The 56,301-nt window shown below is 60.6% G+C and carries 52 protein-coding genes and 1 pseudogene (2 of these 53 only partly in view); 23 read left to right on the forward strand and 30 right to left on the reverse strand.

What is annotated here, in order from left to right:
• Positions 1-1,295: the 5' portion of an AmpG family muropeptide MFS transporter gene (locus AB4P96_RS07630; RefSeq protein WP_017139744.1), read on the reverse strand. The gene continues 238 nt to the left of window position 1, outside the view; 1,295 of the gene's 1,533 nt are visible here — the first part of the coding sequence; its start codon is at positions 1,293-1,295; its stop codon lies beyond the left edge, outside the window.
• 43 nt (positions 1,296-1,338) lie between these two features.
• Positions 1,339-1,701, reverse strand: a complete 363-nt coding sequence (locus AB4P96_RS07635) for an MGMT family protein (RefSeq protein ID WP_026013897.1) — start codon at positions 1,699-1,701, stop codon at positions 1,339-1,341.
• A gap of 148 nt (positions 1,702-1,849) precedes the next feature.
• Between AB4P96_RS07635 and AB4P96_RS07640 the strand changes: the two genes are divergently transcribed.
• From AB4P96_RS07640 to groL, 5 genes are all read left to right on the forward strand, one after another.
• Entirely contained in the window at positions 1,850-2,857 is a 1,008-nt protein-coding gene (locus AB4P96_RS07640; RefSeq protein ID WP_017139746.1) for a DUF481 domain-containing protein, read from the forward strand.
• 125 nt (positions 2,858-2,982) lie between these two features.
• Positions 2,983-3,714: a HugZ family protein gene (locus AB4P96_RS07645; protein ID WP_017139747.1), complete on the forward strand. Its 732-nt coding sequence runs from the start codon at positions 2,983-2,985 to the stop codon at positions 3,712-3,714.
• A 66-nt stretch (positions 3,715-3,780) separates the two neighbouring features.
• The gene (locus AB4P96_RS07650; RefSeq protein ID WP_016975517.1) at positions 3,781-4,257 is read left to right on the forward strand and encodes an FxsA family protein; all 477 of its coding nucleotides are present in this window, start codon (positions 3,781-3,783) and stop codon (positions 4,255-4,257) included.
• A gap of 247 nt (positions 4,258-4,504) precedes the next feature.
• Positions 4,505-4,801 (forward strand): co-chaperone GroES, encoded by a 297-nt coding sequence (gene groES / locus AB4P96_RS07655; protein WP_017139748.1) that lies wholly within the window; start codon positions 4,505-4,507, stop codon positions 4,799-4,801.
• A gap of 49 nt (positions 4,802-4,850) precedes the next feature.
• Positions 4,851-6,497, forward strand: coding sequence for a chaperonin GroEL (groL, locus tag AB4P96_RS07660; RefSeq protein WP_017139749.1), 1,647 nt, complete (start codon positions 4,851-4,853; stop codon positions 6,495-6,497).
• 194 nt (positions 6,498-6,691) lie between these two features.
• Here groL and AB4P96_RS07665 read toward each other — a convergent pair whose 3' ends face one another.
• The 4 genes from AB4P96_RS07665 to AB4P96_RS07680 form a co-directional block, all read right to left on the reverse strand.
• Positions 6,692-7,069: a hypothetical protein gene (locus AB4P96_RS07665; protein ID WP_138454142.1), complete on the reverse strand. Its 378-nt coding sequence runs from the start codon at positions 7,067-7,069 to the stop codon at positions 6,692-6,694.
• A 321-nt stretch (positions 7,070-7,390) separates the two neighbouring features.
• Entirely contained in the window at positions 7,391-8,686 is a 1,296-nt protein-coding gene (locus tag AB4P96_RS07670) for a sensor histidine kinase KdpD (RefSeq protein WP_017139750.1), read from the reverse strand.
• Positions 8,679-9,374: a response regulator transcription factor gene (locus tag AB4P96_RS07675; RefSeq protein ID WP_017139751.1), complete on the reverse strand. Its 696-nt coding sequence runs from the start codon at positions 9,372-9,374 to the stop codon at positions 8,679-8,681. Before AB4P96_RS07675 ends, AB4P96_RS07670 begins: the two co-directional genes overlap by 8 nt.
• Before the next feature lie 77 nt (positions 9,375-9,451).
• On the reverse strand, positions 9,452-11,401 hold the full coding sequence (locus tag AB4P96_RS07680; RefSeq protein WP_017139752.1) for an LTA synthase family protein: 1,950 nt from the start codon (positions 11,399-11,401) through the stop codon (positions 9,452-9,454).
• 200 nt (positions 11,402-11,601) lie between these two features.
• Between AB4P96_RS07680 and colR the strand changes: the two genes are divergently transcribed.
• The 5 genes from colR to AB4P96_RS07705 all read left to right on the forward strand — a co-directional run bounded on the left by colR (position 11,602) and on the right by AB4P96_RS07705 (position 15,373).
• The gene (gene colR / locus AB4P96_RS07685; RefSeq protein WP_003175870.1) at positions 11,602-12,285 is read left to right on the forward strand and encodes a two-component system response regulator ColR; all 684 of its coding nucleotides are present in this window, start codon (positions 11,602-11,604) and stop codon (positions 12,283-12,285) included.
• A complete protein-coding gene (locus AB4P96_RS07690; RefSeq protein WP_017139753.1) occupies positions 12,275-13,555 on the forward strand; it encodes a HAMP domain-containing sensor histidine kinase in 1,281 nt (426 codons plus the stop codon). The genes colR and AB4P96_RS07690 overlap by 11 nt, the downstream gene beginning before the upstream one ends.
• Before the next feature lie 189 nt (positions 13,556-13,744).
• Positions 13,745-14,425 (forward strand): class I SAM-dependent methyltransferase, encoded by a 681-nt coding sequence (locus tag AB4P96_RS07695; RefSeq protein WP_169985184.1) that lies wholly within the window; start codon positions 13,745-13,747, stop codon positions 14,423-14,425.
• A gap of 4 nt (positions 14,426-14,429) precedes the next feature.
• Positions 14,430-15,149, forward strand: a complete 720-nt coding sequence (locus AB4P96_RS07700; protein WP_395600648.1) for a lipopolysaccharide kinase InaA family protein — start codon at positions 14,430-14,432, stop codon at positions 15,147-15,149.
• Positions 15,146-15,373, forward strand: a complete 228-nt coding sequence (locus AB4P96_RS07705) for a hypothetical protein (RefSeq protein WP_017139756.1) — start codon at positions 15,146-15,148, stop codon at positions 15,371-15,373. Before AB4P96_RS07700 ends, AB4P96_RS07705 begins: the two co-directional genes overlap by 4 nt.
• Positions 15,374-15,425: 52 nt before the next feature.
• On the opposite strand, the gene AB4P96_RS07710 is transcribed toward AB4P96_RS07705, so the two are convergent.
• The 3 genes from AB4P96_RS07710 to AB4P96_RS07720 are packed head-to-tail and all read right to left on the reverse strand — an operon-like array spanning position 15,426 to position 19,052.
• Complete coding sequence (locus AB4P96_RS07710; RefSeq protein WP_026013899.1) at positions 15,426-16,526, reverse strand: DUF1513 domain-containing protein; 1,101 nt, start codon at positions 16,524-16,526, stop codon at positions 15,426-15,428.
• 2 nt (positions 16,527-16,528) lie between these two features.
• Entirely contained in the window at positions 16,529-17,593 is a 1,065-nt protein-coding gene (locus tag AB4P96_RS07715) for an imelysin family protein (protein WP_017139758.1), read from the reverse strand.
• A gap of 31 nt (positions 17,594-17,624) precedes the next feature.
• A complete protein-coding gene (locus AB4P96_RS07720; RefSeq protein WP_395600649.1) occupies positions 17,625-19,052 on the reverse strand; it encodes a di-heme oxidoredictase family protein in 1,428 nt (475 codons plus the stop codon).
• 139 nt (positions 19,053-19,191) lie between these two features.
• Here AB4P96_RS07720 and AB4P96_RS07725 point away from each other — a divergent pair, with 139 nt between their 5' ends.
• Entirely contained in the window at positions 19,192-19,755 is a 564-nt protein-coding gene (locus tag AB4P96_RS07725) for an NAD(P)H nitroreductase (RefSeq protein ID WP_017139760.1), read from the forward strand.
• A 32-nt stretch (positions 19,756-19,787) separates the two neighbouring features.
• On the opposite strand, the gene AB4P96_RS07730 is transcribed toward AB4P96_RS07725, so the two are convergent.
• The 8 genes and pseudogenes from AB4P96_RS07730 to gap form a co-directional block, all read right to left on the reverse strand.
• A complete protein-coding gene (locus tag AB4P96_RS07730; RefSeq protein ID WP_371318507.1) occupies positions 19,788-20,543 on the reverse strand; it encodes a methyl-accepting chemotaxis protein in 756 nt (251 codons plus the stop codon).
• 150 nt (positions 20,544-20,693) lie between these two features.
• Positions 20,694-21,980 (reverse strand): annotated as a pseudogene (locus tag AB4P96_RS07735) (chemotaxis protein); the annotation flags it as partial.
• An 85-nt stretch (positions 21,981-22,065) separates the two neighbouring features.
• Positions 22,066-22,467, reverse strand: coding sequence for a YbaN family protein (locus AB4P96_RS07740; RefSeq protein WP_017139762.1), 402 nt, complete (start codon positions 22,465-22,467; stop codon positions 22,066-22,068).
• Between the two features lie 182 nt (positions 22,468-22,649).
• Positions 22,650-23,258, reverse strand: coding sequence for a biliverdin-producing heme oxygenase (locus AB4P96_RS07745; protein ID WP_138451863.1), 609 nt, complete (start codon positions 23,256-23,258; stop codon positions 22,650-22,652).
• Positions 23,259-23,393: 135 nt separating this feature from the next.
• A complete protein-coding gene (locus AB4P96_RS07750; protein WP_395600650.1) occupies positions 23,394-25,958 on the reverse strand; it encodes a TonB-dependent receptor in 2,565 nt (854 codons plus the stop codon).
• A 115-nt stretch (positions 25,959-26,073) separates the two neighbouring features.
• Positions 26,074-27,042, reverse strand: coding sequence for a FecR family protein (locus AB4P96_RS07755; RefSeq protein WP_395600651.1), 969 nt, complete (start codon positions 27,040-27,042; stop codon positions 26,074-26,076).
• Positions 27,043-27,116: 74 nt separating this feature from the next.
• Positions 27,117-27,635, reverse strand: a complete 519-nt coding sequence (locus AB4P96_RS07760; RefSeq protein WP_056858662.1) for an RNA polymerase sigma factor — start codon at positions 27,633-27,635, stop codon at positions 27,117-27,119.
• Between the two features lie 225 nt (positions 27,636-27,860).
• Positions 27,861-28,862: a type I glyceraldehyde-3-phosphate dehydrogenase gene (gene gap, locus AB4P96_RS07765; protein WP_017139767.1), complete on the reverse strand. Its 1,002-nt coding sequence runs from the start codon at positions 28,860-28,862 to the stop codon at positions 27,861-27,863.
• A gap of 221 nt (positions 28,863-29,083) precedes the next feature.
• Between gap and edd the strand changes: the two genes are divergently transcribed.
• From edd to AB4P96_RS07785, 4 genes are all read left to right on the forward strand, one after another.
• Entirely contained in the window at positions 29,084-30,910 is a 1,827-nt protein-coding gene (gene edd, locus AB4P96_RS07770) for a phosphogluconate dehydratase (RefSeq protein WP_017139768.1), read from the forward strand.
• Positions 30,907-31,863 carry a glucokinase gene (locus tag AB4P96_RS07775; protein ID WP_099485537.1) on the forward strand — a complete coding sequence of 319 codons (957 nt, stop codon included), beginning with the start codon at positions 30,907-30,909 and terminating at the stop codon, positions 31,861-31,863. Before edd ends, AB4P96_RS07775 begins: the two co-directional genes overlap by 4 nt.
• 152 nt (positions 31,864-32,015) lie before the next feature.
• Positions 32,016-32,750 (forward strand): response regulator, encoded by a 735-nt coding sequence (locus AB4P96_RS07780; protein ID WP_017139770.1) that lies wholly within the window; start codon positions 32,016-32,018, stop codon positions 32,748-32,750.
• Positions 32,751-32,781: 31 nt separating this feature from the next.
• Positions 32,782-34,209, forward strand: coding sequence for an ATP-binding protein (locus AB4P96_RS07785; RefSeq protein ID WP_198431518.1), 1,428 nt, complete (start codon positions 32,782-32,784; stop codon positions 34,207-34,209).
• 120 nt (positions 34,210-34,329) lie between these two features.
• On the opposite strand, the gene AB4P96_RS07790 is transcribed toward AB4P96_RS07785, so the two are convergent.
• Positions 34,330-35,259 carry an AraC family transcriptional regulator gene (locus AB4P96_RS07790; protein ID WP_017139772.1) on the reverse strand — a complete coding sequence of 310 codons (930 nt, stop codon included), beginning with the start codon at positions 35,257-35,259 and terminating at the stop codon, positions 34,330-34,332.
• A 328-nt stretch (positions 35,260-35,587) separates the two neighbouring features.
• Here AB4P96_RS07790 and AB4P96_RS07795 point away from each other — a divergent pair, with 328 nt between their 5' ends.
• Together AB4P96_RS07795 and AB4P96_RS07800 are read left to right on the forward strand one after the other, a co-directional pair.
• On the forward strand, positions 35,588-35,929 hold the full coding sequence (locus AB4P96_RS07795; protein WP_017139773.1) for an antibiotic biosynthesis monooxygenase family protein: 342 nt from the start codon (positions 35,588-35,590) through the stop codon (positions 35,927-35,929).
• 8 nt (positions 35,930-35,937) lie between these two features.
• The gene (locus AB4P96_RS07800; protein ID WP_017139774.1) at positions 35,938-36,219 is read left to right on the forward strand and encodes a hypothetical protein; all 282 of its coding nucleotides are present in this window, start codon (positions 35,938-35,940) and stop codon (positions 36,217-36,219) included.
• Positions 36,220-36,378: 159 nt separating this feature from the next.
• Here the strand turns inward: AB4P96_RS07800 and AB4P96_RS07805 are convergent, their stop codons facing one another.
• Positions 36,379-36,999 (reverse strand): flavin reductase family protein, encoded by a 621-nt coding sequence (locus AB4P96_RS07805; protein ID WP_099549418.1) that lies wholly within the window; start codon positions 36,997-36,999, stop codon positions 36,379-36,381.
• Between the two features lie 192 nt (positions 37,000-37,191).
• On the opposite strand from AB4P96_RS07805, the gene AB4P96_RS07810 reads away from it, so the two are divergent.
• On the forward strand, positions 37,192-37,947 hold the full coding sequence (locus tag AB4P96_RS07810) for a hypothetical protein (RefSeq protein ID WP_099549376.1): 756 nt from the start codon (positions 37,192-37,194) through the stop codon (positions 37,945-37,947).
• A 55-nt stretch (positions 37,948-38,002) separates the two neighbouring features.
• Here AB4P96_RS07810 and AB4P96_RS07815 read toward each other — a convergent pair whose 3' ends face one another.
• The 4 genes from AB4P96_RS07815 to AB4P96_RS07830 form a co-directional block, all read right to left on the reverse strand.
• Complete coding sequence (locus tag AB4P96_RS07815) at positions 38,003-39,322, reverse strand: MFS transporter (protein WP_017139777.1); 1,320 nt, start codon at positions 39,320-39,322, stop codon at positions 38,003-38,005.
• Positions 39,323-39,599: 277 nt separating this feature from the next.
• The gene (locus AB4P96_RS07820) at positions 39,600-40,925 is read right to left on the reverse strand and encodes a sigma-54 dependent transcriptional regulator (RefSeq protein ID WP_099549377.1); all 1,326 of its coding nucleotides are present in this window, start codon (positions 40,923-40,925) and stop codon (positions 39,600-39,602) included.
• Positions 40,919-42,685 carry an ATP-binding protein gene (locus AB4P96_RS07825; RefSeq protein WP_395600652.1) on the reverse strand — a complete coding sequence of 589 codons (1,767 nt, stop codon included), beginning with the start codon at positions 42,683-42,685 and terminating at the stop codon, positions 40,919-40,921. Before AB4P96_RS07825 ends, AB4P96_RS07820 begins: the two co-directional genes overlap by 7 nt.
• 175 nt (positions 42,686-42,860) lie before the next feature.
• A complete protein-coding gene (locus AB4P96_RS07830) occupies positions 42,861-44,384 on the reverse strand; it encodes a fumarate hydratase (protein ID WP_010208051.1) in 1,524 nt (507 codons plus the stop codon).
• Positions 44,385-44,601: 217 nt separating this feature from the next.
• Between AB4P96_RS07830 and AB4P96_RS07835 the strand changes: the two genes are divergently transcribed.
• On the forward strand, positions 44,602-45,534 hold the full coding sequence (locus AB4P96_RS07835; RefSeq protein ID WP_170039915.1) for an iron-sulfur-binding ferredoxin reductase: 933 nt from the start codon (positions 44,602-44,604) through the stop codon (positions 45,532-45,534).
• Between the two features lie 30 nt (positions 45,535-45,564).
• Complete coding sequence (locus tag AB4P96_RS07840) at positions 45,565-46,314, forward strand: enoyl-CoA hydratase-related protein (RefSeq protein ID WP_395600653.1); 750 nt, start codon at positions 45,565-45,567, stop codon at positions 46,312-46,314.
• Between the two features lie 161 nt (positions 46,315-46,475).
• Here the strand turns inward: AB4P96_RS07840 and pyk are convergent, their stop codons facing one another.
• A complete protein-coding gene (pyk, locus tag AB4P96_RS07845) occupies positions 46,476-47,927 on the reverse strand; it encodes a pyruvate kinase (protein ID WP_017139781.1) in 1,452 nt (483 codons plus the stop codon).
• A gap of 175 nt (positions 47,928-48,102) precedes the next feature.
• Here pyk and AB4P96_RS07850 point away from each other — a divergent pair, with 175 nt between their 5' ends.
• Both AB4P96_RS07850 and AB4P96_RS07855 read left to right on the forward strand, forming a co-directional pair.
• On the forward strand, positions 48,103-48,477 hold the full coding sequence (locus AB4P96_RS07850) for a tol-pal system YbgF family protein (RefSeq protein ID WP_017139782.1): 375 nt from the start codon (positions 48,103-48,105) through the stop codon (positions 48,475-48,477).
• 226 nt (positions 48,478-48,703) lie between these two features.
• A complete protein-coding gene (locus AB4P96_RS07855; protein ID WP_026013902.1) occupies positions 48,704-49,063 on the forward strand; it encodes a PilZ domain-containing protein in 360 nt (119 codons plus the stop codon).
• Positions 49,064-49,125: 62 nt separating this feature from the next.
• Here the strand turns inward: AB4P96_RS07855 and AB4P96_RS07860 are convergent, their stop codons facing one another.
• Genes AB4P96_RS07860 through AB4P96_RS07885 form a run of 6 tightly spaced genes read right to left on the reverse strand, consistent with a single transcriptional unit; the run spans position 49,126 to position 55,793 of the window.
• The gene (locus AB4P96_RS07860) at positions 49,126-50,457 is read right to left on the reverse strand and encodes a DUF58 domain-containing protein (protein WP_395600654.1); all 1,332 of its coding nucleotides are present in this window, start codon (positions 50,455-50,457) and stop codon (positions 49,126-49,128) included.
• 7 nt (positions 50,458-50,464) lie between these two features.
• A complete protein-coding gene (locus AB4P96_RS07865) occupies positions 50,465-51,460 on the reverse strand; it encodes a MoxR family ATPase (protein ID WP_138450157.1) in 996 nt (331 codons plus the stop codon).
• A complete protein-coding gene (locus AB4P96_RS07870; protein ID WP_169985155.1) occupies positions 51,457-52,614 on the reverse strand; it encodes a DUF4350 domain-containing protein in 1,158 nt (385 codons plus the stop codon). Before AB4P96_RS07870 ends, AB4P96_RS07865 begins: the two co-directional genes overlap by 4 nt.
• Positions 52,611-54,137 carry a DUF4129 domain-containing protein gene (locus tag AB4P96_RS07875; RefSeq protein WP_395600655.1) on the reverse strand — a complete coding sequence of 509 codons (1,527 nt, stop codon included), beginning with the start codon at positions 54,135-54,137 and terminating at the stop codon, positions 52,611-52,613. Before AB4P96_RS07875 ends, AB4P96_RS07870 begins: the two co-directional genes overlap by 4 nt.
• Complete coding sequence (locus AB4P96_RS07880) at positions 54,124-55,104, reverse strand: stage II sporulation protein M (protein WP_395600656.1); 981 nt, start codon at positions 55,102-55,104, stop codon at positions 54,124-54,126. Before AB4P96_RS07880 ends, AB4P96_RS07875 begins: the two co-directional genes overlap by 14 nt.
• On the reverse strand, positions 55,101-55,793 hold the full coding sequence (locus AB4P96_RS07885; protein WP_017139789.1) for an RDD family protein: 693 nt from the start codon (positions 55,791-55,793) through the stop codon (positions 55,101-55,103). The genes AB4P96_RS07880 and AB4P96_RS07885 overlap by 4 nt, the downstream gene beginning before the upstream one ends.
• Before the next feature lie 165 nt (positions 55,794-55,958).
• Between AB4P96_RS07885 and sbcB the strand changes: the two genes are divergently transcribed.
• Positions 55,959-56,301: the 5' portion of an exodeoxyribonuclease I gene (gene sbcB / locus AB4P96_RS07890; RefSeq protein ID WP_017139790.1), read on the forward strand. 1,085 nt of this gene lie beyond the right edge of the window; 343 of the gene's 1,428 nt are visible here — the first part of the coding sequence; the start codon lies at positions 55,959-55,961; its stop codon lies off the right edge, out of view.

Raw genomic sequence — 56,301 nt, forward strand, 5'->3', positions numbered from 1 at the left:
TAGGCGACAAACGCCGAGGTGGCCAGCCCCGAACTGAAGTTATCCAGGGAGATGGTGAAGATCAGCATCTGCAGGTCCGGGCCCATGTCGGCAAGCATCACGAACAGCAGGTTGGTGGCCGCCGAGGCAATGCCGCCGATAAACAGGATCGGCAAGATGCCGAAGCGCACAATCAACAGGCCGCCCATACCGGCGCCGAGCAGGGTCATGATCAGGCCGAAGATCTTGCTGACCCCGGCGATCTGGTCCTTGGTAAAGCCCTGGTCGATGTAGAACACGTTGGCCATCACGCCCATTACCGTGTCGGACATGCGATAGGTCGCAATCAGCCCGAGCAGCAGCAGCGCCTGCCAGCGATACCGCAGGATAAAGTCGTTAACCGGCGTGAGGACGGGTGCCAGGCCTCGTCGACCCATGGCCGAGAGGCACAGGGTGGTGAGGATGATGTACAGGATGGCGCGCAGGAACGCGCGATCTTCCATCAGCAGCTCCCACAGGCTCACGCCGTGGAACAGCACGCTGGCGAAATCGGTGTTGTACAACTGGGTGAACATCGCCGGGACCGACACCAACAGCACGATCAGCACAAAGACCGAGACAAGCTGATGCGCAAAGCTGTAGCGCCCGGCCTGCAATTGGGTGCGCAGTGGCACATCGGGTTCACGCATGAAGAAGGTGGTCAGCAGTGCCGGGATCATCAGCACGCCGAACAGCACGTAAGTACCGGTCCAGGCCGAGTGTTTATAGTTGAAGCCGGTGGAACCGAAACCTTCGGCAAAGAACAGCGCGCCGGCGGTGGCCAGCAGTGCGGCGATGCGATAGCCGGACATGTAGCTGGCAGCCAGCGCGGCCTGGCGGCTGTCGTCGGCTATTTCCAGGCGATAGGCGTCTACCGCAATGTCTTGGGTGGCGGAGGCAAAGGCTACGATAACGGCAATGGCGATCAGCCAGGACAAGTGCTTTTGCGGGTCGCAGAAACCCATGCCGATCAACCCGAGGATCACCAGCGTCTGGGCAAGTACCAGCCAGGAGCGACGTCGTCCCAGTTTGCCGAGCAGCGGCAGGCGCCATTGGTCGAGCAGCGGCGACCAGACCCATTTAAACGCATAGGCTAGGCCGATCAGGCTCGCATAGCCGATGGTCTCGCGGGCCACACCGGCCTCGCGCAACCACACAGATAGCGTCGAAAACACCAACATGTAAGGCAAGCCGGCGGCGAAGCCGAGCAACAACAGGACTAACGTCGAAGGGCTGGCATAGGCGGCGAGCGCGGCGCGCCAGGTTTTACGGGGCATGGGCTGGAGTCTGCCTCAGATTTGCGGAAACAAAGCGCGCACTCTAACCGCTGTGCTCTACCGGGCGCCAGCCATGACGCTGAATATCAACGCGATTGTTCAGGATACTGACGCCTTCACTGCGCAAACGCGCACGTTGTTCGTCGCCTGAAGCGCTGCCCACCGGCAGACTTATCCGACCACCGGCACCCAATACCCGATGCCAGGGCAGACGGGTGTCCTCCGGCAGTTGGCTGAGCGTGCGCCCGACCCAGCGGGCAGCGCGGCCCAGGCCGGCCAGGTGCGCCAACTCGCCGTAACTCACCACGCAACCTTCGGGCACTTGCGCCAGGGTCAGGTACAGGGCCGTTCGGCGCATGTCTGCGGGGCTTTGGGGGGCGTCTTCGGGTGTGTGGGGTGTGGGCATCGCCGCGTCTTTATAAAGAGGTGTTTTTGTAAGAAACGTCTGTAATCATGCCGTTGAGAATTGAACTCAATATAAATCCTTGAGTCAGTCCAAGCTATCTAACACGATAACGCCCCTTTTTCGCCATTTTCGAGCCTCGAATTCGCTTATGTTGTCCAGAACCCTGCTCTGCCTTGCTGTTCTCAGCGCCTCCACGCCCCTGCTCGCCGACACCATCTGGTTGAAGAACGGTGACCGCCTGACCGGCAAGATCAAAGTCTTCGACGGTGGCAAATTGCTGATTCAGACCAACTACGCAGGGGCCATCCCGGTGGATTGGAAGCAGGTCAAGACCCTGGAAAGCGACCAGGAACTGCTGGTCAAGCAGGACGCTTACACCGGTGAAAAGGCCAAATCCCTGAAAGCGGCGGAGGATGGCAAGGTCACCCTGACCAATGGCGAAGCGCCGAAAACCGTGGACTTGGCCAGCATCCAGCAGATCATCAAGCCAAAGCCTGTGATCGAAGACCTGGTGTGGAAGGGCAATGTCGACCTGGCGCTGGACTACAAACGCGCCGACAAGGACACCAACGACTACGACATCGACTTCAAGACCACCGCGCGTCACGGCCAGTGGCGGCATACCGCCCAGGGCGAATACAACCGCGAGTTCCAGGATGACGTGACCACCACCGACAACTGGTCGCTCGAATATGACCTGGACCGCTTCATCACCGAGCATTGGTACTGGCAGGGCCGCCTGACCTACAAGCGTGACAAGGTTGAAGACCTGTCCCGCCAGCGCACCGTGGGTACTGGCCCTGGCTACCAGTTCTGGGACGATGAGCTGGGCGCGTTCTCCCTCGGCTCGCTGGTCAACCGCACCGATTACCAGTATTCGGACGATCGCAAGAGCAACTTCTATTCCCTGGCCATGAAGTGGAGCTACAACCGCTACCTGGTGGGCAAGACTGTGGAATTCTTCACTAACGGCGAAGTGGGCAAGCCGCTGGCCGGGCCGTCCGATTACTCCCTGGATGCGGAAATGGGCCTGCGCTACAAAGTCACTGAATGGGCCTCGCTCAACCTCAAGGCCGAGCGCGACATCATTAATGGCGAATCGCAAAGCAGCTTGGACAAGACCCGTTACACCGCAGGCTTCGGCGTCGCCTGGTAAAGCAGCCCGGTAAAACCAGCAACGGACACTCTGGCAACCCGCGCCGATATTGATTACCTTGTGTTGAGATTCATTCCCATAGACGCCATAGGCTGTGGGCGGCTGAACACCCGAGGAGTCATACCGTGAGCACGCAGGTTGCCAAGAACGCCCGAGAGCTGTTGCTCAAGGAATACCGTGGAGCGCTCTCCACATTGTCCAAAGCCATGCCGGGTTTTCCCTTCGGCTCAGTGGTGCCGTACTGCCTCGACGCGCAGGGCCAGCCGATCATCCTGATCAGCCGCATCGCCCAGCACACCCACAACCTGCAGAAAGACCCCAAGTGCTCGCTGCTGGTGGGTGAGCGCGAGGCGGATGACGTGCAAGCGGTAGGGCGCCTGACCTACCTGGCCGAAGCCGAAAAGCTTGAGGATGAGGCTGCGATTGAAGCCGCCGCCGAGCGCTATTACCGCTACTTCCCGGATTCGGCCAACTACCACAAGGCCCACGATTTCGACTTCTGGGTGCTCAAACCGGTGCGTCACCGTTACATCGGCGGCTTTGGCGCGATTCACTGGGTCGACCAGCTCACCCTGGCCAACCCGTTTGCGGGCAAAGCCGAGCGCAGCATGATCGAGCACATGAACAGCGATCACACCAAGGCCATCGCCCACTATGTGGAGCTGACCGGCCTGCCGACCACCGAACCTGCGCAATTGGCCGGTATCGACGGCGAGGGCATGCACCTGCGCATCGGCCAGTCCTTGTATTGGCTGCCGTTTGCCGAGCCTTGCAACACGCCGACACAAGTGCGCGAAGCCCTGGTTTCATTGGCTCACGCTGAGGTCTGGCCGAAAAAAGAAGCCGTCAGCGCTTGAATTCACGAAACGGCGACGTCATTTAAGGTGGACTGGCAAGGCATTCTTGCGTTGAGGAACCATTTGATGCGCCCTTTTTTATTGCTCTTTCTGCTGTTCCCGGTGTTGGAGCTGTTCGTATTTGTTCAAGTCAGCAGTGCCATCGGGTTTTTCCCGGCACTGTTGCTGATTATTCTCGGCTCGATGCTCGGCGTCCTGGTGCTGCGCGTCGCCGGCCTGGCCACGGCGCTGCGTGCGCGTGAAAGCCTGAACCGCGGCGAACTGCCTGCTCAGACCATGCTTGAAGGCCTGATGATGGCCTTGGCCGGTGGCCTGTTGATCCTGCCAGGCTTTATCAGCGACGTGGTCGGCCTGGTCATGCTGCTGCCGTTCACCCGCAAGCTGCTGGCCGGCAAGATGCGCCAGCGAGCTGAAGAAGCGGCGATCCGCCAGCGCGCCTTCGCCGATGACCTGCAACCCCGTGGCGGCCCGGCGCCACGCCAGCCGTTGGGGCGTGAAGGGGATGTGATCGAAGGCGAGTTCGAACACCGCGACAGCAAATAACCGCATGACCTGCACGGCGCCTTTGGGTGCCGTGTTGCTTTTGCCGCCCGGCATTCGTAAAAAATTTCCGTCGCGGCCTCTTGTAATAAGCTTATACGCCCTTATGTAACGGTCACCGCAAGGTTTCTGGTGGCGACACCAGACAGACTTCCGCGTCTTGCTTGGCGAGGCGCGACCGGCACCGCCGGAATACAACTTGCCGGTATCGATACCGGCCGATGAAAAACACAATTAGGAGAGATCGACAATGAGCAAGCTTCGTCCTCTGCACGACCGCGTCGTAATCCGTCGCAGCGAAGAAGAAAAGAAAACCGCTGGCGGTATCGTTCTGCCAGGTTCGGCTGCTGAAAAAGCCAACCACGGTGTGATTCTCGCTGCAGGCCCGGGCAAGACGCTGGAAAACGGTCAAGTACGTGAGCTGGCCGTAAAAGTGGGTGACAAGGTTGTTTTCGGCCCTTACTCCGGCAGCAACACTGTGAAAGTCGACGGCGAAGACCTGCTGGTCATGGCTGAGAACGAGATTCTCGCCGTTCTGGAAGACTGATTCCCCGCTCATTTTCCCGTTACTACAAAGTATTTAAGGAATATCGATCATGGCTGCTAAAGAAGTTAAATTCGGCGATTCCGCCCGCAAGAAAATGCTCACCGGTATCAACATCCTGGCTGACGCGGTAAAAGCGACCCTGGGTCCTAAAGGCCGTAACGTGGTTATCGAGAAGAGCTTCGGCGCTCCGACCATCACCAAGGACGGCGTTTCGGTAGCCAAAGAAATCGAACTGGAAGACCGTTTCGAAAACATGGGCGCGCAGCTGGTCAAAGACGTTGCCTCCCGTGCCAACGATGACGCAGGCGACGGCACCACCACCGCTACCGTACTGGCTCAGGCCATCGTCAACGAAGGCTACAAGGCCGTCGCTGCCGGCATGAACCCGATGGACCTCAAGCGCGGCATCGACAAGGCGACCATCGCCATCGTTGCTGAGCTGAAAAAGCTGTCCAAGCCATGCGCCGACACCAAGGCTATCGCTCAGGTAGGCACCATCTCCGCCAACTCCGACAACTCCATCGGCGACATCATTGCCGAAGCCATGGAAAAAGTCGGTAAAGAAGGCGTGATCACCGTTGAAGAAGGCACTGGCCTGGAAAACGAACTGTCGGTTGTAGAAGGCATGCAGTTCGACCGTGGCTACCTGTCCCCGTACTTCGTCAACAAGCCTGAGACCATGGTTGCCGAGCTGGACAGCCCGCTGATCCTGCTGGTCGACAAAAAGATCTCGAACATCCGCGAAATGCTGCCAGTGCTGGAAGCCGTTGCCAAAGCCGGCCGCCCACTGCTGATCGTTTCCGAAGACGTTGAAGGCGAAGCCCTGGCGACTCTGGTTGTGAACAACATGCGTGGCATCGTTAAAGTCGCCGCCGTCAAGGCGCCAGGCTTCGGCGACCGTCGCAAGGCCATGCTGCAGGACATCGCCGTTCTGACCGGCGGTACCGTTATCTCCGAAGAGATCGGCCTGAGCCTGGAAAGCGCCACCCTGGAAAACCTGGGTAGCGCCAAGCGCGTGACCATCTCCAAAGAAAACACCATCATCGTTGACGGTGCTGGCGTTGAGCAGGATATCCAGGCTCGCATCACTCAGATCCGTGCCCAGGTTGCCGAGACTTCGTCCGACTACGACCGTGAAAAACTGCAAGAGCGTCTGGCCAAGCTGTCCGGCGGCGTTGCAGTGATCAAGGTTGGCGCCGGTTCTGAAGTTGAAATGAAAGAGAAGAAAGCCCGCGTTGAAGACGCCCTGCACGCAACCCGTGCAGCCGTTGAAGAAGGCGTGGTACCTGGCGGTGGCGTTGCGCTGATCCGCGCTCTGGAAGCACTGGCTGATCTGACCGGCGACAACGCTGACCAGAACGTCGGTATCGCTGTTCTGCGTCGCGCCGTTGAAGCGCCGCTGCGTCAGATCGCTGCCAACTCCGGCGACGAGCCAAGCGTTGTGGTCAACGAAGTCAAGAACGGCAAAGGTAACTACGGTTACAACGCTGCGACTGGCGAATACGGCGACATGATCGAAATGGGCATCCTGGACCCTACCAAGGTGACTCGTTCCGCGCTGCAAGCAGCAGCCTCGATCGGTAGCCTGATCCTGACTACCGAAGCTGCAATCGCTGACAAGCCAAAGGCTGAAGGCGCAGCTGGCGGCGGTATGCCAGACATGGGCGGCATGGGTGGCATGGGCGGCATGATGTAAGCCAGCCTTACCCAGCTATTAAAAAGCCCCGCTTGCAGTGATGCAGGCGGGGCTTTTTTGTGCAGTATTCAAAATGCAGGAGCTCCCATGTGGGAGCTGGCTTGCCTGCGATGGCATCACCTCGGTGCACCAGACATACCGAGTCGCCTGCATCGCGGGCAAGCCCGGCTCCCACATGGCTGCCTGTGTTGATCTCAACCCAATGTACGACGTCGCAACAGCTTCCTGAAGGTCATGCCCCTTGCCAGGGTTACTTGGGCAGCCGGCATAAGTGCCACGGGTTGCGGTGCAGCAGCTTGGTTGAGTGGGCCAGGGACAGGCAGGTGCGTGAGTTTCTCAACGCCGGCGGCTCGGGGCCACCTCCGAGGTGGCGGGGTGAGGAGCGCATCCTGCGCCGTTGGCCGACGTGCCGTATTGGCGGTGTGATCGCCAGCGTGTTTGTCTTCCATCCGTGGTGATGGCTTGTCCGTAACCGCCAGGCGCGAGGCCGACGCATTACCGGGCACGAACACGCCAGCAACGATGCACAGCGACAGCATCAAGGTGGGCAAATGCTTCTTACGGGGATGCATGACAGGGCTCTCCAACCGGGATTCAGTTGGCGAGGTTACGGGCGATGGGATGGCTGCGCTGTCACAGGCTGTAACAGCGCTGCAACCGGCGATACCCTTCAATAAGGACGAACACTGTCACTGTGGCGAGCAGGCTTGCCCTGCGTTGGGTGGCGAAGCCGCCCCAAATCAGGCGACTCGGTGAGCCAGTTATAACGGACTGGGGCTGCTGCGCAGCCCAACGCAGGGCAAGCCTGCTCGCCACGGGTTACTTTTCTCCAGTGCGATTTCTGACTCGACTTACTTGAACGCATCAGCCCAAAGACCTTGAAAGGCATGGCTCTAAAGAGGGCGCAACGGCAGTATCAGGCTCATGCGTGCGCCGCCCAGCGGGCTGCGGGTTACCGACAACTCACCGTGATGCCACTGGGTTGCGCGCTTGGCCAGCGCCAGGCCGAGGCCGAAGCCACTGGGTTCGTCGCCGCCCATGGCAAGCCGCACAAAAGGCTCGAAAATCTTTTCACGGTTCTCCGCCAATATACCGGGGCCATCATCGTCGACATGCAGCACCAAGTGCTGCTCACCCTGATAGGTGGCGCTCACGCACACTCGATCACGTGCATAGGTGATGGCGTTGCTCAAGAGGTTGCGCACGATCAAGTGCAGCAGGGCACGGTCGCCGATCAGTTCAAGCTGTGCAGGCTCGGTTTCCAGGCTTAATTGACGGTGGTGCCCATCCAGTAAGGCGAACTCCTGGTGCAGCCAATCACGCAGGTTGATGGGTTCGTGCTGCAAATCGGTCGGCGCGCCGGCCATTCGCGCAAAGGCCAAGCTGGCGCGAACCAGGGCTTCGAGTTCTTCGACATCGGTTTGCAAGCGCTCCTGAAGGCGTGCGCGGGTCGGCGGGTCTTCGCTCTTGCTCAGCAACGTAAGGGCGAAACGCATGCGCGCCAGCGGTGTGCGCAGTTCGTGGGAGACGGCTTGAGAGACTTCGCGATGGCGTTCGCTCATGGCGCTGATGTCCCGCGCATGCTGTTGCAAAGTCAGCAGCAACGGCGTCCATTCCTTGCCCAGGGCGGGCAGCATCACGTTTGGCGTGCGTGCCAGCGTGCCCAGGCACGTGTTGAGTGTGGCCAGGTCTTTGTTATGCCGTCGGTACGCACGCAAACCGAGGCCGAGCAACAGCAAAACCGGCAAGCCGGCGACGCAGGCGGTCATCCAGAAAATCGGAAATTTCAGCAGGTCCTTGACCTCGGCACTGCCCCACATAGGGCCGAATCGGATCACGGTTTCGTCGTCCAGCGGGAAGTAGCTGATGTCTTCGTCGCTGTTCAGTGCCGGCTGCTGGTGTTCGAGCATGACCATGGCTTCGGGCGGCAATTCGACGTCGTCATACGGGATCAGCTCTACCGGGTACTGGAAGTGCGCGCGCAGGATGTCCATGCGCGCTTCACGTTTCTCGGCAGGCAAGCCTTTGAGCTGCTCGGCCACCAAATAGCCTGGGCCGGCCATCAAACGCAAAAAACTGTCCTCGCCGACAAACACCGAGGCGTTGGTGCACAGCCACAACAGATAAAGGGTCAAGCTCGTCCAGCCCGCGCCCGCCACGGCCACCATCCAGGGGCGCAGTTTAAACATGCTGGGCCGCCTGGGGGATTTCGACAAACAGGTAGCCTTGGGCCGTGATGGTCTGGATGGTCACCGGGCAGGCCAGGGTCATCAGCTTTTTGCGCAGGCGCGACACACGCATATCAATGGAGCGGTTAAGCCCGTCGTATTCCAGGCCGCGTAAGCTTTGCAGGAGTTTCTCGCGGGTCAGTAACACGCCGCTATGGCGGGCGAAAATCGCCAGCAGTTCGAACTCGGCCACCGAGAATTGCAATGGCGTACCGTCGAGCCAGGCGAAATGGCTATTAAGGTCCAACCGAAACGCGCCCCACTGATAAGACGCATTGGGCGCCTGGCGATGACGACGCAGCAACGAGCGCACCCTGGCCAGCAATAGCAGCGGGTCGACGGGTTTGACCACGTAGTCGTCGGCGCCCACGTCGAATCCGGTTAATTGCTCGGCGTTTTCATCCAGCGCGGTCATCATCAGGATCAGCCCGGGGTAGCTGTCGCGAATCTGGCGGCACAGGGTAAAACCGTCGATGCCCGGCAACATGACATCGAGGATCAACAGTGCCGGTTTTTCATCAAGAATGCGCTGTGCGGCGCGATCACCACGGTGCTCCACGGCGACGGTAAAACCCTCCGCGCGCAGGAACTCGGCCGTCAGCGCGGCCAATGGGCGGTCATCTTCAATCAGCAACAGGGAGTCGGACATGCAAAGGCGCCATCGCCGGAGGATGGCGCAAGTGTCACGCCCTTGCCCTGTGGTAGGCAAGGGCCAGAACGCAGCTGTCAGCGTACGCTGATTGCGGGGGGCACTTCCTTCGGCCCCTTCCAGCTCAGCAATTGTTGGGTGTAGCCATAGCTGGCCGCTTGGTAGTAGGTGATTGCGCGTTGGATCAACGGATCATCACTGCCTACACGCAGCTCCTGGCTTTCACCCAGGGCTTGATCGTGGCGACGCAGGCCCTGGCGTGGGCTTAGAATGGCCAGGTCCTTGCCGTCAAACAGCCCCAGATACTGGTAGTTGCCGACCACCACGCGCGGTGGCAACGGGTTGTCCTGCAACAGGTTGCGGCCGAAGAAGGTCGACTCGTAACTCAGGTTGATCAGGCCCAGCAAGGTCGGCGCAAGGTCGATCTGGCTGGCCAGTTGTGCGCTTTCCCGGGCTTCGATCAGTTTGGGGGCATAGATGAACAGCGGGATCTGGTAGTTGGTGATCGGCAAGTCTTCCTTGCCTGCGCTGCCGGCGGTGTGGTCGGCGACGAACACGAAAATCGTGTTATCAAACCAGGGTTTCTGGCGTGCCGCGTCGAGGAACTCGCCAATAGCGTGGTCGGTGTATTTGACGGCGCCGTCACGGCCTTTACCGGACTTGATATCAATGCGCCCATCCGGGTAGGTATAGGGACGGTGGTTGGACGTGGTCATCAGTTGCAGCAGGAAGGGCTGCTGCTTGGCGTAGTCGGCGTCGGCGAGTTTCAGGGTTTGCCGGTAGAGGTCTTCATCAGCCATGCCCCAGGCGTTCTTAAACGAAATTTCCGCTTCAGGCACACTGCTCTGGTCGACGACCCGATAACCGTTGCCGCTGAAAAACGCGTTCATATTGTCGAAGTAACCGCGCCCGCCGTAGACGAACACGCTGTCGTAACCGACGGCACCGAGTTGTTGGCCAAGGCTTGCGAAACCGCTTTCACGGCCAATGCGCTTGACGATCGAGCGGCCGGGCGTGGGTGGAATCGCCAAGGTGATCGCTTCCAGCCCACGGTCAGTGCGGGTGCCGGTGGCATAGAAGTTATTGAAGTACAGGCTTTGTTTACGCAGCGCATCGAGGTTGGGCGTCAGGTTGTTCTCATCGCCATTGCTGCCCATGTATTTGGCGCTGAAGCTTTCGATGGTCACCAGCACGATGTTGGGTTTACGCAATGTGCCTGGGTTGTCGATAGTGCGGCGGATATCCAGCGGGTCTGTGCCGATAAAGTGCGCATTGGGTTCACTGAGTTCTGCGCGCAACTGTTTGGCGACAACATCGGTTGGCAGGCTTTTGTAGAACTGCGTGTAATCGAGTTCGTTATTGCGAAAGGCGGCAAAAAATTGGTACGGGCCGTTGCTCGCCAATTCGTTCATGTAGGCATTGCCGCCTTGGGCACGCGGGCTGTTCTGGCTGATCAATTGCACACTCAGACCGGCAGCTACCAACAGGCACAGGGCATTCAGCAAGCGGCCGCGCATGGCTGGGAGCGGGGCGTTCATCGCCGCATTGAACGGCTTGCGCAGGGCAAGGCTCACGACTATCGCCAGCATCGCCAACAAACTGAGCAGCTTGCCGATCGGGTAGGACTCCAGCAGGTTGTTCAACACCTCCTTGGAATACACCAGGTAGTCGACGGCAATGAAGTTGAAGCGCACACCGAATTCATCCCAGAACAACCATTCAGCGACCGCAGTGAACAGCATGGCGAACACGCTTGCGGTGAGCACCGCTTGCAGGAACCAGCGATGGCCGCGGCGGCGCCACAACGCGGGCGGGCACAGCAGCAGGTACAGGCCCAGCGGCAAGGCGGCATACACCAGGAAGCTCAGGTCATAGAGCAAACCCACGCCAAACACCGGCAGCAAATTGCCACCGACTTCATCCAGATGGGTGATCAGCAGCACGCTGCGGGTCAGCAGGAAAATCACCAGCCAGGTGGCGGTGACGAGCAGCAGAAAGCGCATAGGCGCTGTTTTGAAAAACCCCATGTCCATATTCCTTATATCGATGGGCGCGATGTTCGACCTGACACTGTAATCAGTTTGTGAAGCTATAGTGAAAAACTTGTTGGAATATGTAATTGGTTGAAAACCTTTATCGACGTGACCTCAAGGTCTATCCCTGAGCCACACTTGGCCTTAAGCTGCGCGAGCCAACAAGGCCGTTACCGCGTACGGAGACACTGCCCATGCGAATTCTATTGGTTGAAGACAACCGCGATATTCTGGCCAACCTGGCCGATTACCTGGGGCTAAAAGGCTACACCGTGGACTGCGCGCAGGACGGTTTGTCGGGCCTGCACCTGGCCGCCACCGAGCATTACGACCTGATCGTGCTCGACATCATGCTGCCCGGTATCGATGGCTACACGCTGTGCAAACGTCTGCGTGAAGACGCCCGCCGCGATACGCCGGTGATCATGCTCACCGCCCGCGACCAATTGGATGACCGGCTGCAGGGCTTCAAGTCCGGCGCCGATGACTACCTGCTCAAACCCTTTGCCTTGTCCGAGCTGGCCGCGCGCATCGAAGCCGTTTTGCGCCGTGCCCAGGGCGGCGGGCGCCGTGCCCTGCAAGTCGGTGACTTGAGCTACGACCTTGATACCCTGGAAGTCACCCGCGAAGGGCGCCTGCTCAAGCTCAACCCGGTGGGCCTGAAACTGCTCGCCGTGTTGATGCAAAAAAGCCCGCACGTACTGCGCCGCGAAATCCTCGAAGAAGCCCTGTGGGGCGATGATTGCCCGGACAGCGACAGCCTGCGCAGCCACGTTCACCAATTGCGTCAGGTGATCGATAAGCCGTTCGCCAAGCCGTTGCTGCAAACGGTACACGGTGTGGGTTATCGCCTGGCCGAGGGCCGTGATGGAGTTTAAGCAAAGCCTTGCCCAGCGGATCATCATCGCCTTTGCCTTGATGAGTGCGTTGGTGGCGGGGGCCTTCGCCATGGGCATCATTGCGACCGTGCACCTGGTGGAAGAAAAACTGATTTCGGCCGGCCTGGGCGGCGACCTGCAGCGCCTGTTGCTGATGGACAGTGTCGAGGACTGGAGCCACCGGCCCGAGCCCGACCAGCTGTTTTACTTCAGCGGCGGCCCTGGGGATTTCGAGCTGCCCAAAGACCTTCGGCACCTGGAGCCGGGCTTTCACGAAGTATTCCGCGAATCGCTGTCGTACCACGCCATGGTTGAAGTGGTGGATGGCCGACGGTATGTGTTGCTGCAAGACCAAAGCGATTTCGAAGAGCGCGAGCGCGTGCTGTTTGCCGTGGTGCTGGTGGGCTTTGTGCTCAGCCTCGCACTGGCGGTTTTCCTTGGTTGGGTGCTGGCCCGCAAGGTGATGGCGCCGGTGGTGCGTCTGGCCCGCCAGGTGCGCCATCGTGACCAATTGCTTGGCTTGGCGCCGCCGCTGGCGCCGGACTACGCCGCCGATGAAGTCGGCGAGTTGGCCGTGGCTTTCGACGCCACCCTGGGCCGCCTGCGCGCGGCCTTGTCCCGTGAGCAGCTGTTCACCAGCGATGTCAGCCACGAACTGCGCACGCCGTTGATGGTACTGGCCAGTTCCTGCGAGTTGCTGTTGGAAAACCCGGCTATTGACCCGCGTGGCCGCAACCAAGTGCTGCGAATCGCCCGTGCGTGCGAAGAAATGCGCGAGCTGGTGCAAACCTTCCTCATGCTGGCGCGTGCCAAACACGATGATGCCGCCATGTCGCCGCAGGTCAACGTCACGCAGGTGGCGGAGGACTTACTCGGCATCTGGCGAGGGCCTATCGAGCAAAAGGGCCTTGAGTTGATCTATAACCCGGGCAATCCCCTGGATACCCGCTACAACACCACCTTCTTGCACGCGGTGATGGGCAACTTGCTGCGCAACGCGTTGCACTACACCGAGCAGGGCTTTATCCGCCTCACGCTGGAACCGAGTGGCTTTATCGTCGAAGACTCTGGGGTGGGCATTCCCGAGGACAAGCGTGAAGCGATGTTCGAGCCCTTTGTGCGCGGCAGCGAGAAGCGCGGAGAAGGCCTCGGCCTGGGCTTGTCGCTGGTGCAACGCATCTGCGAGAGCCAGGGCTGGAGCGTCAGCCTGAGTACTATGGAGCCCAATGGCTGCCGTTTCCATGTCGAGTTGAGCCAGGTCAAACCCTGAGTACTTTCCCTGCCGCTATCCTGCGGCAGATACCCCGCTTTTCGGCGAAGATGGCCCCATGCCACTGCTTGTATCTGTAAAGTCTTGAAATGTATGGGGTTGGACAGGACAAGTTTTTCACAACGGGTTGACCTGTTGATCACAGTTTGCTGCTTAAGGTTGTAAGCATCAGCTACTGGAGATCCGTTGATGTCTACCCCAATCAAGCTCGATTTTTCCGAAAAGTACGACGATCAGCACGCGCAGAATTATTTGCTCAAGCATCAGGACAATCTGGCTCGCCGGCTGTCCCACAAACGCGACGAGCAATTGGCGCGCGGTGCGTTGGCCCTGGCGGGTGAGCCGGGCCTGGTGCTGGACCTGCCTTGCGGTGCCGGGCGGTTCTGGCCATTGTTGGCGGAGAAGCCCAACCGTGTGATTATCGGCGCTGACAATTCGGAGTCGATGTTGAAAGTTGCCACCGTCGCCCAGCCGGCGGAGGTGGTGAAGCGGGTACGGCCTTTGCAAACGTCTGCCTTTGATATCGATTTGCCCGATAACTCGGTCGACAGTATTTTTTGCATGCGCTTGATGCACCACATTGGTGATCCGGTGCACAGGCTGGCAATACTGAAAGAATTTCAGCGGGTTACCCGCGACAGCGTGATTATTTCGTTGTGGGTGGATGGCAATTTCAAGGCGTGGAAACGCAAGCGCGCCGAAGCCAAGCGTCGCAAGAAAGGTGAGCAGGAAGGTTACCAAAACCGGTTTGTGTTACCGGCTGCTACTGTCGAGGCAGAATTTGAGCAGGCCGGTTTCCGGGTCCAGGAATCCCTGGACTTCATGCCGCTCTACGCCATGTGGCGAGTCTATGTATTGCGTAAGAGGTAACAGGATGGCAGTTGAGTGCGTATCAGGCAGTCACGTAGCTCCCGAAGAACGATTTGATTTTTTCTGGCGTCAGCAGGGCGAGTGGGTCGAGGAACCCAACCGCCGACGCGGTGGTGAAAGCGGTGTGCAGCGGGTGGTCAGCCCAAATGGCCGCTTGCTCTACAGCAAGCGTCAGACCGGTCATATCTACCGCAGTTGGCTTCACCCGTTCGGACGCCCGACCGTGTTGCGCGAACGTGACGCCCTCAAAGGCCTGCGTTCGCTGGATGTACGCGTACCGGAACTGGTGTTCTGCGGCGCACGCCGTGACCCCGAGCACCAATGGAAAGCCTTGTTGGTCACGGCGTCCCTGGACGGTTTCGACGAGATCGAAAACTGGTACGCCGCCGGCGGCCGTGAGCAGTACGGCGAGTTGCTCCATGAGCGCATGCTCAAGGAATTGGCGGGCACCCTGGCGCGCATGCACAAGGGCCGCTGGCAACATGGTTGCCTGTACATCAAGCACATTTTTGTACGAGTGACCGGCGAAGGCGACTCGGCCAACGTGGAAGTGGCGCTGCTGGATTTTGAAAAGTGCCGCCAGCGTTTGACCGCTTATCGGGCCGCTTCCCATGACATGCTGCAACTGCGTCGCCATTCGTCGTGGAACAGTACCGACTGGGAAAAACTCAGCTACTTTTACGAGACGGCGTTTGGCAGCGCTATCAAGGGCTTAACTGGATGAAGCTAGAAATAGCACGAGGTGTGTTCTTGGTCGGCGCGTTGGGCATTGCAGCCCTGGCGCTGGCTGTGTGGGAACAACCTCGCACACAGGTGCTCAGTGCGGCGCAGGGTAGCGGGCAATGCCTGCTGCCACGTGTTGCCAAGACGAGTGTGGCGGCCAAGCCGGATCATGACTTGCTGTTGTTCATGTTCGGGATGTCCCAAGGGATGAGGCCGCAGAGTTGAAAGATTCCACCCCCGACAAAAGGGCCTTGCGATGCGAGGCCCTTTTTTTGTCTCAAATTATCAGGTGCAAGTGGTTGTCCCAAAGCCCCGAGGGCAGCTCCAGCGGCTTGGCCACCAACTGCGGCTGGCGGCAATCGTAGAAGCGACAACGGCCCTGGCCTGAGGTGACGACAAAGCCATCCGCCACAGCGCCTACACCGGCGCAGTCGGGCAACGGCCCGTCCAGGCGCAGCGCACCGCTGTCCATGTCCCAGATAAAAAACCTGTTACCCCGCGGCGCTGTGAGTGCGACCAGACGCAGTTCGCTGTGCACGGCGACGCTGGCGGTGTAATGCCCCATGGCTTGCAGTTGCTCATCGGCCACCGGGAACGCCACGAACGGCTGCCCTGGGCGCTTGATCGCGAGCAACTCGGAGCGTTCCTGGGACGGCCCCATGAACTGCTGCCCGGTGAGGATTGTGCCATCGCTGGCAATCCCCATATGCCGCACGCTGTTCATCTGTTGGTCCAGGGTTTCCTTGCTGATCAGGCTGCCGTCGCGGTGCATCAGCACCAGGCTCGGTTCCATGGCGTTGAGGTTCATCTCCACACGACTTTCGGCTTCGGTGCGAATGCCGCCGTTGGCCACCACCAGGGTTTCGCCGTCGGGCATCCATGACACTTGATGCGGGCCGATGCCATGGGTGGAGATTTCGCCACTGTGCACCAGCCGCTCGCCCTCGAACCTGTACACACCGAGCAGGCCACGGCCGGGGTCGGAGGTGTCGTTCTCGGTGGCGTACAGCCAGTCGCCGCTGTTGTGGATCACCGCGTGGCCATAGAAATGGCGATTGGCATTGGAGGTGATGGTTTGCAGCAGCGTGCCAGTACGCAGGTCGATCAGGTAACTCTCGGTGCCCGGGCGACGGGCGACGAACAGCGCAATCGGCAGTATCGGGTGGTTGATGATGTCATGGCAGCGCTGGCCGACCTGGGTGGCAAACACTTGCGTGCCGTCCAGGCGAAAACCCACGGCATAGTGCTTGCCGTCCGCATCATCGCGTGCCGACAGCAGCAGCGGTGCCTGCTTCTTTTGTTTGAACAGCGTCCAGCCACCCAAAGTGAGTGCACTGAGCAGCACACTGCCAACCGCCAAAGCCTGTCGCCTGAGCATCATCAGTCACCGTCGTTGGCGTTAAAGCCCAGTTGAATGCCCAGCGCCTTGGCCAAATCACCTTCGTGCAGGCGGTGGACCACGTTGAGGCTGTCATAGATGTCATTGAGCTGTTGGCGCCCGGCATCGTCGGCCAGCAATTCGTTGAGCGTGCGCTGGTTGCTGGCGAACAGCTTGAGCGAGGCTGCATAAGCGGCGTCGATCTTGTCGGCCAATGGCTTCTGCTCGGACGGCAGCAGGCCGCGCAGGCCCTTGTTGTCGACGCCGACCCACACGGTCTGCGCCGCCGCCAGGCTGGCTTGCAGGCTTTGCAGGGACGACTGGCTGCGCCAGGCATCGGCCTGGAAGGGTTGCGGGATGCCCTTGGTCTGGCGGCCCATCGGCGTGCCGAGTTTTTTCTTCAAGGTATCCAGTGCGGTGACTTGCACGCGCAGCAGGTCAGCGATGGCTTCGTGGGAATCGGCGTAGCGCTGGTTCGGGAACTTGGTCATCTGCGCGAGCATGCCATCGGTGCTGTTCCAGCTTGCCAGGATCTCTTCGGCCAGGGTTTTCTGACGCTCACCAATGGCCACGAGCAGTGGGCAGTAACGGGCTTTCTGGGCTTCGTCGGCGACGTCGGTCTTGGCGTCGTAGAGGATGTATTCGTAGGCCGACAGGCCTTGCACCACCACGCTGGACTTGGCCAGGGCCGCGCCGTCGATCTGCGGCTGGGCGCTGACCAGTTGTTCGACTTGTCGGCCCACAAGGTTTTTCTTGTCCGGCCAGAACTGCACTTGCCACGAACGGTTGCCCTCGGCCAGCGGGCCGATCAGCAGCGGCTGCAGCTCAGCCCAGGCTTTTTGCGCATGCAGGAAGTCGGCGCGGGCGGTCTCCAGGCTTTCCTTGCCCTGGCAGTAGGCGAGGGCGCTGACGGCCAGTTGGCGGTCGGCTTCAACCCAGCGGCTGTAGGTGGGCAGGATCACTTGCTTGGCGATGGCCGCCGAGGTCACCGCTTGCGGGTCCTGGGGCGAGCAGGCGCCGAGGGCGAGGGCGGCAAGGCTGGTGAATAGCAACTTGGGACGGAACATGTCGAGCTCCCTACTGTAATTGTGGCAATGCTTATAAAGAGTTCAGGAACGCCATCAACGCAGCACGCTGCTCGGCATTAAAGGACAACACATGCTGCTGCGCCGCTTGTGCTTCACCGCCATGCCAGAGCACGGCTTCGAGCAGGTTACGGGCGCGGCCATCATGCAAAAACTGGGTGTGACCACTTACGGCCTGCGTCAGGCCAATGCCCCACAACGGCGGCGTACGCCAGTCGCGGCCGCCGGCCTTGAACTCGCTGCGGTGGTCGGCCAGGCCTTCGCCCATGTCGTGCAACAGCAGGTCGCTGTAAGGGCGAATCACCTGGTTGGCCAATTCAGGTTCGGCGGCTGTGGCCGCCGTGGTGAACGTCGGCTTATGGCAACCCTGGCAACCGGCCTGGTAGAACAGGTTTTTGCCGGCGAGCACCTGCGGCGTGTTGACGCCGCGGCGTGCCGGCACGGCGAGGTTGCGGGTGTAGAACAGCACCAGGCGCAGGATGTTATCGCTGACTTCCGGCTCGCCCTCGGGGCCATTGCCATTGGGCGCCTGTTTGCAGGCGACTTGGGCGTCGGTGCAGTCATCAAAGGGTCTCAGGGACGTGGTGAGGCCCATATCACCAGAAAACGCGTGAACATTTTGTTGATTGAGGTTGGGTTGCCCGGCTTTCCAGCCAAAACGCCCGAGTACGGTTTGGTGCTGCGCGTCATCCCAGACCCAATTGGCGCGACCGACGAGGGCTTCCTTGTCGGCGGTTTTCGCGTCGGTGTTGCGCAGAATGTCGGCATCGCTGATGGCTTCGAGCAGGCCCAGGCCGATCATCGGCGGCGCAATCCGCGCCGAGAAAAGTGTTTCGGGGTGCATCGGGCCGTAGCCCAACTGGGTGATTTGCAGGTTTGGCTTGCGCAACTCGACCACACTGCCGTCCTTGAAGGTCACGTTGACGGGCGTGTAGTCGACCCGCACTTTGCCTTCAGGTGCCACGCCCGGCACGGCCATGTCCTGCAGTTGCCCACCGTAAACCGGTTCAGGCACCACACCGATCTGCTCGATGAGCCGGGCATCGACAGGTGCAGCCGGAATCGACAGGCGCACCAGCATCGACACCGCATTCGGCGCGTCGGGCAGCGGCGGATGGCCACGGCCGTCCTTGATGTGGCAGTTCTGGCAAGCATTGGTGTTGAACAGCGGGCCCAGGCCATCACGCGCGGTGGTGGTGGACGGCGCAATCACCCAGGGGCTGCGAAAGAAGCTGTTGCCGACGCTGAAATCCAGGCGACGGGTGGGTGCCAGGTTGGCCGAAGGCAGGGAAAACGCGTTCTGATCGCGCTTGTTCACCGTCGTCGCGCCGCCCGCCCGTGATTCACCCGGCTCTGCCTTGGTGAACCTGGGCGCGTCATCGCAGGCAGTCAGGCTCAAGGCCAGCAATGCTGCACACACACGAAGAGGCGAACGGACCATCGGGTTTCCTGCGGCTAAGGCGAAAAATAAGGCCGCAAAGTCTAACAGGGCAGGGCGGATTGAATAAGAGCAATTATCGTTTGGTGGTATTTGATTCATTCCCGCTAGAATGACCGCACATTTTTTCTGGAGGTGGCCAATGCAGGCTCTCGACGCTTTGCTCAACCGTGTTTCCGTGCCGCGTTTGCTGGAGCCGGCGCCGACCCAGGAGCAGCGCGATGTGCTGTTCGCCGCCGCCATGCGCGCGCCCGACCATGGTCAACTGCGCCCATGGCGCTTTCTCACCGTAGAAGGCGCCGCCCGTGAGCAGATGGGCACGCTGCTGGCCGAAGCCGCACGCCTGCAGGACGCCGACGCGCCGCAAGCCGCTATCGACAAGGCCCAGAACGGCCCGCTGCGTGCGCCGTTGGTGGTGGTGGTGATTGCGCGTCTGCAAGAGCACTTTAAAGTGCCTAAATCCGAGCAACTGCTGGCGGCTGCGTGTGCGGCACACGGTATTTTGCTGGCGGCTTATGCGCAGGGGATCGGGGCGGTGTGGCGCACCGGTGAGTTGTCGTACTCGGCCCATGTGGCTAAAGGCTTGGGGCTGACGGCGGATGAGGAAGTGATTGGCTTCCTCTATTTGGGCACGCCGCAGAACCCGCCGCGTACAGCGGCTAAAGAAGATTTAGCGGCGTTTGTTCAGGCCTGGACTGGCGTCTAATTGTGGGAGCTTCATTGTTTTGAAGATCGGGTTTATACCTTGAACTGATCCATTAACTTCATCTGCTGGGTTGCCAGCGCATTCAGTTGGCTGCTGATGGCCGCTGACTCGGTGGCCTGGCCGGTGAGGGTTTCGGTCACGGTGCGGATCGCCGAAACGTTGCGGTTGACCTCTTCGGCCACGGCGCTCTGTTGTTCGGCGGCGCTGGCGATCTGCAGGTTCATGTCGCTGATCACTGTTACCGCGTCACTGATCTTGCCCAGCGCCTGCACCGCTTGATGGATCTGCCCGGCATTGCTCTGGGCCTGGTGCTGGCTGGAATGCATGGTCGCCACCACGCCACGGGTGCCGCTCTGGATGCGCTCGATCACCAGGCGAATTTCCTCTACTGAGTCCTGGGTACGTTTGGCCAGGTTGCGCACCTCGTCGGCCACTACCGCAAACCCACGCCCGCTTTCCCCTGCGCGTGCGGCTTCGATGGCGGCGTTCAGCGCCAGCAGGTTGGTTTGCTCGGCAATGCTGCGGATCACTTCGAGCACCGAACCAATCTGCTCGCTGTTGACCGCCAACGCTTCCACTTCGGTCACGGCCTTGCTGACTTCTTCGGCCAGGGTAGTGATGTCGCGGGTGCTCTGCTCGATGATCGACATGCCGTCGCGCGCCGACTGGTCTGCGCCACGGGCGGCGCTGGCAGCGTTGGAGGCGCTGTTGGCCACATCATGGGCGGTGGCGCTCATTTCATTGGAGGCAGTGGCCACCTGATCGATTTCGCGGAACTGCACCTGCATGCCTTCGCTGGTCTGGCGGGCAATGGCTGAGGACTGGTCCGCCGTGCCACGCGCTTCAGTGATGCTCTGCTTGATCTGTGCAATGGTCGGTTGCAGCTTGTCGAGGAAGCGGTTGAACCAGTTTGCCAACTCGCCCAGTTCGTCCTTCTTGGCGTAGGTCAGGCGCTGCGTGAGGTCGCCTTCGCCGCTGGCGATGTTCTTGAGCATGGCCGCAACGGTGTTGATCGGGCGGGTCACGCCGGTGGCGGTCAGCCAGATCAGCAGCAGGCCGAGCAGGGCCGCGGCGGCGCCGACCAGCAAGGCTTTGAGCGTGCCCGAGGCTTGGGCTTTGTCGAGCACGTCTTGCAGTTTCAAGGTGTCGGCCAGCATCACGTTCTTGGGCAGTTTGATCACAACGCCCCAGGCCTTGGCGTCGGCAATCGGCTTGACCGGGTACACGGCGCGGATCGTGTCATCTTGCTCACGGATCGTGCGTGTATCGTTGGCCAGCAGTTGCACGATTTCCTTGCCTTCCGCGCCGATGGTGTCGATCAGGTTTTTGCCGACTTTGTCCGGCTGGCCGCTGTAGGCCGCAATCAAACCGGTGCTGGACAGAATCTCCAGGTGCGCCGCGCCGTCGAACAGTTCTTTTTGCGCCGCGTCCGTCATCGCCTGCAGCGTATTGAGCGCCAGGTCGATACCGACCACACCAATGACTTTGCCGTCGACGATCAGCGGCAGCGAAATAGTGGTCATCAGCACCTGCTTGCCAGCCACTTCATCGGAATACGGGTCGAGCAGGCACACCGTGCGCGTGTCCCGTGGGCAGGTGTACCAGATGTTGTAGGGCGTGCCGCTGAGGTTGAGGGTCGTTTTGGTCAGGTCATCCTCGACCATCACGGTGTTCAGGCCTTCGCCGCCAGCGCGGCTCCAGTAGCTGGAGAAACGGCCTTTTTCATTGGAGACGCGGGTTTTGTCGTTGACGAAGTCGCTGTCTTTGCCATCCAGGCCATTGGGTTCGAATGACAGCCAGATGCCCAGTACCTTGCTGTTGCGCTCAAAGGCGGTTTTGACACTCTGGTTGAGCTCTTCTCGCAATGCGCCGGGCTCCAGCGCTCGTTTGTTGGCGAGGGCACGCAGGTCTTTGACGTGATCGGCCAGCGCGGTGACCACCACGAGGTTTTCGCCAAAGGTTTTCTGTAACTGCACTGCTTGTTCGGCGGCCTTGGCTTGCAGCAGGTGTTGAACGCTTTGGGTGAGCATTCGCGAGCTTGAATCGCTGATCAAATGGTCATTCTGACCGGTCTCGTACAGGTTGATACTGATGATCAGCGCTATCACCCCCAGCAGACAAAGGCCGGACAACAGCACGATTTTCAAGCGGATGGAGAGGGTGTCGAACATAGGTTCACTCGCGATTGGACTCGTTGAAAGGCAAGCAGGGCGAGCCAAGTCCATTCGGCGCTATGTCCGGAACATCGGCGTAACGGGATGTTTCATGAGGGAAAGGCGATGAGCGGTAGGAAAAGGACTACGCGCTGCGTTATACGGGGGCTGCAAGCCGTTCCGGGCGTGACCAGATCCACAGGTTGCCCAGGCTCATGCCGGCAATCGCCAGGTAGATCGGCCAGCCGTGATCGAGCATCACCAACATCAACACGGCGCACAGCAGCATGCTCACGGTGGCGCTGACTTTGGCGCGGCGCGCGATGATCTTGCCATTGCGCCAGTTGAACAGAATCGGTCCGAACAGCCGGTGGTTTTCCAGCCAGGCGCTCAGGCGCGGCGAGCTTTTAGTCGCCGCCCAGGCGGCCAGCAGGATGAATTCGGTGGTGGGCAAACCCGGTATGACAATCGCCACCAACCCAATGCCCAGGCTGACGTAGGCCAGCAGGCCGAAGAGCAGCTGGGCGATTTTTGAGGTGGATTGGGTTTTGCCGGTCATGCTGAAGTTTATCTGTTGAGGGGTTACACATTATTCGAACTGAAATCCGCTCAAATGTGGGAGCTGGCTTGTGTGGGAGCTGGCTTGCCTGCGATAGCATCGACTCGGTCTGACAGGTAGGCCGAGGTGAGCGCATCGCAGGCAAGCCAGCTCCCACACAAGCCAGCGCCCATCGTGGCCTGTTACGCCAGTTCAGGGGCGCTAGCGTACGCCTGTTCCAGCAGCACGGTGAAGCGCACAAACGCATCGATTGCACCTTTCTCCACTGCCGCTTCTTCTTCGGCGCTGAACGCCAGGCCGTCGAGGGTGCGGGTGAAGCGCTTCCAGCCTTCAGCGCGGCCACCGGCCGGCTCGCCCAAGTGACGGGCACCGAAGGTTTCGCTCAGGCCCAGGCCCACGGCGCGCTTGATCAAGAATGCAGCGCCCAGCTTGGAGCCTTCGGACACGAACAACCAGCCCAGGGCTTCGGCTTTGCTCGGGTTTTTCACGGCGCCGGCAACCGGTGCTGGCACGTCGGTTTCCAGGTCGGCCAGGTCGAGTTTGGCGGCGTCGGCGCGGCAGCGCTCAGCCAGGTCCGGGACGATCTTGATCAGCTCGGGGTCGTTGTACAGCGCCACCAGTTCTGACTGGAACAGGTACTGCGCCACCACAAAACGGGCGAAGTTGGCTGGGGTTTCAAACGGCGCGTGGGCTTTGACCAGCGCGTCGAGCTTGGTGTGTGGCGCGTGGGTGATCTGGTTCAGGCGCTGGGAGCGCAGGTTTGGGCGTTCTGCGGTAGGAGAAGCGGTCATCGAAAAAATCCTTGAGAAGGGGAGCGCCTGGGTGCTCTAAAGAGAGCTGTTATCAACTAGACGAACAAGAAGACGCGGCACAGTAAAAAAACCTCACCTCACCGCTGATAAAGGGCGGCAAGGTGAGGGCGGCTGTCAGATGTCCCAGATCAGGTTGATCGCGAAGTTGCGACCCGGCTGGGTCAGGCGGTCGAGGTTGGCCGGCGCGGTCACGCCGGCTTCGCCGACGCCGTCGTAGCTGCGCACGTCATCCCAGTTCCAGTACTTCTTGTCGGTGAGGTTGTAGAGGCCGCCGTTGATGGTCACGTCGTTGGTGACTTTGTAGAAACCGGTGAGGTCGACGATGCCAAAACCTGGGGTCTTGAACGGAGCGCTGGTGCTGCCATCCGGCGCGTGGAAGGTGGTGCTGTCGACACGGTTCTGTTTTTTCACCAGCGTCCAGCTGACCAGCGCGCCGTATTGCTCCTGCTCGTAGCCCAGGCCGAATACGCCTTTAAGCGGGTTGACGCTGTTGAGCGGCTCGCCGTTGTCGTCGTTGCGGCCGTAGGTGTAGCCCACCGAGCCCTGTGTGTAGAGACCTTGTGGCGCTCCGAACGCGTCGAGGTTCAGGCGGCCTTTGGCCTCAATCCCCTTGATGGTGGCGTGCTTGATGTTGTTGGCTTCGAAAGTTTGGATGTCGCCGCCGGCGACCGAGGCGTCTTCGTCGATAAAGTCGCGGTACTTGTTGTAGAACACCGCGATGTCGAAGGAGCCCTCATCGAACTGGCCGCGAATTCCGGTCTCGATACCCTTGCTGGTTTCCGGCTTGAGGTTCGGGTTTGGCTCGACGGTGTAGCCCAGGTTGAGGTTTTCAAAGCGGCCATACAGCGCCTTGGCCGACGGGGTGCGGAAGCCCTCGGCGTACTGGCCGAACCAGGTGTACTGATCGGTTAGCGCGTAGGTCAGGCCGAATTTTGGCGTGACGCGGTGCCAGGTTTTTTCTTTGTCGCTGACCGGGTAGGCGCCGGTCGGGTTGACGGTGTTGAGGAATTCCTGGGTCAGCTTGGGCTTGAGCCGGGTGTAGTCGTAACGTACGGCGGGCAGGAAGGTCCATTTGTCCCAGGTGATCTGGTCCTGGGCGAACAGCGAGTAAGTGTTGATGGTCGGGTCCGGGAAGTCGCTGGACTTTTTCACGCTGTCGCCGGCAGACGGGCTGGGCGCGCCGATCGCCGTGCAACCTGAGCCGACGGCGAGGCAGTAGGCCGAGCCTTCGCGCGAGCCGCTGACTTTCTGCTGCTTGAGGGTGGTGCCGTAAGTCACTTGGTGATCGGTTTCACCGAGGTTGAACGCCTTGTCCAGCTGTGCGTCGAAGACCCACTGTTTTTCTTCGTACAGGGTGTCGCGGGTGCGCATGACGCGGCGCGATGGCTGGTAGATTTCAGCGGTGCTCTGGTCAGTCTTGGCGATCTGGTAGTTGAGGCTGGTCTTGATCTGATCGGCTATCGGCGAGTCGAGGGCAAAGCGGTTTTCGATGCCGAAGCGTTCACGGGTGATGGTGTCGTTACCCGAACGCCCACGGTAGAAATTGAAGCCACGCCCGCCGACGAAGGGGCCGCCCACGGCGTTCTTCAGATTGACATCGCGATCATCCTTGAACTTCTCGTAGGTCAATCCCAGCCGATTGTCATCGCCATAATTCCAGCCCATTTTCGCCAGGATATTGGTGGTACGTGCATCTTCCGGGTTAGCGCCGGTACGGGCCAGGCCGGTGGCGTTGTTGCCGTCGTAGGACTCCATTTCATGGCCATTGCGCTGGCTCAGGTGCAGCAAACCGTCGAAGTCCTGCACGCGGCCGGCGACGGTGCCGGAGGTCAGCCAGCTGTCGTCGGCGGAGCTGTAGCCGGTTTTGAGGCGGGCGCCGACGTCCTGGCCGGGCTTGATGATGTCGTCCGGGTCGAGGGTGAAGTAGCTCACTGCGCCGCCGATGGCGCTGCTGCCGTACAGGGCTGAAGCGGGACCGCGCAGGATCTCGACACGCTTGACGATTTCCGGATCGACGTAGTTACGGCGGGTTTTGGCGTACGGGCCGTTGAAGAAGTTGTCCGGCACTTCCACGCCGTCCACTTGAGTGAGGATGCGGTCGCCGTCGATGCCGCGAATGTTGTAGCCGGCGTTGCTGGCGCGGGTGCCTGCGCCGCCGACCGACACGTTGGGCTCGTAACGCACCAGTTCACGGATGGTGTTCACGTTCTGGCGGTCCAGCTCCTCACGCGCATGCACAGTAACGGTGCTTGGCACGCTGTTGACGTCCTGCTCACTGCGGGTGGCGCTGATGGTCACCTGTTGCAGGTTGAGCGTGCTGCCGGCCGGGCGCTTTTCCAGCACGATGTTGTTATTGCCCAGTTTGCGGTAGCTCAGGTTGGTGCCCAGCAACAACCGGTCCAGGGCTTTTTCCGGCGAGAGTGCGCCGCGCACGCCGGGGGACGACACACCCTGGCCAAGCTCTGCCGGCAGGCCGACTTGCCAGCCGGTAACGCTGGTAAAGGCATTCAACGCCGACACCAAGGGCTGCTGTTCGATACTGAAACTGTAGTTGCCGTGGCTGCGCGCGGCCGGTTCGGCGGCAGTGGCGGCCATCACCGGCGCGCTGGCCAGCAGGATGGCGGCGGTGAGCAAGGACAGGACGGGCGAAGAGGACCGGCGGTTGAAACGAGGGGACATCGAGAGCGCTCCGGGGATACGAATCTTATAGTTGCGAGCTGATCAAATAGGAATCAGTTGCATTGGCTATAACGAGACGAACCGCCGGTTACTATCGAGTAAAAATAATTCTCATTTAGTTCAAGATGACCAGCGCCGGGTACTCCGAGAGCTTGGCCGAGGTGATGTGCGCCAGGGAGCGCACCACATCCAGCGGTTGGTCGAGGCGGTAATTGCCGGTGACGGCCACGCTTGCGAGCTTGTCGTTGGTGTTGACGATCCAGCCGGGGTAATAGCGGCGCAACTCGGCGAGCACTTCGCTCATCGGGCAGTTTTCGAATACCAGGCGGCCCTGGACCCACGCCAGGTCTTTACTCGCATCCAGTTTGGCCGGTTGGCCGAAGCCTTTGGGGCCGATGCGGATACTCTCTCCGGCGCTCAAGCGCACGCGGGCATCGTCAAAGGTGTTGCTCAAGTCCACATCGCCGCGCTGCACCTGCACCTGGGCTTCGCCATTGAGGTAGCGCACGGCGAAGTCGGTGTCGCGCACGCTGGCGCGCACGGGCCCGGCGTCAATTTCAAGCGGCAGGCCACGGCTGGGCGCCACCTCAAAGAAAGCTTCGCCCTGGAACAGTCGGGCGACGCGCTGGTGGTCCTTGATGCTGCTGGAAAACGCCGAATTGGTGTTCAGTAACACTTTGGAGCCGTCATCCAATTGCAGGCGCTGGCGTTCACCGACCACGGTGAGGTGGTCGGCCTGCAGGCGCACGGGCAGGTTGCTGAAGCTGAACAGACCGATCAGCAGCACAGCGGCGGTGGCCAGGGGTTTCCAATGCGGCTTGATACGCCGCCACGTGCTGGGTTTGCGCGGCACTGCCAGGGCCACGGCGGCGCTGTGAACCGGCGCGCCGCCCCAGGCGGCCTGGGCCTTGCTGAAGGCGAGCAGGTGCGCCGGGTCGCTGGCCAGCCAGGCATCAAACTCGGCTTGCTGCCCGGGTTGCGGGCATTGCAAGGCAATCAGCCAATCGAGGGCTTGGTCCATGGCCGTGTCTTGCAGCACCTCATGAGCCAGCTCATGGGGGCGCAGCTTATTCGGGTCCGTCACGGTGTTCCTCGGGTCTTCGCCACGTTCTATTCATCGTTCCTACAGCCTGGGTCGACACCTCTGTAGGGTGAAGCTTAAGGCTGATCCAGCCGTTCGGCCACTCCTACACAGATAGCCATGATCAATTTCAGTTCCTTTTGCACCGTGCTCAAGGACACTTGCAACTGATCGGCAATCTCCTGGTAGCTGCAACCGTGCAGGCGGCTGAGGATGAAAATCTGCTGTTGGCGGGCGCTCAACTGGCCGAGGCTGACGCTCAGGTGTTCGAGCAATTGCTCGGCTTGGGTGGCGTCCTCGGGCGTGCTGATCGGCGCGGCGACGCTCTGCAGTACGTCCAGCGGCACATCTTCTTGCAGTGTGCGGGCCTGGATGCGGCGCGAGCGCAGATGGTCCAGCGCCAGGTTGCGCGCGGTTTGATAGACGAAGGGTTCAAGGTGATCGATCGGCCGCTCGCTGAGCGCCCGCGTGACGCGCAGGTAGGTTTCCTGCAACAGGTCTTCGGCGGTGCTGTGGTTATTCACCATCCGCTGCAGAGTGCGTAGCAGAATCACCCGTTGGGTGAGAAAGACTTGGTTGAAGCGAGATTGGCTCACAGTGATACCAGACCGGTTTGCAGTTAATGATAATGCTTATCATCAACTCAAATGGCAAGTGGCACTTTGAGATGCTGCGTCGACTCCTGTGGGAGCTGGCTTGTGTGGGAGCTGGCTTGCCTGCGATGCAGGCGCCCTGGTCTTTCAGACAGACCGCGGTGATGCTATCGCAGGCAAGCCAGCTCCCACACAAGCCAGTCCACACAATGGAACAACCGGGTCGGTTTACTCGGCGTTGCAGAGCGCCAGGCAGTTATCCAGCATACGGTTGGAGAAGCCCCATTCGTTGTCATACCACGCCAGCACTTTGAGCAACTTGCCACTGACCTTGGTGTGATTGGCATCGAAAATCGACGACAGCGGGTTATGGTTGAAGTCACTGGAAACCAGCGGCAGGGTGTTGTAGCCGAGGATCTTCGAATGCTGGCTGGCTTCTTTCAGCAGTGCGTTGACTTGCTCGGCGGTGGCTTCTTTTTTCAGCGTCACGGTGAGGTCCACCAGCGACACGTTGATCACCGGCACACGCACGGCCATGCCGGTCAGCTTGCCTGCCAGTTCCGGCAGTACCAGGCCGACCGCTTCAGCGGCGCCGGTCTTGCTCGGGATCATGTTCTGGGTGGCCGAACGCGCGCGGTACGGGTCGGTGTGGTACACGTCGGTCAGGTTCTGGTCATTGGTGTAAGCGTGAATGGTGGTCATCAGGCCGCTTTCGATGCCCAGCTCGCGGTGCAGCACCTGAGCCACAGGCGCCAGGCAGTTGGTGGTGCACGAAGCGTTGGAGATGATCTGGTGCGATTGACGCAAAATGTCATGGTTTACCCCGTAAACCACGGTGGCGTCCGCGCCTTTGGCCGGGGCCGAGATGATCACCTTGCGGGCGCCGGCGGTAATATGAGCGGCAGCCTTGTCGCGGTCGGTGAACAGACCGGTGCATTCGAACACTACGTCGATCTTGTGCGCAGCCCACGGCAGGTCGGCCGGGTTGCGAATGGCACTGACGGCAATCCGGTCACCATTGACGGTCAGGCTTTCCTGATCGTGGGCGACCTCTGCGTCGAAAGTGCCGTGCACGGTGTCGTATTTGAGCAGGTGGGCATTGATCGAGCTGTCGCCCAGATCATTGATGGCGACGATCTGCAAATCCTGGCGGTAGCCTTGGGTATACAGTGCGCGCAGGACATTACGGCCGATACGGCCAAAACCATTGATTGCGATACGAAGAGTCATTGGAAAGTGCCTGTCGTCGATTTGTTGTAAGAATTACAAGATTATTCGCATAAAAATAGAAAACAAGCCTTTTTAGTGGCAATATTTTGTTCAATCTACAACGAGTGACCTGAATCAACTGGTCCGATGATTCAAACGACACCCTGCCATCCCATGAGCTGCGGGCGTTTGATCAGCATAGACTCTCAGGTCGCCACATCCGTTAGCCTGGAGTTCTATACATGCATCCCCGCGTTCTTGAGGTCACCGAACGGCTTATCGCCCGCAGTCGTGCAACCCGCGAGGCTTACCTTGCGCTCATTCGTGGCGCGGCCAGCGACGGCCCGATGCGCGGCAAGCTGCAATGCGCCAACTTTGCCCACGGCGTGGCGGGTTGCGGCACTGAAGATAAAAATAGTCTGCGCATGATGAATGCCGCCAACGTGGCAATTGTTTCGTCATATAACGACATGCTCTCGGCGCACCAGCCGTACGAACATTTCCCGGAACAGATCAAGAAAGCCCTGCGCGAAGTCGGCTCGGTCGGCCAGTTCGCCGGTGGCACGCCCGCCATGTGCGACGGCGTGACCCAAGGCGAGCCTGGCATGGAGCTAAGCTTGCTCAGCCGCGAAGTCATCGCCATGTCGACGGCGGTAGCGCTGTCCCACAACATGTTCGATGCCGCGCTGATGCTGGGCATCTGCGACAAGATTGTGCCGGGCCTGATGATGGGTGCGCTGCGCTACGGCCACCTGCCGATGATCTTCGTGCCGGGCGGCCCTATGCCATCGGGCATCTCCAACAAGCAGAAAGCCGACGTGCGCCAGCGTTATGCCGAAGGCAAGGCTACCCGTGAGGAACTGCTGGAATCGGAGATGAAGTCCTACCACAGCCCCGGCACCTGCACCTTCTACGGCACCGCCAACACCAACCAGTTGCTGATGGAAGTGATGGGCCTGCACCTGCCGGGCGCTTCGTTCGTCAACCCGTACACGCCGCTGCGTGACGCGCTGACCCGCGAAGCCGCGCACCAGGTCACGCGCCTGACCAAAGCCAGTGGCGACTTCACGCCGATTGGCGAGATCGTCGACGAGAAGTCCATCGTCAACTCCATCGTCGCCCTAAACGCTACGGGCGGTTCTACCAACCACACCCTGCACATGCCGGCTATCGCCATGTCGGCGGGCATCATCCTCACATGGCAGGACATGGCCGACCTCTCCGAAGTGGTGCCGACCCTGTCCCACGTTTATCCAAACGGCAAGGCCGACATCAACCACTTCCAGGCAGCGGGCGGCATGTCGTTCCTGATCCGCGAACTGCTCGAAGCCGGCTTGCTCCATGAGGATGTGAACACCGTGGCGGGCAAGGGCTTGAGCCGTTACACCCAGGAACCGTTCCTGGTCGACGGCGAGCTGATCTGGCGCGACGGCCCGATCGAAAGCCTCGACGAAACCATCCTGCGCCCCGTAGCCCGTGCGTTCTCGCCGGAAGGCGGCTTGCGCGTGATGGAAGGCAACCTCGGCCGTGGCGTGATGAAGGTCTCGGCCGTGGCGCCGGAGCATCAGATCGTCGAAGCACCGGCCGTGGTGTTCCAGGATCAGCAGGATCTGGCCGATGCATTCAAGGCCGGCCAGCTGGAAAAAGACTTTGTCGCGGTGATGCGCTTCCAGGGGCCGCGCTCCAACGGTATGCCGGAACTGCACAAGATGACACCGTTCCTCGGTGTGTTGCAGGACCGTGGCTTCAAAGTTGCGTTGGTAACAGACGGGCGTATGTCTGGCGCGTCGGGTAAGATCCCCGCCGCGATTCACGTCAACCCCGAAGCCCAGAGCGGCGGGCCGCTGGCGCGAGTCAAGGATGGCGATATCATTCGCGTCGATGGCGTGAAGGGCACCCTGGAGCTTAAGGTGAACGCCGAAGAATTTGCAGCGCGCACGCCTGCCACGGGCCTGTTGGGCAACAACGTGGGGGCCGGTCGCGAGCTGTTTGCATTTATGCGCTTGGCCGCAAGCTCCGCAGAGCAGGGCGCCAGCGCCTTTACCTCTGCCTTGGAGACGCTTAAGTGAAGCTTGCGCTGGTCGGTGACATTGGTGGTACCAACGCCCGTTTTGCGTTGTGGCGGGATCAGGAGCTGCATTCGATCCGCGTGCATGCCACGGCGGACCACCACAGCCCTGAGGAAGCCATCAAGGTTTACCTCAAGGAGGAAGGCCTGGAAATCGGGGACATCGGCGCGGTGTGCCTGTCAGTCGCGGGGCCGGTGAGTGGCGATGAATTTAAATTCACCAACAATCACTGGCGGCTGAGCAAAACTGCGTTTTGCAAAACCCTGCAGGTCGATGAGCTGCTGCTGGTCAATGACTTCACGGCCATGGCCCTGGGCATGACGCGGCTCAAACCCGATGAATTCCGTGTGGTCTGCCAAGGCACGCCGGAGCCGTTACGCCCAGCCGTGGTGATCGGCCCGGGCACTGGCCTGGGTGTGGGCACCTTGCTGGATTTGGGCGAAGGCCGTTACGCGGCGTTGCCAGGGGAGGGTGGCCATGTCGACCTGCCGCTGAGCAGCCCGCGTGAAACCCAGTTGTGGCAGCACATTCACAGCGAGATCGGGCATGTGAGCGCCGAGACCGCGCTGAGCGGCGGCGGCCTGCCCCGTGTGTACCGCGCCATTTGTGCGGTCGACGGGCACACGCCGGTGCTGGACACGCCCGAAGCCATCACGGCAGCGGGCCTGGCCGGCGACCCGGTGGCCATGGAAGTGTTGAACCAGTTCAGCATCTGGCTGGGCCGTGTGGCCGGTAACAACGTGCTGACCACCGGTGGGCGTGGTGGTGTGTACATCGTGGGTGGGGTGATTCCGAGGTTTGCCGACTTCTTTATCAACAGCGGTTTTGCCAAGAGTTTCAGCGACAAGGGCTGCATGAGCGACTACTTCAAAGGCATTCCGGTGTGGTTGGTGACGGCGCCGTATTCCGGGTTGACCGGGGCCGGTGTTGCGCTTGAACAGGCTTTTGCGTAGGGGCTGATGGCCTCATCGCAGGCAAGCCAGCTCCCACAGTTGACCGGGTTCCAACCTTGGAATGCAGTCAACTGTGGGAGCTGGCTTGCCTGCGATAGGGCCTCAAGCGCAACAAATGATTTAAGCTTGGCCATAACAACAAGGAGGACCCCGTGAGCGTAATCAGTAAATCGATTCTCCTCGTCGACGACGACCAGGAAATCCGCGAATTGCTGCAGACCTACCTCAGTCGCGCCGGCTTCCAGGTACGTGGCGTACCGGATGGCGCGGGGTTCCGCCAGGCGATGAACGAGGCGCCGTGCGACCTGGTCATCCTCGATGTGATGTTGCCGGACGAAGACGGTTTCAGCCTTTGCCGCTGGATTCGCCAGCACCCGCGCCAGGCGCAGGTGCCGATCATCATGCTGACCGCCAGTTCCGACGAAGCCGACCGTGTGATCGGCCTGGAGCTGGGGGCCGACGACTACATCGGCAAACCCTTCAGCCCGCGCGAGCTGCAAGCGCGGATCAAAGCCTTGTTGCGTCGCGCCCAGTTTGGCCAGGAGCGCACGGGTGGCGGCGACGTTCTGGTGTTCGATGAGTGGCGCCTGGACATGATCAGCCATCGCCTGTTTCACGTGGACGGCGAAGAGGTAATCCTCTCCGGCGCCGACTTTGCCTTGCTCAAGTTGTTTCTTGATCACCCCCAACAGATTCTCGACCGCGACACCATTGGCAACGCCACCCGTGGCCGCGACCTGATGCCGTTGGACCGTATCGTCGACATGGCCGTCAGCCGCCTGCGCCAACGCCTGCGCGATACCGAAAAACCTCCAAGGCTGATCCGCACCGTGCGTGGCAGCGGTTATCAACTGGCAGCCAGCGTGGTTGCCGGCAATGCCCACTGAGCCGCTGACCGAGCGCCGCCGGCGTTTTCCGGTGCCGCGTTCGCTGCTTGGGCGCATGTTGCTGCTGACCTTGCTTGTGGTGCTGTTTGCCCAGGCGCTGTCCAGCGTGATCTGGGTTTCGCAACTGCGCGCCACCCAGCTCGAAGGCCTGGTGACCAGCGCGCGCAGCCTGGCGCATTCGATGACGGCCAGCGTGAGTTACTTCCGCTCGCTGCCGGTTGCCTACCGCCCGTTGGTGCTCGACCAACTGCGCAGCATGGGTGGCACGCGGTTTGTGGTGACCCTCAACGACCGCCCATTGGACATGCAGATTCTGCCGCAGACCCCGCGCAAGCAGGCGGTGCTGCAAGCCGTGGACGAGGTGCTGCGCCAGACCCTGGGCAGCGACGTGCATATTTCGGTGGAGTTCGTCAGCGCCGAGGACCTGCGTATTTTCAACGCGGGCCTCAAACTCGATGAACTGCCGCGTTCCTGGGCGCATTATGCCCTGACCCTGGAGCCGGTGAACCCGCCGGTGCTGGTCACGCAAATCCAGCTGGCACCGGGCGAATGGCTGTACATCGCCTCGCTGCTGCCCGAGCCCTACACCAGTTTGGAAGAACAAGGCCTGCCGTCGCAGCAAGTGTGGTTTATCGTGCTGACCAGCGGTTTCCTGTTGCTGTTTATCGGCCTGCTGGTGCACTGGCAAAGCCGGCCGCTCAAGCGCCTGGCCCGTGCAGCGCGGGACATGTCCCTGGGCGCCGATGTGGAACCGGTGGCCGAAGGCGGTGGCAGCGAAGTGGTGGAAGTGGGCCGTGCGTTTAACGCCATGCGCGAGCGCATCAGCCGTTACCTCACCGAGCGCAGCCAACTGTTCAGCGCGATTTCCCACGATTTGCGCACGCCGATCACGCGCCTGCGCCTGCGCGTGGAGTTGCTGGAAGACGAAAACCTGCAAGCCAAATTCGGCCGCGACCTGGATGAGCTGGAGCTGCTGGTCAAGGGCGCGTTGCAGTGCGTCAAAGACACCGACATCCACGAAAACATCGAGCCGGTCGACCTTAATCACGTTCTCGATTGCCTGGTGGAACCGTACCTGGCACCGAACGGTAATGGTCGCATCACCCAGCACGGCCGGGCGCTGACCCCTTATCCGGGCAAACCGCTGGCGCTCAAGCGCTGCATCGGCAACCTGATCGACAATGCCTTGAAGTACGGGCAGAACGCGCATTTGCATATCGAGGACGATGGCGTGGAGTTCATCCTGCATGTGGATGACGAAGGCCCGGGCGTGCCGGAGCAGCGTTTGGAACAGGTCTTCGAACCGCACTTTCGCCTGGCCGGCCAGCAGCAGGGGTATGGCTTGGGCCTGGGCATCGCGCGCAACATTGCCCACAGCCATGGTGGGGAAGTGAGTTTGCAGAATTTGCGCGAAGGCGGGTTGCGGGTGACCTTACAACTGCCGCGAACCCTGGACTAATGTGGGAGCTGGCTTGCCTGCGATGCAGGCACCCTGTTCTTTCAGTCAGACCGCGGTGATGCTATCGCAGGCAAGCCAGCTCCCACACAAGCCCGCACACACATTTTGATCCCGGTTGAGTCAGATACTTTGGCGCAGCCGGGCCAAATCCCGCAGCGGCGGTGCCCCGAACAACCGGCTGTATTCCCGGCTGAACTGCGACGGGCTCTCATACCCTACCCGATACCCCGCTGCCGACGCCTCCAGCCCTTCGGCAATCATCAATCGCCGCGCTTCCTGCAACCGTAACTGCTTCTGGTATTGCAGCGGACTCATCGCCGTAATCGCCTTGAAGCGATGGTGCAAGGTCGAAACACTGAGGTTCACTTCCCTGGCCAGGTCATCAATGCGCAGCGGTTGTTCGAAGTTACCGTTCAACCATTTGATGGCCTGACTCACGCGATGGCTCTGACTGTTGGCCACGGCGATTTCATACAGTCGATAACCCTGCGGGCCACGTAACAACCGATAGAGAATCTCGCGGTTGATGAGTGGCGCGAGCATGGCGATGTCTTTCGGTGTGTCCAGCAGGCGCGCCAGGCGCAACACGGCGTCGAGCAGTTGGTTGTCGATGCGGTCAACGTACATGCCACGCGATGTCGGCCTGGAGGGCACGCCCATTGGTCCCGCCTCGGCGATCAATGCGGTGAGCTGGGCCGGGTCGATATTGATGCGCACCGACAGGTTGGGGTCTTGCGGTGTGGCGTCGATGATCCGCCCGGCGACGGGCATCGCCACCGAAAACACCAGATAATTGAGCGGGTCGTAGGCAAAGATCTCGTCGGCCAGGCGCACTTCCTTGCTGCCGCTGGCCAGAATGCACAGGGCGGGTTCGACCAGCACCGGCATGAAATCGCGCGGGGTGTTGTGGCGGTTCAGATACAGCGAGGTAATTGCCGTGCCGTAGGAGCCATCTTCCCAGGTATGACGGTGAACAATGCTGGCCAGCTCGGCGCGTTGTTTTTCCATCTCGGCATCGAGGGGCATTGGCTTGGTTTCGGGCGACGACATGGAGCGTCCTCTACTGACTGCTTTGATGGGCTCAGCTTAGCGGCGGCTTTTCAAAAGGTGTTACTTCGATTCTGCACAATCCTTGCCTGATCCTGCGATAAGGCGTGAATCAGGCAAGTGCAGGGCCTGTCATGTGCCTGAAACACTGAGTGTGCGGTTGGAATAAATCCCTGGGGCCAGACGTCTTATCTACGCTTCTCGCAGGATTGTGCAATAAGCCTGCAGGAATCGACTAACTGCGCCCATCTTCGCGCCGCTATCTTTGATCCTGTGGCAACACGCCCTCACAGTGCTTGCCGAGCATCACTTCTCAACGGGAGAGTCGAACATGTCCACCCCCATTCCCGCGAGCCATATGGCCTTTATCCGTGCCCGTACCGGGTGCAGCACCGAACTCGGTGCACGCTTGAGCAGTTTGATCGAACCGGGCCGTCAGGCTCAGGGTTGCCTGCAATTCTCGTTGCAGCATTCCCAGGTCGATCCCGATGTATGGCTGGTCTCGGGCTTCTGGAGCAGCGAGCAGGCGATGAGTGCCTACTTCAGTTCCCCTGCCTTGATGCTCTTTACTGAGCTGTTGAACGACATGGTAGTGCGCAGCATGGACTTCCAGACCTTCACCGACGCATCCGCCGCCCATGCTTACGGTGAGTACCTGCAATTGGCCGGTTAGCGGTTAGAATGGCCGACTTTTCATTGGCCAGGACCTGCAACATGGCACGTAAACAATTTGCCCATCACGAAGCCGTTTCTGCATTAGTGCGTGAAGAAGAGGGTGGCTACAGCGCCGCCGTCGCCGTCAAGGCACTCGATGGCATGGGCGCCCCGCAGTTTCACAAGATCCTGGCTGGCCAGACCTTCAAGACCGCCTCCGACGCCGACGATGCAGCGACGCTGCAACTTGAATGTCTGGTTGATGTGGACGAAGACGGTCAACTGACTTGGGCAACGGCCGCAAGCTGAAGCCGAACACTTTATATTGCTCAACAGAAATCAAATGTGGGAGCCGGGCTTGCCCGCGATAGCGGTTTGCCAGCCAACTCATCAGGTGGCTGACAAACCGCTATCGCGGGCAAGCCCGGCTCCCACAGGGTTCTGTTGTGTTTGTTGGGCAGTATCGGGTCAGCGCGGGCGATACATCTTGAACAACGCCTCCGGTCCCAACTGGAAATAATCCGCCGGGCCACCGCCGCGCAAAATCGGCTCAGCGGCCGCCGTGTCGTAAACCCCATCCTTGAGCAGCCACTTGGCAATGTGCACGGCAACCACCTCACCGAGCACCAGCCAGCTAGGCACCAACCCCTTGTCGGCACGCTGCAGTTGAATGATCTGCGTCACCTTGCATTCAAACGACACCGGGCTTTCGCCCACCCTTGGCACCGCGACGATTTTCGAGGCCACCGGCGTCAGGCCGGATAACTCGAATTCATTCACGTCCGGCGATACGGCCGCGCAGCTCTGGTTCATCTGCTCGGCCAGCGGGCGGGTGGCCAGGTTCCACACGAACTCGCCGGTCTGTTCGATGTTGTTCAAGCTGTCTTTGCGCCCGACACTGGAAAACCCAATGATCGGCGGGATGTAGTTGAACGCGTTGAAGAAACTGTAGGGCGCCAGGTTCAGGCGGCCCTCGCCATCGTGTGACGAGATCCAGCCAATCGGCCGTGGCCCGACGATGGCATTGAACGGATCATGGGGCAGGCCGTGGCCGTTGGCGGGTTCGTAGAAATGGATATCGTCGGACATGGGCCAGGGTTCCTGCTGCGCGTTGGAGGAGGCCGTCATAGTGCAATCCAGAGCGATGAATTTCCATCGCGCGTATGGAATTTTCATTGATTGCCCACCTATTTTTCACAGCCCCGCGTTCAGTCTGCGCGCCAGGTCGGCACCCCTTTAAGTCGGCTGATTGAAAGACTGAGCTTCGGAGCCTTCTCGCACATGAACAAACTTCCTCAGATCACCCTGGCGTTCTGGGTCATGAAAATCTGCGCAACGACCCTGGGCGAAACCGCCGGGGATTTGCTCTCGATGACCCTTAACGTCGGCTACGCCATCAGCTCGATGATCCTGATCAGCGTGTTTCTCGTCACGCTGCTGACACAGCTCTGGTCGAAAACCTACAACCCGGTGCTGTACTGGATCGTGATCCTGTCCACCAGCACGGCCGGCACCACCATGTCGGACTTTATGGACCGCACGTTGGGCCTGGGCTATGCGGCAGGGTCGATGATCCTGATCGTGATCCTGATGATCATCTTTGCACTGTGGCGCTTGAGCGGCGACTCGCTGAACGTGAACAAGGTCCAGACCTTTCGCGGCGAGCTGTTTTACTGGATGGCGATTCTGTTTTCCAACACCTTGGGCACCGCGTTGGGCGACTTCCTGGCGGACGATTCGGGGTTGGGCTTTGCCGGTGGCGCCTTGCTGATCGGCTCGGCGATTGCGCTGGTGGTCGCACTCAAATACTTCACACAGATATCGTCAGTGCTGCTGTTCTGGGTGGCATTTGTGCTGACCCGCCCGTTTGGTGCGACCCTGGGCGATTTTCTGACCAAACCCTCTGAAAAGGGCGGGCTGGATTTCGGCACCGTTGGCTCATCGGCGGTGCTGGCGGCAGTGCTGGTGGTGATGATTGCCGGGGCGGCATATGCGCAGCGTCGGTATGGGCGTAGCGCAATAGCGGACGTTTCCTGAAACCAAATGTGGGAGCGGGCAAGCCAGCTCCCACATTTTTTACCGCGCTAAACCCTTAGTCGGTGGTGATGCGCGAGTGTTTACGGGTGTCTTTCATGGTCACGTAAACCACCAGCGACACCGCGATACACGCGGTCACATACCAGTAGTAACCCGTCTCCATGCCGATGTTCTTGAACCACAGCGCAATCACTTCAGCCGTACCGCCGAAGATCGACACGGTCAGCGCATACGGCAGGCCCACGCCCAGCGCACGGATCTCGGTTGGGAACAGTTCAGCTTTCACCACCGCGTTGATCGAGGTATAGCCGCTGACGATGATCAGCGCCGCCATGATCAGGAAGAACGCACCCCACCAGCTTTGGATAGTGTGCAGGGTGGTGAGGATCGGCACGGTGAACAGCGTGCCGAGGATGCCGAAGGCGATCAGGATCGGCCGGCGGCCAACCTTGTCCGACAGCCCGCCAACCAGCGGTTGCAGGCACATGAACAGGAACAGTGTGGCGGCCGAAATGGTGGTGGAGTCGGAGATGCTCATGCCCACCGTGTTCACCAGGTATTTCTGCATGTAGGTGGTGTAGGTGTAGAAGGCCAGGGTGCCGCCCATGGTCAGGCCGACCACGGTCATCACTTCCTTGGGGTGACGCATCAAGGTGCGCATTGCGCTTTCCTTGGCTTTTTCCTTTTTGGTGAACGACTCGGTTTCTTCCATGCCACGACGCAGGAACAACGCGACCACTGCGCACAGCGCGCCGATGGCGAACGGGATGCGCCAGCCCCAGGCATACAGCTGCTCGGTGGTCAGGGTTTGTTGCAACACGATCAACACGGCAAGGGCGATGAGCTGGCCGGAGATCAGGGTCACGTACTGGAAGCTGGAGAAGAAACCGCGACGCTCCTTGGTCGCCATCTCACTCAGGTAAGTGGCCGAGGTGCCGTACTCGCCACCGACCGACAGGCCCTGAAGCAAACGTGCAAACACCAGCAGGATCGGCGCGCCGATACCGATGGTGTCGTAGCCCGGCGTCAGCGCGATCAGCAGCGAGCCGAAGCACATCAGCAATACCGAGAACATCAGCGCAGCCTTGCGCCCTTTGTAGTCGGCATACAGGCCCATCAGCCAGCCACCGATCGGGCGCATGATAAAGCCCACGGCAAAGATGGCAGCGGTGTTCATCAACTGAGCGGTGGAGTCACCGGCGGGGAAGAAGGTCTTTGCGAAGTACAGCGAGAAAGCGGCGTAGACGTACCAGTCGTACCATTCGACCATATTGCCGACGGAGCCACTGAAGATCGATTTGATACGGCTGGTAGTGGTGCGCTCTTTAGCCGGCGCAGCCGCCGACCCCAGAGGCAGGGCGTTGGAGTTATCCATTGAAGGATCCTTCATCTAGTTGTTTTTATGGAGCCGCACGAACGCAGCCTGGTTTGGGCTATAGCAGGAGCTGTGCCAAACAGATGAAGGCCCGGAATAGAAGGGTTACAAGATTTTTTTGAGCGGAAAGTCGCTGATGATTATTGGGTGGTGAGCGGAAATCCGCTTATGGCTGCTGGCCTCATCGCAGGCAAGCCAGCTCCCACAGGAATGCGCATTCCAACTGTGGGAGCTGGCTTGCCTGCGATAGCGTCTTCGAAAACGCCATCGAAAATAGCTAAAGAAACATCTCCCGCACCAACCCATGCCGCTGCATCTTTTCATTCAAGGTACGGCGCGGCAGTTGCAGCTCGGCCAACACCGCCTTGATATCGCCTTTGTGCCGCGTCAACGCAGCCTTGAGGCAATGCGCTTCGAACGCTTCCTGTTGCGCCGCCAGGGATTGCCCGGCCTCGACGCCTTCCGGCTCAGGTTCACCCAGGCCCAGCACTTGGCGTTCGGCGACGTTGGCCAGCTCGCGCACATTGCCCGGCCAGTCGTGGCTGAGCAGGCGCCCCAGTTGCGCGCCGCTCAACGGCTCGACGTTGCGGCCCAGGCGCTCGGCGGCGCTTTGGGCGAAGTGGTCGAACAACAGCGGGATATCTTCGCGGCGCTCACGCAACGGCGGCAGGCGCAGTTGTGCGACGTTCAAACGGTACGCCAGGTCTTCGCGAAACCGCCCGGCGCGGGCCTCTTCGAGCAAGTCGGGCTTGGTGGCGGCAATGATGCGCAAGTCCACATGGATACTTTGGTTGGAGCCCAGCCGCTCCAGTTTTTGCTCTTGCAGCACCCGCAACAATTTGACCTGCTGGGCCAGCGGCATGCTTTCGATTTCATCCAGGAACAGCGTGCCGCCGTGGGCATATTCCAGCTTGCCGATGCGCTTGCCCTGGGCGCCGGTGAACGCGCCGCTTTCGTGGCCGAACAGCTCGGCTTCAAACAGCTGCTCGGGGATGGCCGCGCAGTTGAGCGCGACAAACGGCTTTTTTGCCCGTGGGCCAAAATCATGCAGGCAACGGGCGACCAGTTCCTTGCCGCTGCCGGTTTCGCCACGGATCAGCACATTGACCGGCAAGCTGGCCAGGTCCAGCACTTGCCGGCGCAGGGTCTGCAAACCGCGAGACACGCCGAGCAGGCTCGATTCCAGCTGCGCCCGATGGTCGGCCTGTTGATGCAGGCGACGGTTCTCCAGGATCAACCCGCGTTTATCCAAGGCGCGGCGCAGGCTGTTGAGCAGTGCGTCCGGGCTGAAGGGTTTTTCTAGAAAGTCGTAGGCACCGTCGCGCATGGCTTCCACGGCCATCGGTACATCGCCATGGCCGGTGAGCAAAATCACCGGTAAGTCGGCGTCACGCCGCTGCACTTCGGCCAGCAGCTCCAGGCCGCTGAGGCCGGGCATGCGCACGTCGCTCAAAATGACGCCAGGAAAGTCTTTGGGCAGCTGTGCCAGGCATTCTTCGGCGCGACTGAACAACTGCACTTCGAATCCCGACAGGCTCAACCACTGCTCGACGGCGGTGCGAATACTCGCCTCGTCATCCACCACAATCACTGCGTTCAACATAGGTCGGGTGTCTCCAGCGCGATAGGCAAGGTCAGGGTAAATACCGCGCCGTCGCCACGGTTACCGGCGAGCAGGCGCCCACCCAGTTCATGCACGATGGCATAGGACACGGCCAACCCCAAGCCAAGGCCGTCGCCCACGGGTTTGGTGGTGAAAAATGGATCGAACACGCTGTTCAAATGGGCTTCGGCAATCCCGCCGCCGCTGTCGCTGACGGTCAGTTGCCACAGCTGTTGGTCGGCGTGCAGGCGGATTTCCAGGCGTTTGCGCGGTTTGTCGGCCATGGCGTCCAGCGCATTGCGTAGCAAGTTGATCAGCACTTGCTCCAGGCGGATTGCGTCACCGCGCACCCAGGCGGGGCGGCTCAGGTCCAGCACCACACCAATGCTTTCATCGCGCAGGCGGGCGTCGAGCAGGTGCAAGGATTGGTCGACCACCGTGGCCAAATCCAGCCGTTCGCGCAGGCCGCTGGGGCTCTTGCGGGCGAAGGTCTTAAGGTGGCTGGTGAGCGCCGCCATGCGCGTGAGCATGTCGTCCAGCGGGGTGAGCGCCTTATAGGCATCGTCCACGCGGCCGTGATCGAGCAGCAGGCGCAAGGTCGCCAATTGCATGCGCTGGGTGGTCAGCGGCTGATTGATCTCATGGGCGAGGGCAGCGGACATTTGCCCCAAGGCCGCCAGCTTGGCCGACTGCACCAGGCCATCCTGCGCAGTGCGCAACGCCTGGGTGCGTTCTTCGACAAGCTGTTCAAGCTCCTCGCGGCTGCGTTGGCGCAAACGGGCCAGGCGCCAGCGTTGGTTCAGGAACAGCAGCAGGAACACCAGCGCCAGCCATGAACCGGCGGCGGCAAGGCCAGCGTTGCGTTGGTCTTCAAAGGCGAATTGCGGTTTGCGCAGCAAGTGCAAGGTCCAGCCTTCGGCTTTCAGCGGCAGGGATTCCCAGATGTAATTGGCGTTGCCGTCGGGGCCGTTGACACGCATCAGATGGCTGTTTTCGTCAAAACGCTGCAATGTCTGGGTGTCCAGCGGCTGCAGCTGTTTTTTGTCGTATTGGCGAGTTGCCTTGAGTTCGGCAAGGTCGCTCGCCGACAACGGACGCAAGTTGCGGAAACGCCAGCCCGGCTGATTGGCGATAAACACGATGCCACGCGCATCGCTGACCAGCAGCAGGTCATTACCTTGGGCCCATTCGCGCTCAAGTTCGGGGAACTCCAGCTTCACCACCATGGCGCCGAGGAACTGTTCGTGCTCATCGACCACGGCGCTGGAGAGGAAATAACCCGGAATGCCGGTGGTCACCCCCACCGCATAAAAACGCCCGGTTCCCTGGCTCAAGGTCTGGCTGAAATACGGGCGAAACGCGTAGTTGTGCCCGACATAACTGCTGGGCAGGTTCCAGTTGCTGGCGGCCACGGCCAGACCGTTACGGTCCATCAATTCCAGAGTGGAAGACTGCGCGGCACCGTTGATGCGTTCCAGCTTGCGGTTGAGCAAGTCCTGGGTGGCGGTGTCCAGCGGGGCTTTAAGGGCGCTGATCATTTCCGAATCCAGCGCCAGTACGGCGGGCAGGGCACGGTAACGTTCAATCAGGGTATGCAGTGAGTTGGCATAGAGCGCCAGTTGTTGATTGGCGCGAGCGGCGTCATCCACCAAGGCCTGGCGTTCGGCATGGCGGGTGGCCAAGGCGGCGGCCAGCACGGCGCCGGCGATGATCAACAGCGAGTAGAAAGTCAGTCGCAGGGGGCGAGGGATCACGATCATACGGTGATGAACAGGCGCGGTAAGGGGCAAGCACCATAGCATGAGCCGCCGCAAACTTGTGGCACGTGGAATTTCTGTGGGAGCAGGCAAGCCAGCTCCCACATGACCGAGTTCGCCATAAAAAAGGCGACTGGGCCGTGGGGCCGCAGTCGCCTTTTTCCTTGCGGGGAAGTGCTTACTGCACTTCGACCGCCAGGCTTTCACTGATCTTCTTCTGCCAGATGGCAGGACCGGTGATGTGTACGGATTCGCCCTTGCTGTCCACCGCAACGGTGACCGGCATGTCTTTGACGTCGAACTCGTAGATCGCTTCCATGCCCAGTTCGGCAAATGCGACAACGCGCGACTTCTTGATGGCTTGCGCCACCAGGTAAGCAGCGCCGCCCACGGCCATCAGGTACACGGCCTTGTGGTCCTTGATCGCTTCGATCGCAGTCGGGCCGCGCTCGGATTTGCCGATCATGCCCAACAGGCCGGTTTGCTCGAGGATCTGACGGGTGAACTTGTCCATCCGCGTGGCCGTGGTCGGGCCAGCCGGGCCAACCACTTCTTCGCGCACCGGATCAACCGGGCCGACGTAGTAGATGAAGCGACCCTTGAGGTCCACCGGCAGGGTTTCGCCCTTGTTGAGCATCTCGACCATACGCTTGTGAGCTGCGTCGCGGCCGGTGAGCATCTTGCCGTTGAGCAACACGGTTTCGCCCGGCTTCCAGCTTTGTACTTCTTCCGGGGTCAGGGTGTCGAGGTTGACGCGGCGGGCCGACGGGCCGGCTTCCCAGACGATTTCCGGGTAGGCGTCCAGCGGTGGTGCTTCCAGCGATGCCGGGCCTGAACCATCGAGCACAAAGTGTGCATGACGGGTGGCGGCGCAGTTGGGGATCATGCACACCGGCAGCGAGGCTGCGTGGGTCGGGTAGTCCATGATTTTCACGTCGAGCACGGTGGTCAGGCCACCCAGGCCCTGGGCGCCGATGCCCAGTTGGTTGACCTTCTCGAACAACTCCAGGCGCATCTCTTCGATACGGTTCTGCGGGCCGCGCTTTTTCAGCTCGTGAATGTCGATGGACTCCATCAACACTTCCTTGGCCATTACCGCAGCTTTCTCGGCGGTGCCGCCGATGCCGATGCCGAGCATGCCCGGTGGGCACCAGCCGGCGCCCATGGTCGGAACGGTCTTGAGCACCCAGTCGACGATCGAGTCGGACGGGTTGAGCATGGCCATTTTCGACTTGTTCTCGGAACCGCCGCCCTTGGCTGCCACGTCCACTTCCACGGTGTTACCCGGGACGATGGAGTAGTGGATTACGGCCGGAGTGTTGTCCTTGGTGTTTTTACGCGCACCGGCCGGGTCGGCCAGGATGGAAGCACGCAGGACGTTCTCCGGCAGGTTGTAGGCGCGACGCACGCCTTCGTTGATCATGTCGTCCAGGCCCATGGTGGCGCCGTCCCAACGCACGTCCATGCCCACGCGCACGAACACGGTAACAATACCGGTGTCCTGGCAGATCGGGCGATGGCCGGTGGCGCACATGCGCGAGTTGATCAGGATCTGGGCGATGGAGTCACGGGCTGCCGGCGATTCTTCACGCAGGTAGGCTTCGTGCATGGCCTGGATGAAGTCAACGGGGTGGTAGTAGGAAATGAATTGCAGGGCGTCGGCAACGCTCTGAATCAGGTCGTCTTGCTTGATCACGGTCATGAGTCGCGCTCCTCTATAAGGGAACATTCAATAAAGGTGGCTTCAGTGTTGCATCGGTCGGCTGAAACCACCTTTCCAAGGCACGCCACAGTGGTGCAAGGCGCGACGCTAAAAAGGCGCGGCAGTATAACCCGACGCGGTGGCCGATACACCCGACTATGGTCAAACTGTCGCAGGCATGATTCCCTGTGCCGGTCCCTTCTGATTGAGCCTTTATATGCCTGAACTGCACGTCGGCGAACGCCACTGGTCGGTAGCCACCGGCAGCAACCTGCTGGATGCCTTGAATCTGGCGGGTGTGGCTGTGCCCTACAGTTGCCGGGCGGGCAGTTGCCATGCGTGCCTGGTGCGTTGCCGGGGTGAGGTCGATGATAAGCAACCCGATGCCCTGAGCCCGGCGCAGCGCCAGGACGGTTGGCGTTTGGCTTGCCAGTGTGAAGTTGTCGCAGATTTACAGGTTGAAGCATTTGACCCACTGCACGATGGTTTGCCCGCGCAAGTGGTGGGCGTCGACTGGTTGAGCCCCGAGGTACTGCGCCTGCGCCTGCAACCCGAACGTGGCTTGCGTTATCGGGCCGGGCAACATCTGGTGCTGTGGGCGGGGCAGGTGGCGCGCCCGTATTCGTTGGCCAGCTTGCCGCAGGAAGACCCGTTTTTGGAGTTTCACCTCGATTGCCGCCTGCCCGGCGAATTCAGCGATATTGCTCGGCAATTACAGGTGGGCGACAGCCTGCGCCTCGGCGAATTACGTGGCGGGGCACTGCAATACGATCCTGACTGGCAATCGCGGCCGCTGTGGCTGCTGGCATCCGGCACGGGGCTTGGGCCGTTATGGGGCGTGCTGCGCGAGGCACTGCGCCAGGATCACCAAGGCGCCATTCGCCTGATTCACCTGGCCCATGATGCCGATGGGCATTATCTGGCCGAACCCTTGGCGCAATTGGCCGCGCTGCACGCGAACCTGACTGTGGAGCTGTGGACGGCGGCTGAGTCGGCCCAGGCATTGGCGCAACTGCGGCTTGTTTCGCGGCAAACTCTGGCCTTACTCTGCGGGCACCCCGCCAATGTCGAAGCGTTTTCCAAACGCCTGTTCCTGGCGGGCTTGCCGCGCAATCAACTGCTGGCTGATATGTTCCTGCCGCGTGGTTGAGCGCTGACTTTTCCAGCCGCGAGATTCGCCATGACCGACGCCATCCTGCTGCAACGCGAAGGCGGGCTGCTGACCCTGCAGCTCAATCGCCCCGACAAGAAAAACGCCCTGACCCGCGCCATGTACACCCAACTGGCCAAGGCGTTGGAGCAGGCTGATGCGGACTCAGGTATCCGTGCGGTGCTGATCCAGGGCAGCAATGAGTGTTTTACCGCCGGCAACGACATAGCCGACTTCCTCGAACAGCCGCCCAGTGATCTGGACAGCCCGCCGTTTCACTTCATGAAAAGCCTGCTCAACTGCCGCAAGCCGGTGATCGCGGCGGTGGCGGGTGCGGCGGTCGGCATCGGTACGACCCTGTTGCTGCATTGCGATCTCGTCTATATCAGTCGCGATGCGCGCTTGCGCATGCCTTTCGTCAACCTGGGGCTGTGCCCGGAGTTTGGCTCCAGCCTGATCCTGCCTCGGCTGCTGGGGCATGCTAAAGCGGCTGAACTGTTGCTGTTGGGCGAAGGCTTTACCGGCGAGCAGGCGGCGGCGTGGGGCATTGCTACTGAGGCGATGGGTAGCGGTGAAGCGGCGCTGGTCAAGGCGCGGGAAGTTGCGCAGCGCTTTGAAACCCTGGCGCCGGGAGCAGTGCAGGTCAGCAAACAGTTGATGAAAAGTGTCGACCGTGAACAGTTGCGGCAGGTGATTGAGGTCGAGGGGGCGTTGTTTGTGCAGTGTTTGAAGTCACCGGAGGCGATTGCGGCGTTGTCGGGGTTTATTGCCCGGCGTTGATGACGCCATCGCAGGCAAGCCAGCTCCCACAGTTGACCGCATTCCAATGTGGGAGCTGGCTTGCCTGCGATGAGGCCCTTTGATTCAACAGGTTCCCAGGCCTTTAAATACAAAAAAACCCGCCATTCACATGGCGGGGCTTTTGTTTTTCAGCGTGTCACTCAGAACTGCGGGTCGCCCACGTGCAGGATCTTCATGCCATTGGTGCCACCGGTGGTGTGGTAGCTGTCGCCCTTGGTCAGGATGACCCAGTCACCTTTCTCTACGACGCCACGCTTGACCAGTTCGTCGATTGCCTTCTGGCTCACTTCGTTAGGGGCCAACGAAGCTGGATCGAACGGAATGGTGTACACGCCACGGAACAATGCCGCACGGGCCTGGGCTTCGCGGTGTGGGGTGAACGCGTAGATCGGTACCGACGAACGGATACGCGACATGATCAGCGGGGTGTAGCCACTTTCGGTCAGGGCAATGATCGCCTTGACGCCCGGGAAGTGGTTGGCGGTGTACATGGCAGCCAGGGCGATGCTCTGGTCGCAGCTTTCGAACACTTTGCCGATGCGGTGGCTGGAGGTCTTGCTGGTCGGGTGCTTTTCGGCACCGACGCAGATACGCGCCATGGCCTGTACGGCTTCCAGCGGGTAAGGGCCGGCAGCACTTTCAGCCGAGAGCATCACGGCGTCGGTGTAGTCGAGCACGGCGTTGGCCACGTCGGACACTTCGGCACGGGTTGGCATCGGGTTCTGGATCATCGACTCCATCATCTGGGTCGCTACGATCACGGCCTTGTTGTGACGGCGTGCGTGCAGGATGATCTTCTTCTGGATACCGATCAGCTCGGCGTCACCGATTTCCACGCCCAGGTCGCCACGGGCAACCATCACAGCGTCGGATGCATTGATCAGGGCATCGAGGGTTTCGTCATCGGCCACGGCTTCGGCACGTTCGATCTTCGCCACCAGCCAGGCAGTACCGCCGGCTTCGTCGCGCAGCTTACGGGCATATTCCATGTCGGCAGCGTCGCGTGGGAAGGACACGGCGAGGTAGTCCACTTCCATTTCGGCGGCGAGCTTGATGTCGGCCTTGTCTTTCTCAGTCAGGGCCGGCGCCGTCAGGCCACCGCCGCGACGGTTGATGCCTTTGTGATCGGACAACGGGCCACCGATGATCACGGTGCAGTTCAGCTCCGTCGAGGTGGCCGTGTCGACGCGCATCACCACGCGGCCGTCGTCCAGCAGCAGTTCGTCGCCGACGCCACAGTCCTTGACCAGATCCGGGTAGTCGATACCGACGACTTCCTGGTTGCCTTCGGTCAGCGAATGGCTGGTGGAGAAGGTGAACTTGTCACCGATCTTCAGCTCAATGCGCTTGTTGGCGAATTTGGCGATACGAATTTTCGGGCCTTGCAGGTCACCCAGCAGTGCCACAAAGCGGCCGTGCTTGGCGGCCAGGTCACGCACCAGCTTGGCGCGAGCCTTGTGCTCGTCCGGGGTGCCGTGGGAGAAGTTCAGACGGGCAACGTCCAAACCAGCCAGAATCAGCTGTTCGAGGACTTCCGGCGAGTTACTGGCCGGGCCAAGGGTGGCGACGATTTTGGTACGACGGACGGACATGCACAGACTCCTGAGTTCAAGCGCTGGGGAAGGCTACTATGCTCTTTGGTTGTAGTCATTGTTCGTTTGCACTACTTATCGAAGATTCGCTTGTTTTCGCTCCAATTGAATAGATGAACATCCTTGAAGATTTTCGACGCGGGGTCGATACACTGCTCAAGACAGGAGAACCCCCATGCGAATTTTGCTCATTGCTGCCCTGGCCGTCAGTGTTGTCGGCTGTACCCGCTGGTCGATGGACCATCATTTGAACAACGCTTACCGCGCCTATGGGGTGGGTGACTGCGAGCGTGTCACCCTGGAGTTGTCCCAGGTAGACCGCGAGAGCCGTACCCGTCGGTATGTGCAACCGGAAGTTTCGATGCTGCGCGGGCAATGCCTGGAGCGCCAGAAGCTGTTCGTCGATGCGGTGCAAACCTACCAGTTCATCATCAATCAGTACCCGTCCAGCGAGTACGCCTATCGTGCCCGTGCTCGGCTCGACACCCTGCAGCAACTGGGCCATTACTCCGGCGCGAGTGTCGCGCAGCCACGGCCCGCATCACTTTGATGATATTTGTCATTCCATAGCTGGCCCGTCGCCAGTCTTAAGCTATTCTTTGAATGTCTGTTTGTACAAGTTTATGTTCAATCGGATGGATTGCTTGGGATTGGCAGTTGTAAGGCGATCAAGCGCACGCTGGATTCGCACCAATTTCCAGGGAGAGCGAACATTCAGTGTTCGTTCCGAATAACTGGCGCGGCCACTGATCTGGCCAATGGATGGCGATTTCATCATGTTTACCGACCGAAGGATTGAGCGGCATCAGCTGTCTGGTTTCTTGAAAGTGTTCAACCGGCTGACGGATAAGCCTATTGGCTACTTGGGGAACGTGTCCGAAGATGGGCTGATGTTGATCAGCCAATTACCCATGATGGTTGACGTGGCGTTTGAACTGCGTTTGAAAATCCCTCTGGCAGACGGTGATTTCCAGGCAATTGACCTCACAGCGATGTGCTTGTGGAGCCACGAAGATGTTAACCCGCAGCACTATGACTCAGGGTTTCGCGTGGTCGAAGCGCCTGAGGCATACGGGCACTTGATAAGTGCCTTGTATCATTACTTCACCTTTGATCCTCTGCAGGCTTCCGCCTAGACGTTGCGCGCTGTCGACCCGGCTCGGACGTGGTTAGCCGAGCTTGTGGTCGTGTGCTTGAGTCATAAAACACCGGCCTTTTTCCAGCCCAGATAGCGCGTCACCAGTGCAGCCCCCAGCCCCGAAGGTGGCGTATCCAGCACCGACAAACCGTGGGCACTCAAGCGCTCATGCAGATCGTTTCTCTTGTTGAGATAGTCGACAGTCCCGCAGTAGGCCAGCGCTTCAGGCAAGGTTTGAACCGGGGCCTGGCGCAGTTGGTCGAGTGTGTCTTCGCGCAGGCTGGCGACCAGCACCCGATGTTGCCGGCTGATGCGCTTAACGGCTGCGAGTAACTCCTCATCATCTTCATCGCGAAGATTGGTCACCACGATCACTAATGCCCGACGTTTCTGTCGGGCCAGTAATTGGCTGGCGGCGGCTGCATAATCGGCAGTGCGTCGGGTGGTGTCGAGGTCGTAAACGGCATTGAGTAATACGTTCAGTTGGCCGCTGCCTTTGACGGGTGCCAGGTAGCGTGGCTGGTCACAGGCAAAGGTGCACAGACCCACCGCATCGCCTTGGCGCAAGGCGACGTAACTGAGTAAAAGGCAGGCATTGAGGGCGTGGTCGAAGTGAGCGAGCTCCGCGTCCTGGCTGCGCATGCGTCGGCCGCAATCGAGCATGAGCACTATCTGCTGGTCGCGTTCGTCCTGATATTCCCGGGCGATGGGCGTGCGCTGGCGCGCGGTGGCCTTCCAGTCGATCTGTCGCAGGCTGTCGCCTTCGCGAAACTCGCGCAACTGATGAAACTCCAGCCCCAACCCGCGTCGTGGGTGCTGGCGAACCCCTAATTGGCTCAACCAACTGTCCACGCCCAGCAGTTGTGCGCCGTACAAACGGGCAAAGTCAGGGTAGACCCGCGTTGTATCCCGGGCTGCAACAAAACGCCTCGCAGACCACAACCCGAAAGGGCTGGGCAGGTGAATCTCACTGCGACTGAAACTGAAGTGGCCGCGCCGCAAGGGCCGCACTCGATAGCCCAGTTCGCTTCGCTGGCCCGGGAGAAGCTCGATGGACTGCGGCATATTCTCCACGCTCAGGCCGTCAGGTGCGTGGTCAAATACTTGCACGGTCAGCGGCTGCGGGTAGTCATGTTCAAGGGTCAGGCGTACCTCACCCCAGCGGCCCAGGGCCAGGCTGCCGGGCATCTGCCGTTGCACCCGTGGGCAGGGAAGGCGCCGCAGGCGCAGGGCGTCCAGCAGTGCCAATAGAAACAGCGCCAGCAGCAGGCCCCACGCCACTGAATGCAGCGTGTCGGGCACTTTGAGCTGGAGCGCCGTAGCCGCGCCCAAGAGGATGTTCAAACCCGAGAGGACGCCGAGCCAGATCAGCAGCAGACGAGTTGGCTTCATGGTCGGGTCATTGCCGAGGTGCCGAAATCTGGTCCAGCAGTTGCTTGAGCACCTGATCCACTTCCAGCCCGTCAATGTCCAATTCGGGGGCAATACGCACGCGATGGCGCAGCACCGCCAAGGCGCAGCCCTTGATATCGTCCGGGGTAACAAACTCGCCGCCGCGTAGCAAGGCCCGGGCGCGGGCGCCGCGAACCAGGGCGATGGAGGCACGCGGGCCTGCACCGATGGTCAGCCCCGGCCAACTGCGAGTGGCGCGGGCCAGGCGCACGGCGTAGTCGAGTACTTGCTCATCCAGCGGCAGTTCGCTGGCAATTTGCTGCAACTGCAACACGTCCTCTGCCTGCAGCACCGTGCGCAATGGCTGCACATCCAGCATGTCGGCCCTGGAGGAGCGGGTGACTTCGCGGACCATCTCCAGCTCCTGCTGCGCATCGGGGTAGTCCATGCGTACTTTGAGCATGAACCGGTCCAGCTCGGCCTCGGGCAGGGGGTACGTGCCTTCCTGTTCGATGGGGTTCTGGGTCGCGAGCACCATGAACGGTTGGCCAATGGGCAGCGCTTCGCCCTCGAGGGTGACTTGGCGTTCCTGCATGGCCTCAAGCAGGGCGGCCTGGGTCTTGGCGGGGGCGCGATTGATTTCATCGGCCAGCAACAGGTGGGTGAACAGCGGCCCCTTGCGCAGCTTGAACTGCTCACTGTGCAGGTCGTACACCGCGTGGCCGGTGACATCGCTGGGCATCAGGTCCGGGGTGAACTGAATACGTGCAAAGTTGCCACCAAAACAGCGTGCCAACGCGCGAACCAACAGGGTTTTGCCTAGGCCCGGTACACCTTCGAGCAGTATGTGGCCACCTGCGATCAATGCGGTCAGCACGTCGTCGATCACCTGGTCCTGGCCAATCACCGCCTTACGCAGTTCAACACGCAGAGCCTGTGCCTGCTGGCTGGCCTTTTGAAGGCTTTCGGCAGTCGGGGCGGTGGCTGATGGAAATTCGCTCATAGGGCATTCCTGAGGGTTTGCAGGCTCGCCACCTGACGGCTGAAATCGGCGCTGGTGAGCCGTTTTGCCGGGAGTGGGTCGAGGGCCTGGCGGATGACGTGGGAGGGTTGGCGCGTCAGGCGTTCGAGGACCTGCCATTGTTCGTCGCTGTCGAGGTGTTCAAAGCCTGGGTGGCGTCGTCGTGCAGCCCGCTGGATATCACGCTGCAAGGCGTGCAGCAGCGTGCCTTGGCCACTGCGGCGCAGCAGGAAGTCGGCACTGGCCTTCAAATGTTCCTGTAACTGGCGACGTGCCTTTGGCGCGGGCGCCTGGGTCGGCCCCTGGCGCATGCCGGCGTGCCAGAGTGCCAGGGCAATCAGTGCGCAGAGCGCCACTAACGCCTGGGGGAAGTTGCGCATTAGCAGGGTGAGCAGATCGTCTACGTCGCTGTTGAACAGCAGTGTTACATCCGTCCCCCGGTTGAGATACCACAACAGCCAGGCGTTATCGTGTTTGCCGATGCCTGGGGTTTTCCACAAGTCGCTGTCGGTTACAACCGTTACGGTGCCTTGACCGAAGTTGCGTTGCATCAAATGGCTGGACTTGCCGCTGTTGGCGGAGAACTGCGCCAGGTGTCTGGGGTCGGTGAGGTTGAAGTCGGTATCGAAGCTGAAATAGGTCGGGGCGGTCTCATTGTCGACGTAGAGCTTGGTCAGGTCCGGTACTTTCTTTTTGCGTGGGGAAGCAGGCTCGTCAAGGCCCTCGCTGAGTGTCTGGTGGAAGCCCAGCTGATCCAGCAGCAGGTCGCCGCTTTTACCGGTTTCCTCATCCCAAAGCGCTTCGGCAACCAGCAGCAAATGGCCACCGGATTTTGCCCAGTCCAGCAGTTGCTCAGCCTGGCGCGGGGTCATGTTGCTGCGCTCGCCCAGCAATACCAGGCTATGCCCCTTGGCTGGCTGGTCGGCCAGGTGCTCAAGGCTGTTGGCGTGTTCCACGGCCAGGCCCTGCTGGCGCAGGAAGTATTCAGCCGCCAGGTAGGGGTTGGCGATGGCTTGTGGCGATGGGCCGCGATCGACTATTTCGTCGTAGGGGATCGCCTTGTGCCAAACATAAAGCCCACCTGCTCCAAGCACACAGGCCAGCAGCAGGCCGACCCACAGCATGGGGCGGTTCATTGGGCGGCTCCCGTACTGAACAGGGCGCGCCAATCGCGGCACAGTTGCTGTTGTACCAAAGCCGGCGGCAGGCGGTGGCCATAGGCGAGGTTTTGCCAGTGGTGTGTCAGTGCATCACTGAAGGCCAGCAGTTGTGGCTGTTGCAGTTGGTGGATGCGCTCCAGGACCTGGCCTTCGGTATCGGCGCTTTTCAGGGGCAGGTTGAAGTCGTGCAGCAGTCGGTTGAGCAGGCCGCGATACAGCAGGCCGAGAGCTTCCCTGGGGTGGGTGGACCACAGCTGTTCGGCGGTGCTGGCAATGTCGTCAGGCAAGGTCTCGCTGCCCAACGCCAGGCCGAACAATTGTGCAGGGGCCGCTTTGGCGGTTTTGGCTTTGGCTGGCCCGCGTCGACTGACGAAGGTGTGCAGCCACTCCCGATAGCGCCAGACAACTAGCGCGAGGCCAGTCGCCAGCAGGCCCCAGAGCAGTACCTCCAGGCCGAGGGCGGCGTTTTTGAAGGTATTGCTGTTGAATCTGTCCAGTAGCGCCTGAAGCCAGGCCGGAAGTTTACCGTCACCCTTTACCTTGTGTTGCGCGGCGTTTTTTTCGTCGCCAAAACGGTAGCGAGTGACGGTTTCCGGGTGCTTGAACGGGGGGCTGTCCAGCAGCGCCTTGATCGATTGGCTGGCGGCCTGGGTGGTGACTTGTTTGGCCGGTCCGGGCTCGTCCGCCATGACGGGGCGGCTGAATGGCACGAGCATCAGCCCAGCCACCAGCAGCAACGTTGCGACGCTGCTCAGGCGTTGGCGTAACCGGCGGAACACCAGTTCAAGGTCCCAGGCTTCCAGCACGGTGCGGCGGTTGAGGTACAGGCTGAAGCCGCAAGCGACATAAATGGGCTCCCAGAACACCAGAATCAGTGCGTAGAAGGCGTTACTCAAATGCTCCAGCCACAACCCTTCCGAGCCGCTTGCCAGTGCCAGCCGTTGCCAGTCCCAATCGAGTTCCAGTTGCTGCGGGATGAACAGGTAAAACAGTGCCATGCAACCGAACCACAGGCCGATTTCCATATGCACGCCAAGGGTGGTCAGCCAGCGTGCGGCGCCGGCGTTGCGTTGCAGCAGCACCCCCAGGCGTATTTGACGGGCATTGCCATCCAGGCCTTCAAGCTGGCTCACCGGCATCACAAAGCTGCGGCTCAGGCTCAGTCGCCTCCAGGTCAGGCTGGCCAGCAGTTGGCCTTTGAGCAGGCGCGGCCACTGGCGCACAGCCTGCTTGAGGCTGGGTGTCTCGCCAAACAAGGCCTTGGAGAGGATGTACAGTGGCAAGCGGTCAAAGGCCGGTTTTAACCACCAGAACACAAACATGGCCATGGACGGGTATCGCCACAGCAGCACGGTCAGCAAAATGAATATCGGCAACGTCACCATTGCCCAACTGCTCATTAACAGCAGTCGATGTTCCTGGGCCATCAGTACGCCCAGGTCCATGGCTTCCCAGGAGGTGCGGGGCCGAATTACCACGCTGGCCTCACTCAGGCGCATGGTTAGTACGTCCAGCAAGCGTGAGGTAGGCGGCAACCAGCAGCCACAGCCCGGCGCCCGTTGAGTATTTGATCCAGGGCGTGATCGTGGTGGAGGAAGACCAATAGGCTTCAATAAACGCCGCGATCAGCAGCAATAGCATGACGCCGCAAAGCATCCGCACGCTTGTGCGTGCCGCCAGCCGCAGGGATTCGCCGCGAGTCAGGTGCCCGGGAGCAATCACCGCCCAGCCCAATTGCAAGCCTGCCGCCCCGGCCAGGGCGATGGCCGTGAGTTCGAAAGCACCGTGGCCGATGACAAACGACCAGAAGGTCTGGCCATAGCCGATCTCGGTGAGGTGGCCGGAGATGGCGCCGATGATCAGGCCATTGAAAATCAGAAAGAACACGCTGCCCAGGCCGAACAGCAAACCGGCGGCAAAGGTCTGGAAGGCAATCCCGATGTTGTGCATCACGTAGTAGCCAAACATCATCCAGTCCTCACTGGACGCGCGGTCGGCAGCACGCCCCAGGTGGCCAGCATCCGGGTCATACATGCTGTGCATTTCGGCGACCTGCGCGGGGCTCACGATGCTGTAGATAAGGTCTGGAAACAGGTAGACCAGCAACGCAACGCCCACCAGGCTGCCGAAGAACAGCACGCCGGCGATTAACACGAAACGCCATTGTTCGCGCACCAGGCGCGGGAAGCCCGCCAGGATGAAACCCAGTACATTCGCGCCCAATTGGCTGCGGTGGCGATACAACTGCTGGTGGCCCCGCAGCGCCAGTTGTTGCAGGGGATCTATCAGATAGCTGCTGTAGCCACGCTCCTGGGCCAGGGCGAGGTGCTGGCACAGGCGTCGATAATGGTGGGGGAAGTCAGACATATCGCTGGCCTTGGCCTTGCCTTGCTCCAACTGTATGAGTTGTGCGGTGAAGGCTTGCCACTGCGGCTGATGGCGGCTCTCGAACAGGCTCTGCTTCATGCTGGCCCCACTAAGCCGCGCGCCACGCCATTGAGTTGTTCTACCGCGCGAGCCGGCGATACGTGTAACGGCGTTGCCAGGATGGACGCCAGTTCGTGCACCCGATCGGCGGACAACTCACTTTGGCGTTCAGCGAAACCCAGTATGGCGCGTTGTTCGCTCAGCTCCAGCGTGAAGGGCAGGCGCAGGGCGGCGGCTTGAGGCACCTTGGGGCGCGCCAGTGGCTGTTCGCGGTAGACCACCAGGGTGCCCGCAGCGAGGTCGCCGAGCCGTTTGAAGTGAGGGTGTTGCAGGCAACTGATGGCGCCGAGGAAGTAGCCCAAAGGCAGCATGTCGACAAAGCGCAGCAGGTTGCGGATGAGTGAAGCTGGCCAGCCAATGGGTGTGCCGTCGTCCTGAATGACGCGCAAGCCCATGACCTGCTTGCCCGGAGAGCAGCCCTGGTTAAGGACTTCGAACAGCACCATGTACCACCAACTAATCAGGAACAGCAGCAGCGAGCCCAAGCCAATACCGATATTGCCAAGCAACGCCAGCGGCACGAGCAGGATACCCATGATCAGGCCGCGCAGTCCCAGGTCGAAAGCAAAAGCCAGTGCGCGTGGCATCAGGCCGGCCGGGCGCAAGGGCAAGTCTATGCCCTCGGGGGTCTCGATCGGGTAGTGGGTATCCAATGGAACTGATGGCATCGCGATCCTTGGCAGTGCGGGCGGCTTGAAGACACGGATGCTAGCAGTGTCGACGGTGGAAGCAACCTTTCAAGGTTTTGCTGGATGTTTGTACAGTAATCTATCGCTGGCCCCGAGTGCCTTGCAGCGCCTAGACTTTGTCGATCTTCAGCACAGGAACAGCCCGTGACTACCATTTTCTGGTACGACTATGAAACTACCGGCATCAACCCCCGCAGCGATCGCCCGTTGCAGGTTGCCGGTATTCGTACCGACCTCGAGCTCAACGAGGTCGGCCCGCCGGTCAACCTTTATTGCCAGCCAAGCGACGATATCCTGCCGCACCCGGCTGCCTGCGCCATAACCGGTATCACCCCTGGCATTCTGGCGGAAAAAGGCCTGGCCGAAGCCGACTTCATGACCCGCGTGCACGCCGAGCTGGCCGTGCCTGGAACCTGTGGTGCCGGTTACAACACGTTGCGCTTTGACGATGAAATGACGCGCTACAGCCTGTACCGCAACTTTTTTG

The organism is Pseudomonas sp. B19125, from assembly GCF_044218855.1.
GTDB lineage: Bacteria > Pseudomonadota > Gammaproteobacteria > Pseudomonadales > Pseudomonadaceae > Aquipseudomonas > Aquipseudomonas edaphica.

What these genes read in the sequence shown, in the direction of transcription:
- AB4P96_RS07710 (WP_026013899.1), bottom strand. Translation starts at nt 16,526, where the DNA reads ATGCTCAGGCGACAGGCTTTGGCGGTTGGCAGTGTGCTGCTCAGTGCA.
- AB4P96_RS07815 (WP_017139777.1), bottom strand. Translation starts at nt 39,322, where the DNA reads ATGGATAACTCCAACGCCCTGCCTCTGGGGTCGGCGGCTGCGCCGGCT.
- AB4P96_RS07695 (WP_169985184.1), top strand. Translation starts at nt 13,745, where the DNA reads ATGTCTACCCCAATCAAGCTCGATTTTTCCGAAAAGTACGACGATCAG.
- groES (WP_017139748.1), top strand. Translation starts at nt 4,505, where the DNA reads ATGAGCAAGCTTCGTCCTCTGCACGACCGCGTCGTAATCCGTCGCAGC.
- AB4P96_RS07675 (WP_017139751.1), bottom strand. Translation starts at nt 9,374, where the DNA reads ATGTCCGACTCCCTGTTGCTGATTGAAGATGACCGCCCATTGGCCGCG.
- AB4P96_RS07830 (WP_010208051.1), bottom strand. Translation starts at nt 44,384, where the DNA reads ATGACCGTGATCAAGCAAGACGACCTGATTCAGAGCGTTGCCGACGCC.
- AB4P96_RS07885 (WP_017139789.1), bottom strand. Translation starts at nt 55,793, where the DNA reads ATGCCATCAGTTCCATTGGATACCCACTACCCGATCGAGACCCCCGAG.
- AB4P96_RS07680 (WP_017139752.1), bottom strand. Translation starts at nt 11,401, where the DNA reads ATGGGGTTTTTCAAAACAGCGCCTATGCGCTTTCTGCTGCTCGTCACC.
- AB4P96_RS07790 (WP_017139772.1), bottom strand. Translation starts at nt 35,259, where the DNA reads ATGTCGTCGCCCGAAACCAAGCCAATGCCCCTCGATGCCGAGATGGAA.
- groL (WP_017139749.1), top strand. Translation starts at nt 4,851, where the DNA reads ATGGCTGCTAAAGAAGTTAAATTCGGCGATTCCGCCCGCAAGAAAATG.
- AB4P96_RS07700 (WP_395600648.1), top strand. Translation starts at nt 14,430, where the DNA reads ATGGCAGTTGAGTGCGTATCAGGCAGTCACGTAGCTCCCGAAGAACGA.
- AB4P96_RS07865 (WP_138450157.1), bottom strand. Translation starts at nt 51,460, where the DNA reads ATGAGCGAATTTCCATCAGCCACCGCCCCGACTGCCGAAAGCCTTCAA.
- edd (WP_017139768.1), top strand. Translation starts at nt 29,084, where the DNA reads ATGCATCCCCGCGTTCTTGAGGTCACCGAACGGCTTATCGCCCGCAGT.
- AB4P96_RS07635 (WP_026013897.1), bottom strand. Translation starts at nt 1,701, where the DNA reads ATGCCCACACCCCACACACCCGAAGACGCCCCCCAAAGCCCCGCAGAC.
- AB4P96_RS07880 (WP_395600656.1), bottom strand. Translation starts at nt 55,104, where the DNA reads ATGAAGCAGAGCCTGTTCGAGAGCCGCCATCAGCCGCAGTGGCAAGCC.
- colR (WP_003175870.1), top strand. Translation starts at nt 11,602, where the DNA reads ATGCGAATTCTATTGGTTGAAGACAACCGCGATATTCTGGCCAACCTG.
- AB4P96_RS07725 (WP_017139760.1), top strand. Translation starts at nt 19,192, where the DNA reads ATGCAGGCTCTCGACGCTTTGCTCAACCGTGTTTCCGTGCCGCGTTTG.
- AB4P96_RS07825 (WP_395600652.1), bottom strand. Translation starts at nt 42,685, where the DNA reads ATGATCGTGATCCCTCGCCCCCTGCGACTGACTTTCTACTCGCTGTTG.
- AB4P96_RS07820 (WP_099549377.1), bottom strand. Translation starts at nt 40,925, where the DNA reads ATGTTGAACGCAGTGATTGTGGTGGATGACGAGGCGAGTATTCGCACC.
- AB4P96_RS07800 (WP_017139774.1), top strand. Translation starts at nt 35,938, where the DNA reads ATGGCCGACTTTTCATTGGCCAGGACCTGCAACATGGCACGTAAACAA.
- AB4P96_RS07795 (WP_017139773.1), top strand. Translation starts at nt 35,588, where the DNA reads ATGTCCACCCCCATTCCCGCGAGCCATATGGCCTTTATCCGTGCCCGT.
- AB4P96_RS07870 (WP_169985155.1), bottom strand. Translation starts at nt 52,614, where the DNA reads ATGAACCGCCCCATGCTGTGGGTCGGCCTGCTGCTGGCCTGTGTGCTT.
- AB4P96_RS07650 (WP_016975517.1), top strand. Translation starts at nt 3,781, where the DNA reads ATGCGCCCTTTTTTATTGCTCTTTCTGCTGTTCCCGGTGTTGGAGCTG.
- AB4P96_RS07720 (WP_395600649.1), bottom strand. Translation starts at nt 19,052, where the DNA reads ATGGTCCGTTCGCCTCTTCGTGTGTGTGCAGCATTGCTGGCCTTGAGC.
- AB4P96_RS07835 (WP_170039915.1), top strand. Translation starts at nt 44,602, where the DNA reads ATGCCTGAACTGCACGTCGGCGAACGCCACTGGTCGGTAGCCACCGGC.
- AB4P96_RS07690 (WP_017139753.1), top strand. Translation starts at nt 12,275, where the DNA reads ATGGAGTTTAAGCAAAGCCTTGCCCAGCGGATCATCATCGCCTTTGCC.
- gap (WP_017139767.1), bottom strand. Translation starts at nt 28,862, where the DNA reads ATGACTCTTCGTATCGCAATCAATGGTTTTGGCCGTATCGGCCGTAAT.
- AB4P96_RS07855 (WP_026013902.1), top strand. Translation starts at nt 48,704, where the DNA reads ATGTTTACCGACCGAAGGATTGAGCGGCATCAGCTGTCTGGTTTCTTG.
- AB4P96_RS07670 (WP_017139750.1), bottom strand. Translation starts at nt 8,686, where the DNA reads ATGTTTAAACTGCGCCCCTGGATGGTGGCCGTGGCGGGCGCGGGCTGG.
- AB4P96_RS07705 (WP_017139756.1), top strand. Translation starts at nt 15,146, where the DNA reads ATGAAGCTAGAAATAGCACGAGGTGTGTTCTTGGTCGGCGCGTTGGGC.
- AB4P96_RS07810 (WP_099549376.1), top strand. Translation starts at nt 37,192, where the DNA reads ATGAACAAACTTCCTCAGATCACCCTGGCGTTCTGGGTCATGAAAATC.
- AB4P96_RS07860 (WP_395600654.1), bottom strand. Translation starts at nt 50,457, where the DNA reads ATGAAGCCAACTCGTCTGCTGCTGATCTGGCTCGGCGTCCTCTCGGGT.
- AB4P96_RS07750 (WP_395600650.1), bottom strand. Translation starts at nt 25,958, where the DNA reads ATGTCCCCTCGTTTCAACCGCCGGTCCTCTTCGCCCGTCCTGTCCTTG.
- pyk (WP_017139781.1), bottom strand. Translation starts at nt 47,927, where the DNA reads ATGTCCGTCCGTCGTACCAAAATCGTCGCCACCCTTGGCCCGGCCAGT.
- AB4P96_RS07740 (WP_017139762.1), bottom strand. Translation starts at nt 22,467, where the DNA reads ATGACCGGCAAAACCCAATCCACCTCAAAAATCGCCCAGCTGCTCTTC.
- AB4P96_RS07805 (WP_099549418.1), bottom strand. Translation starts at nt 36,999, where the DNA reads ATGTCCGACGATATCCATTTCTACGAACCCGCCAACGGCCACGGCCTG.
- AB4P96_RS07640 (WP_017139746.1), top strand. Translation starts at nt 1,850, where the DNA reads ATGTTGTCCAGAACCCTGCTCTGCCTTGCTGTTCTCAGCGCCTCCACG.
- AB4P96_RS07665 (WP_138454142.1), bottom strand. Translation starts at nt 7,069, where the DNA reads ATGCATCCCCGTAAGAAGCATTTGCCCACCTTGATGCTGTCGCTGTGC.
- AB4P96_RS07715 (WP_017139758.1), bottom strand. Translation starts at nt 17,593, where the DNA reads ATGTTCCGTCCCAAGTTGCTATTCACCAGCCTTGCCGCCCTCGCCCTC.
- AB4P96_RS07745 (WP_138451863.1), bottom strand. Translation starts at nt 23,258, where the DNA reads ATGACCGCTTCTCCTACCGCAGAACGCCCAAACCTGCGCTCCCAGCGC.
- AB4P96_RS07850 (WP_017139782.1), top strand. Translation starts at nt 48,103, where the DNA reads ATGCGAATTTTGCTCATTGCTGCCCTGGCCGTCAGTGTTGTCGGCTGT.
- AB4P96_RS07875 (WP_395600655.1), bottom strand. Translation starts at nt 54,137, where the DNA reads ATGCGCCTGAGTGAGGCCAGCGTGGTAATTCGGCCCCGCACCTCCTGG.
- AB4P96_RS07730 (WP_371318507.1), bottom strand. Translation starts at nt 20,543, where the DNA reads ATGCAGGTGCAGTTCCGCGAAATCGATCAGGTGGCCACTGCCTCCAAT.
- AB4P96_RS07840 (WP_395600653.1), top strand. Translation starts at nt 45,565, where the DNA reads ATGACCGACGCCATCCTGCTGCAACGCGAAGGCGGGCTGCTGACCCTG.